At 72.9% G+C, this 42,462-nt stretch carries 46 protein-coding genes and 1 pseudogene (1 of these 47 running past the window's edge); 32 read left to right on the top strand and 15 right to left on the bottom strand.

Annotated features, from left to right (window positions below):
• Positions 1 to 32: 32 nt before the first annotated feature.
• A complete protein-coding gene (locus tag ABZW17_RS33720; RefSeq protein WP_354823224.1) occupies positions 33 to 509 on the bottom strand; it encodes a DUF4383 domain-containing protein in 477 nt (158 codons plus the stop codon).
• Positions 510 to 731: 222 nt separating this feature from the next.
• Between ABZW17_RS33720 and ctaD the strand changes: the two genes are divergently transcribed.
• Positions 732 to 2,504: a cytochrome c oxidase subunit I gene (gene ctaD, locus ABZW17_RS33715; protein ID WP_354823222.1), complete on the top strand. Its 1,773-nt coding sequence runs from the start codon at positions 732 to 734 to the stop codon at positions 2,502 to 2,504.
• Positions 2,505 to 2,618: 114 nt separating this feature from the next.
• Entirely contained in the window at positions 2,619 to 3,053 is a 435-nt protein-coding gene (locus tag ABZW17_RS33710; protein ID WP_354823220.1) for an Hsp20/alpha crystallin family protein, read from the top strand.
• 57 nt (positions 3,054 to 3,110) lie between these two features.
• Here ABZW17_RS33710 and ABZW17_RS33705 read toward each other — a convergent pair whose 3' ends face one another.
• Positions 3,111 to 4,328, bottom strand: coding sequence for a PP2C family protein-serine/threonine phosphatase (locus ABZW17_RS33705; protein WP_354823218.1), 1,218 nt, complete (start codon positions 4,326 to 4,328; stop codon positions 3,111 to 3,113).
• Between the two features lie 190 nt (positions 4,329 to 4,518).
• Between ABZW17_RS33705 and ABZW17_RS33700 the strand changes: the two genes are divergently transcribed.
• The 7 genes and pseudogenes from ABZW17_RS33700 to ABZW17_RS33670 form a co-directional block, all read left to right on the top strand.
• Positions 4,519 to 4,944, top strand: a complete 426-nt coding sequence (locus ABZW17_RS33700) for a MarR family transcriptional regulator (RefSeq protein WP_354823226.1) — start codon at positions 4,519 to 4,521, stop codon at positions 4,942 to 4,944.
• A gap of 74 nt (positions 4,945 to 5,018) precedes the next feature.
• Entirely contained in the window at positions 5,019 to 5,867 is an 849-nt protein-coding gene (locus ABZW17_RS33695; protein ID WP_354823216.1) for an STAS domain-containing protein, read from the top strand.
• The gene (locus ABZW17_RS33690) at positions 5,864 to 6,256 is read left to right on the top strand and encodes an STAS domain-containing protein (protein ID WP_354823214.1); all 393 of its coding nucleotides are present in this window, start codon (positions 5,864 to 5,866) and stop codon (positions 6,254 to 6,256) included. Before ABZW17_RS33695 ends, ABZW17_RS33690 begins: the two co-directional genes overlap by 4 nt.
• Complete coding sequence (locus ABZW17_RS33685) at positions 6,246 to 6,668, top strand: anti-sigma regulatory factor (RefSeq protein ID WP_354823212.1); 423 nt, start codon at positions 6,246 to 6,248, stop codon at positions 6,666 to 6,668. Before ABZW17_RS33690 ends, ABZW17_RS33685 begins: the two co-directional genes overlap by 11 nt.
• Positions 6,665 to 7,657 carry a SpoIIE family protein phosphatase gene (locus tag ABZW17_RS33680; RefSeq protein ID WP_354823210.1) on the top strand — a complete coding sequence of 331 codons (993 nt, stop codon included), beginning with the start codon at positions 6,665 to 6,667 and terminating at the stop codon, positions 7,655 to 7,657. The genes ABZW17_RS33685 and ABZW17_RS33680 overlap by 4 nt, the downstream gene beginning before the upstream one ends.
• Complete coding sequence (locus ABZW17_RS33675; protein WP_354823208.1) at positions 7,657 to 8,847, top strand: PP2C family protein-serine/threonine phosphatase; 1,191 nt, start codon at positions 7,657 to 7,659, stop codon at positions 8,845 to 8,847. Before ABZW17_RS33680 ends, ABZW17_RS33675 begins: the two co-directional genes overlap by 1 nt.
• 48 nt (positions 8,848 to 8,895) lie before the next feature.
• Positions 8,896 to 9,611, top strand: a pseudogene (locus tag ABZW17_RS33670) (IS5 family transposase); the annotation flags it as partial.
• Between the two features lie 20 nt (positions 9,612 to 9,631).
• On the opposite strand, the gene ABZW17_RS33665 reads toward ABZW17_RS33670, so the two are convergent.
• Entirely contained in the window at positions 9,632 to 10,408 is a 777-nt protein-coding gene (locus tag ABZW17_RS33665; protein WP_354823206.1) for a GntR family transcriptional regulator, read from the bottom strand.
• Between the two features lie 132 nt (positions 10,409 to 10,540).
• Here ABZW17_RS33665 and ABZW17_RS33660 point away from each other — a divergent pair, with 132 nt between their 5' ends.
• The 3 genes from ABZW17_RS33660 (at position 10,541) to ABZW17_RS33650 (ending at position 13,381) form a co-directional block, all read left to right on the top strand.
• On the top strand, positions 10,541 to 11,410 hold the full coding sequence (locus ABZW17_RS33660) for an aldolase (protein ID WP_354823204.1): 870 nt from the start codon (positions 10,541 to 10,543) through the stop codon (positions 11,408 to 11,410).
• 32 nt (positions 11,411 to 11,442) lie between these two features.
• Complete coding sequence (locus ABZW17_RS33655) at positions 11,443 to 12,936, top strand: CoA-acylating methylmalonate-semialdehyde dehydrogenase (protein ID WP_354823202.1); 1,494 nt, start codon at positions 11,443 to 11,445, stop codon at positions 12,934 to 12,936.
• Positions 12,937 to 13,021: 85 nt separating this feature from the next.
• Positions 13,022 to 13,381, top strand: coding sequence for a hypothetical protein (locus ABZW17_RS33650; protein WP_354823200.1), 360 nt, complete (start codon positions 13,022 to 13,024; stop codon positions 13,379 to 13,381).
• On the opposite strand, the gene ABZW17_RS33645 is transcribed toward ABZW17_RS33650, so the two are convergent.
• On the bottom strand, positions 13,378 to 13,953 hold the full coding sequence (locus ABZW17_RS33645) for a TetR/AcrR family transcriptional regulator (protein ID WP_354823198.1): 576 nt from the start codon (positions 13,951 to 13,953) through the stop codon (positions 13,378 to 13,380). The genes ABZW17_RS33650 and ABZW17_RS33645 overlap by 4 nt on opposite strands.
• 183 nt (positions 13,954 to 14,136) lie before the next feature.
• Here ABZW17_RS33645 and ABZW17_RS33640 point away from each other — a divergent pair, with 183 nt between their 5' ends.
• The 6 genes from ABZW17_RS33640 to ABZW17_RS33615 all read left to right on the top strand — a co-directional run bounded on the left by ABZW17_RS33640 (position 14,137) and on the right by ABZW17_RS33615 (position 21,278).
• Positions 14,137 to 14,589, top strand: a complete 453-nt coding sequence (locus ABZW17_RS33640) for a (2Fe-2S)-binding protein (protein ID WP_354823196.1) — start codon at positions 14,137 to 14,139, stop codon at positions 14,587 to 14,589.
• Positions 14,576 to 15,538: a xanthine dehydrogenase family protein subunit M gene (locus tag ABZW17_RS33635; protein ID WP_354823194.1), complete on the top strand. Its 963-nt coding sequence runs from the start codon at positions 14,576 to 14,578 to the stop codon at positions 15,536 to 15,538. Before ABZW17_RS33640 ends, ABZW17_RS33635 begins: the two co-directional genes overlap by 14 nt.
• Positions 15,535 to 17,709 (top strand): xanthine dehydrogenase family protein molybdopterin-binding subunit, encoded by a 2,175-nt coding sequence (locus ABZW17_RS33630; RefSeq protein ID WP_354823192.1) that lies wholly within the window; start codon positions 15,535 to 15,537, stop codon positions 17,707 to 17,709. The genes ABZW17_RS33635 and ABZW17_RS33630 overlap by 4 nt, the downstream gene beginning before the upstream one ends.
• A gap of 193 nt (positions 17,710 to 17,902) precedes the next feature.
• Positions 17,903 to 19,333: a carboxylesterase family protein gene (locus ABZW17_RS33625; protein ID WP_354823190.1), complete on the top strand. Its 1,431-nt coding sequence runs from the start codon at positions 17,903 to 17,905 to the stop codon at positions 19,331 to 19,333.
• Positions 19,334 to 19,500: 167 nt separating this feature from the next.
• Positions 19,501 to 20,778: an ATP-binding protein gene (locus tag ABZW17_RS33620; RefSeq protein WP_354823188.1), complete on the top strand. Its 1,278-nt coding sequence runs from the start codon at positions 19,501 to 19,503 to the stop codon at positions 20,776 to 20,778.
• Between the two features lie 74 nt (positions 20,779 to 20,852).
• Positions 20,853 to 21,278: a hypothetical protein gene (locus tag ABZW17_RS33615; protein WP_354823186.1), complete on the top strand. Its 426-nt coding sequence runs from the start codon at positions 20,853 to 20,855 to the stop codon at positions 21,276 to 21,278.
• Here ABZW17_RS33615 and ABZW17_RS33610 read toward each other — a convergent pair.
• Positions 21,275 to 21,964, bottom strand: coding sequence for a GNAT family N-acetyltransferase (locus tag ABZW17_RS33610; RefSeq protein ID WP_354823184.1), 690 nt, complete (start codon positions 21,962 to 21,964; stop codon positions 21,275 to 21,277). The genes ABZW17_RS33615 and ABZW17_RS33610 overlap by 4 nt on opposite strands.
• Before the next feature lie 66 nt (positions 21,965 to 22,030).
• On the opposite strand from ABZW17_RS33610, the gene ABZW17_RS33605 reads away from it, so the two are divergent.
• Positions 22,031 to 22,660, top strand: a complete 630-nt coding sequence (locus ABZW17_RS33605; RefSeq protein WP_354823182.1) for a hypothetical protein — start codon at positions 22,031 to 22,033, stop codon at positions 22,658 to 22,660.
• Here the strand turns inward: ABZW17_RS33605 and ABZW17_RS33600 are convergent.
• The 3 genes from ABZW17_RS33600 to ABZW17_RS33590 all read right to left on the bottom strand — a co-directional run bounded on the left by ABZW17_RS33600 (position 22,579) and on the right by ABZW17_RS33590 (position 24,325).
• Positions 22,579 to 23,199, bottom strand: coding sequence for a hypothetical protein (locus tag ABZW17_RS33600; protein WP_354823180.1), 621 nt, complete (start codon positions 23,197 to 23,199; stop codon positions 22,579 to 22,581). The two genes, ABZW17_RS33605 and ABZW17_RS33600, sit on opposite strands and share 82 nt — an antisense overlap.
• An 81-nt stretch (positions 23,200 to 23,280) precedes the next feature.
• A complete protein-coding gene (locus tag ABZW17_RS33595) occupies positions 23,281 to 23,688 on the bottom strand; it encodes a VOC family protein (RefSeq protein ID WP_354823178.1) in 408 nt (135 codons plus the stop codon).
• A gap of 82 nt (positions 23,689 to 23,770) precedes the next feature.
• A complete protein-coding gene (locus ABZW17_RS33590) occupies positions 23,771 to 24,325 on the bottom strand; it encodes a hypothetical protein (protein ID WP_354823176.1) in 555 nt (184 codons plus the stop codon).
• A gap of 325 nt (positions 24,326 to 24,650) precedes the next feature.
• Between ABZW17_RS33590 and ABZW17_RS33585 the strand changes: the two genes are divergently transcribed.
• From ABZW17_RS33585 to ABZW17_RS33570, 4 genes are read left to right on the top strand one after another with little or no spacing between them, the layout of a single operon-like run.
• Complete coding sequence (locus ABZW17_RS33585; RefSeq protein ID WP_354823174.1) at positions 24,651 to 25,091, top strand: helix-turn-helix domain-containing protein; 441 nt, start codon at positions 24,651 to 24,653, stop codon at positions 25,089 to 25,091.
• Positions 25,088 to 25,894: an ATP-binding cassette domain-containing protein gene (locus ABZW17_RS33580; RefSeq protein ID WP_354823172.1), complete on the top strand. Its 807-nt coding sequence runs from the start codon at positions 25,088 to 25,090 to the stop codon at positions 25,892 to 25,894. The genes ABZW17_RS33585 and ABZW17_RS33580 overlap by 4 nt, the downstream gene beginning before the upstream one ends.
• Positions 25,854 to 26,675, top strand: coding sequence for an ABC transporter permease (locus tag ABZW17_RS33575; RefSeq protein WP_354823170.1), 822 nt, complete (start codon positions 25,854 to 25,856; stop codon positions 26,673 to 26,675). Before ABZW17_RS33580 ends, ABZW17_RS33575 begins: the two co-directional genes overlap by 41 nt.
• Before the next feature lie 36 nt (positions 26,676 to 26,711).
• On the top strand, positions 26,712 to 28,826 hold the full coding sequence (locus ABZW17_RS33570) for a transglycosylase domain-containing protein (RefSeq protein ID WP_354823168.1): 2,115 nt from the start codon (positions 26,712 to 26,714) through the stop codon (positions 28,824 to 28,826).
• Here the strand turns inward: ABZW17_RS33570 and ABZW17_RS33565 are convergent.
• A complete protein-coding gene (locus tag ABZW17_RS33565) occupies positions 28,823 to 29,248 on the bottom strand; it encodes a nitroreductase/quinone reductase family protein (RefSeq protein WP_354823166.1) in 426 nt (141 codons plus the stop codon). The genes ABZW17_RS33570 and ABZW17_RS33565 overlap by 4 nt on opposite strands.
• 120 nt (positions 29,249 to 29,368) lie before the next feature.
• Here ABZW17_RS33565 and ABZW17_RS33560 point away from each other — a divergent pair, with 120 nt between their 5' ends.
• On the top strand, positions 29,369 to 29,779 hold the full coding sequence (locus ABZW17_RS33560) for a zinc-ribbon domain-containing protein (RefSeq protein ID WP_354823164.1): 411 nt from the start codon (positions 29,369 to 29,371) through the stop codon (positions 29,777 to 29,779).
• Between the two features lie 108 nt (positions 29,780 to 29,887).
• Here the strand turns inward: ABZW17_RS33560 and ABZW17_RS33555 are convergent, their stop codons facing one another.
• Complete coding sequence (locus ABZW17_RS33555; protein ID WP_354823162.1) at positions 29,888 to 30,499, bottom strand: PhoU domain-containing protein; 612 nt, start codon at positions 30,497 to 30,499, stop codon at positions 29,888 to 29,890.
• A gap of 125 nt (positions 30,500 to 30,624) precedes the next feature.
• Here ABZW17_RS33555 and ABZW17_RS33550 point away from each other — a divergent pair, with 125 nt between their 5' ends.
• From ABZW17_RS33550 to ABZW17_RS33540, 3 genes are all read left to right on the top strand, one after another.
• Positions 30,625 to 31,059, top strand: coding sequence for a single-stranded DNA-binding protein (locus ABZW17_RS33550; RefSeq protein ID WP_354823160.1), 435 nt, complete (start codon positions 30,625 to 30,627; stop codon positions 31,057 to 31,059).
• Between the two features lie 177 nt (positions 31,060 to 31,236).
• Positions 31,237 to 31,527: a hypothetical protein gene (locus ABZW17_RS33545; protein WP_354823158.1), complete on the top strand. Its 291-nt coding sequence runs from the start codon at positions 31,237 to 31,239 to the stop codon at positions 31,525 to 31,527.
• Between the two features lie 436 nt (positions 31,528 to 31,963).
• Positions 31,964 to 32,968 carry a pirin family protein gene (locus ABZW17_RS33540; protein ID WP_354823156.1) on the top strand — a complete coding sequence of 335 codons (1,005 nt, stop codon included), beginning with the start codon at positions 31,964 to 31,966 and terminating at the stop codon, positions 32,966 to 32,968.
• Here the strand turns inward: ABZW17_RS33540 and ABZW17_RS33535 are convergent.
• Both ABZW17_RS33535 and ABZW17_RS33530 read right to left on the bottom strand, forming a co-directional pair.
• On the bottom strand, positions 32,942 to 33,787 hold the full coding sequence (locus tag ABZW17_RS33535; protein ID WP_354823154.1) for an alpha/beta hydrolase: 846 nt from the start codon (positions 33,785 to 33,787) through the stop codon (positions 32,942 to 32,944). The genes ABZW17_RS33540 and ABZW17_RS33535 overlap by 27 nt on opposite strands.
• Positions 33,788 to 33,829: 42 nt before the next feature.
• A complete protein-coding gene (locus tag ABZW17_RS33530; protein WP_354823152.1) occupies positions 33,830 to 34,504 on the bottom strand; it encodes a GntR family transcriptional regulator in 675 nt (224 codons plus the stop codon).
• A 2-nt stretch (positions 34,505 to 34,506) separates the two neighbouring features.
• On the opposite strand from ABZW17_RS33530, the gene ABZW17_RS33525 reads away from it, so the two are divergent.
• Positions 34,507 to 36,177 carry a thiamine pyrophosphate-dependent enzyme gene (locus tag ABZW17_RS33525; protein WP_354823150.1) on the top strand — a complete coding sequence of 557 codons (1,671 nt, stop codon included), beginning with the start codon at positions 34,507 to 34,509 and terminating at the stop codon, positions 36,175 to 36,177.
• On the opposite strand, the gene ABZW17_RS33520 is transcribed toward ABZW17_RS33525, so the two are convergent.
• Together ABZW17_RS33520 and ABZW17_RS33515 are read right to left on the bottom strand one after the other, a co-directional pair.
• Positions 36,174 to 37,559, bottom strand: a complete 1,386-nt coding sequence (locus ABZW17_RS33520) for a pyridoxal-dependent decarboxylase (RefSeq protein ID WP_354823148.1) — start codon at positions 37,557 to 37,559, stop codon at positions 36,174 to 36,176. The two genes, ABZW17_RS33525 and ABZW17_RS33520, sit on opposite strands and share 4 nt — an antisense overlap.
• A gap of 398 nt (positions 37,560 to 37,957) precedes the next feature.
• Positions 37,958 to 38,971: a phosphatase PAP2 family protein gene (locus ABZW17_RS33515; protein ID WP_354823146.1), complete on the bottom strand. Its 1,014-nt coding sequence runs from the start codon at positions 38,969 to 38,971 to the stop codon at positions 37,958 to 37,960.
• A gap of 110 nt (positions 38,972 to 39,081) precedes the next feature.
• Between ABZW17_RS33515 and ABZW17_RS33510 the strand changes: the two genes are divergently transcribed.
• The 3 genes from ABZW17_RS33510 to ABZW17_RS33500 are packed head-to-tail and all read left to right on the top strand — an operon-like array spanning position 39,082 to position 41,668.
• The gene (locus ABZW17_RS33510; RefSeq protein WP_354823144.1) at positions 39,082 to 39,771 is read left to right on the top strand and encodes a response regulator transcription factor; all 690 of its coding nucleotides are present in this window, start codon (positions 39,082 to 39,084) and stop codon (positions 39,769 to 39,771) included.
• Positions 39,768 to 41,177, top strand: coding sequence for a HAMP domain-containing sensor histidine kinase (locus tag ABZW17_RS33505; protein ID WP_354823142.1), 1,410 nt, complete (start codon positions 39,768 to 39,770; stop codon positions 41,175 to 41,177). Before ABZW17_RS33510 ends, ABZW17_RS33505 begins: the two co-directional genes overlap by 4 nt.
• Positions 41,174 to 41,668, top strand: a complete 495-nt coding sequence (locus ABZW17_RS33500) for a hypothetical protein (protein WP_354823140.1) — start codon at positions 41,174 to 41,176, stop codon at positions 41,666 to 41,668. Before ABZW17_RS33505 ends, ABZW17_RS33500 begins: the two co-directional genes overlap by 4 nt.
• A 19-nt stretch (positions 41,669 to 41,687) precedes the next feature.
• Here ABZW17_RS33500 and ABZW17_RS33495 read toward each other — a convergent pair whose 3' ends face one another.
• Entirely contained in the window at positions 41,688 to 42,278 is a 591-nt protein-coding gene (locus ABZW17_RS33495) for an NAD(P)H-dependent oxidoreductase (RefSeq protein WP_354823138.1), read from the bottom strand.
• 94 nt (positions 42,279 to 42,372) lie between these two features.
• Here ABZW17_RS33495 and soxR point away from each other — a divergent pair, with 94 nt between their 5' ends.
• Positions 42,373 to 42,462, top strand: the start of a protein-coding gene (gene soxR, locus ABZW17_RS33490) for a redox-sensitive transcriptional activator SoxR (RefSeq protein WP_354823136.1). 393 nt of this gene lie beyond the right edge of the window; 90 of the gene's 483 nt are visible here — the first part of the coding sequence; its start codon is at positions 42,373 to 42,375; its stop codon lies beyond the right edge, outside the window.

Below are 42,462 nucleotides of genomic sequence, written 5' to 3'. Positions count from 1 at the left end.
CGGCGGCCGGGCCCCGCGGCGTCCCGCGGGGGTCAGCCGAGGCCCGGGCCGCGGGCCGGCCGCGGCCCGGAGGTGCCGCGCCCGGCGCGGGCGGTCAGCAGGCCGAGGGCGATCATGCCGACGCCCAGGCCCAGGTGCAGCCAGTTGTCCGCGGTGTTCACCGGAACGAAGTTCGCGTCGCTGCCGTGGTCGACGAGCAGGCCGTACAGCCACAGGACCAGGTAGACGACCCCGCCGGCCACGAGGTACAGCCGGGCCCCGCGCGCGGTGCGGGCCGCGGCGAGGCCGACGACGCCGAACAGCAGGTGGACGATGTTGTGCAGGACCGAAACCATGAAGACGCCGAGCAGCATGGCCATCGAGTCGTGGCCGGCGAAGCTCAGCCGGTCGTAGCCCGTCGTGATGCCCGGGACGAACCCGAGCACGCCGACCAGCAGGAAGACGACCGCAACGACCGCGGCGGCGACCTGCACGGGTGATTTCGTGCCGGTGTGGGTGGCGGTGGACATGGGATTTCCTTTCCGCAGTCGGCGCCCCAGCGGGTGGGGCCACGGCGGGCGGCTACCCGGCGGTACGGCCGCTAACCCCCGGCGTCACCGCGGCCGCGAAACCCGGCTCAGTACTCCGTACGGCTGATCCCGCACCCGGACACCACCCGCGCGTGTAGCACTGCCGGCGCGGGGGTCGCGCGCGGGAGGAGCTCGTCCCCGGCAGCACCAGGTGGGAGTCCGATGACCGACACGGTGGCACGCCCGGCCCCGATCCCGCACCGGCCGGTGTGGCGGGGGAAGCGCGGCGGGACGATCCTGAAGACCATCCGCACCACCGACCACAAGACGATCGGCGTGCTGTACCTGACGACGTCGTTCGGGTTCTTCCTGATCGGTGGCCTGACCGCGCTGCTGATGCGCGGCGAACTGGCCCGGCCCGGCCTGCAGTTCCTCTCGCCGGAGCAGTACAACCAGCTCTTCACCATGCACGGCACGATCATGCTGCTGCTCTACGCCACACCGAACCTGTTCGGCTTCGCCAACTTCGTCCTGCCGCTGCAGATCGGCTCGCCGGACGTCGCGTTCCCCCGGCTCAACGCGTTTTCGTACTGGCTGTACCTGTTCGGCGGCACGATCGTCCTCTCCGCCTACGCCACCCCCGGCGGCCCGCCCGACTTCGGCTGGACGGCCTACACCCCGCTGTCCGACGCCGTCCACAGCCCCGGCGTCGGCGGCGACCTGTGGATCACCGGGCTGATCGTCGCCGGCCTCGGCACGATCCTGGGCGCGGTCAACATGATCACGACCGTGGTGTGCCTGCGCTGTCCCGGGATGCTCATGTGGCGGATGCCGATCTTCACCTGGAACATCCTGTTCACGTCGATCCTGATCCTGCTCGCGTTCCCGATCCTCACCGCGGCGCTGTTCGCGCTGCTGGCCGACCGGCACCTCGGCGCGCACGTGTTCGACCCCGGGAACGGCGGCGCGATCCTGTGGCAGCACCTGTTCTGGTTCTTCGGTCACCCCGAGGTGTACGTGGTCGCGTTGCCCTACTTCGGGATCGTGACCGAGATCGTGCCGGTGTTCAGCCGGAAACCGCTGTTCGGCTACAAGCTCATGGTGTTCGCGACGATCGGCATCACCGGGCTGTCGGCGGTGGTGTGGGCGCACCACATGTTCGCCACCGGCGCCGTGCTGCTGCCGTTCTTCTCGATCATGACGTTCCTCATCGCGGTGCCGACCGGGATCAAGTTCTTCAACTGGATCGGCACGATGTGGCGGGGGCAGCTGACGTTCGAGTCGCCGATGCTGTGGTCGGTCGGCTTCATGGTGACGTTCCTGCTCGGCGGGCTGACCGGGGTCATCCTCGCGTCCCCGCCGCTGGACTTCCACATCCACGACACGTACTTCGTCGTCGCCCACTTCCACTACGTGCTGTTCGGCACGATCGTCTTCGCGACCTTCGCCGGCATCTACTTCTGGTTCCCCAAGATCACCGGCCGGATGCTCGACGAGCGGCTGGCGAAGTGGCACTTCTGGACGACGTTCCTCGGCTTCCACACGACGTTCCTCATCCAGCACTGGCTCGGCGACGCGGGCATGCCCCGCCGCTACGCGGACTACCTGTCCAGCGACGGGTTCACCTGGATGCACACGGTGTCGACGATCGGCGCGTTCGTCCTCGGCCTGTCGGTGCTTCCGTTCGTCTGGAACGTGGTCAAGAGCTACCGCTACGGCGAGCCCATCACCGTCGACGACCCCTGGGGCTACGGCAACTCGCTCGAATGGGCCACGACGAGCCCGCCGCCGCGGCACAACTTCCTCGAGCTGCCCCGGATCCGCTCGGAGCGCCCGGCGTTCGAGCTGCACTACCCGCAGATGGTGGCGCGGATGCGCGAGGAGGGCCACGTGACCCGCGGCCATCCCGAGGGCAAGCCATCGGCGGCGGAGGTCGCGGCGGCCGCCACGCAGCCGGGCGAGCAGGGCGACAGCGAGGATCCCCAGGGCCGGTGATCCCCGGCTCGGTCGTCATCCTGATGATGACACCCCACTTGTCATCGTTCGGATGACATGCTAGAAATGCAGTGCGTGTTGACGCCCACCGTCGAAGTCAGGAGGAGGACACCGATGTTGATGCGCACCGACCCGTTCCGCGAGCTGGACCGCTTCACCCAGCAGGTCTTCGGCACCGCCGGCACCTGGAGCAAGCCGGCCGCGATGCCGATGGACGCCTACCGCGCCGGCGACGAGTTCGTCGTCTCGTTCGACCTGCCCGGCGTCGCCGCGGACGCCATCGAGCTCGACATCGAGCGCAACGTGCTGACCGTCAAGGCCGAACGGCGGCCGCTGCCGAACGGCGACGACGTGCAGATGCAGGTCTCCGAGCGGCCGCTCGGCGTCTTTTCGCGCCAGCTGTTCCTCGGCGACTCCCTCGACACCGACCGCATCACGGCCGACTACGAGGCGGGCGTGCTCACGCTGCGCATCCCGGTCGCCGAGAAGGCCAAGCCGCGGCGCATCGAGATCACCGGCAGCCAGGACCGCCGGGAAATCCGGGCCTGACCGCGAAGGCCGCGGCGGAGCACGGCTTCGCCGCGGCCGCCCGATCCTGCGCTACAGCTACCGGGCCTGGCCGGCGCGGCGCACCGTCAGCGACGGCCTTTGCCCGGTCCCCGAAAGCGGCGTCGGGCCGAACCAGTCGAGGCACACGACCATCGCGTCGTCCTCGGCCTGGCTGCCGTGCCGCCGGGTCGACAGTTCCCGCAGCATCGCGCCGGGGACGTGCGCCGCCGGCAGCTCGGCCGTTGCCGTGACCGCCTCCGCCAGCTCGCGGTCGCCGTAGAGCTCGCCGTGCGGGCCGAGCGCGTTGTACACGCCGTCGCTGACGAAGACGAACCGGTCGCCGTCGGCCGCCTGGAAGCTCTCGACCGTGTAGATCGTGCCGTCGAAGGTGCCCAGCGGGAGCTGCTCGTCGAACAGGATCCGCTCGGCCTTGCCGTCCCGCAGCCGCCAGAGCCGCGGCGAGCCGGCGTCGACCACGGACACCGCGCCACTGGCGAGCTCGAACTCCAGCAGCAGCGCGGCCACGTGCTCGGCGCCGCGGAAGTGCGCGTACAGCGCCTGGTCGGCGAGCTCGGCCTGGGCGTCGAGCGGCACCCCGGCCCGCCGGGCGTTGCGCAGCGCGTTGATCGCGAGGTTGGTCAGCAGCGCCGCTTCGCTGCCCTCCCCCATGCCGTTGATCAGCGTGACGGCGAGCTTCTGGCTCGACGCCGACCAGTCGAAGCAGTCGCCGTAGATGGCGTAGGCGGGCTCGAGCTGGCCGCCGAGCGCGAACTCGGCCCGGGTGCAGGCGCGCCCGGGCAGCAGCTGCCACTGCATCTCCGCCGCCAGCGTCAGCCGCGACGACCGCCGCGCCTGGATGTAGAGGTCGGTGTCGCGGTCGGCGACGAACAGCTCGTGGGCCACCGCTTCGGCGAACCGCTCGAGCTCGGCCCAGACCGGCGGTTCGGGTTCCGACGGCAGCGTCACCGCCAGGACGCCGAGCCGGTCGCCGCGGACGCTGACCGGCAGGTAGCCGGTGACGCGGTCGCCGTCGCGGGTGAACGTCGCCGCCTGGGCGACGAACGCCGAGCCCGGCGTGGTGCCCTCGACCGGGATCGGCTCCGCCGTGTAAGGCTGCTCACCCACCTGGCACAGCTCCGTCAGGGCGTAGTCCGCCATCAACAGATCGACCGACAGGGCGCCGAAGTGCTCGCCCAGGCCCGAGCGCAGGGCGCCGGGCAGGTCGTGCGGCGGTACGTCACGGAGGAGACGCTCCACCGCCAGGGATCTGTCCAACGCCTGCCTCCTGCTGCTCACGGGGTCCGCGCGCACCGGCGCCGGGGTCGATCCTGTCGAGTCTGCGCCGCTCCGGCGTGCCGGTCTACGGCGAGTCGCGTGAGCTGTGCTGCCGGTTCAGCATAGGGATGCCAGAGTGGACGCCGTGGATCGATCCCGCGAGCAGGCCGCCCCGGACGGGACGGCTGCCGTGTCGAGCCTGGCCCGGCTCTTCGAAGCGGTGGTCGAGGGCGAGCGGGACGTGTCGCCGCGCCCGCTTTCGGTGTCGCAGCTGCGCGCGGTCGTCGCGCTGGACCACCACGACGGCGTCAACCTGCGGGAACTCGCCGAGCAGCTCGGTTCGACGCCGCCGCTGGTGAGCCGGTTGTGCGACCGGCTGGAGGCGGTCGGCTTCCTGGAACGGCTGCCCAGCGCGCGCAGCCGGCGGGAGCTGACCCTGCGGCTGTCCGACCGCGGCCGCGCCTACCTGCAGGAGCTGCGGGCGCGGCGCCGGGACCGCGTCGAGCTGCTGCTGGCGAAGATGAGCCCCGCCGGCCGCACCGCGCTGGCCGCCGGGCTGGCCGAGTACCGGGCGCTGGCCGAAGCAGCGGGCGACCCCCCGGATTTGCATCCCTGACACGACTGTTGTTATATGACAATACTTAGGTCGGCGTACAGCAGAGCGCGCCCCGAACGCCGGAGGAGGGGTCGGTGCTGGGCACGGACGACAGCCAGGTCCGCACAGTGTTGGCGCGCGTGCTGGAGGAAGACCGGAGTGCGCTGGCCCGCGACTGGGCCGGCCCGGAGGCGGGCGACGGCAGCCACGAACTGCGCCGCGAAGCCGCCGAGCTGCTGGCCGCCCTCCGGAACGCGGTGACCGGCACGCTGCCGGTGTCGCGGATCGTGGACCAGGACCCGGCGGTGCGGGACGCCCTGACGTCGCTCTCGGAGCGCCGGGCCCGCGCGGGCGCGCAGCCGTCGGCCACGGCCATGGCGATCCTCGCGCTCAAGCGCACGATGCTCGGCGCGATCGAGCGGCACACCGACGACTCCGCGCTGCGCTACCGGGCCGCGCTGCTGGCCAACGAGCTGCTCGACAGCGCGGGCGTGCTGACCTTCGAGGTCTACTCGGCCGGCCGGGAACGGATCATCCGCGAGCAGCACAACCAGATGCTCGAGCTGTCCACGCCCGTCGTGCGGCTGTGGCGGCACGTCCTCGCGGTCCCCCTGATCGGCACCCTCGACAGCGCCCGGACCCAGGTCGTGATGAACAGCCTCCTGGAATCGATCCAGGCGAACGAGGCGCGGGTGGCGATCATCGACATCACCGGCGTCCCGACCGTCGACACCGCGGTGGCCCACCACCTGCTGCAGACCGTCAGCGCCGTCCGGCTGATGGGCGCGGAGTGCGTGATCAGCGGCATCCGCCCGTCGATCGCCCAGACCATCACCCAGCTGGGCATCGACCTCTCGCACATCGTCACCCGCGGCTCGCTGGCCGACGCCCTGGCGACCGCGATGCAGCTGCTCGGCGACAGCGCCCGCCCGGTGACCGGGTGAACGCCGGCCTGCCGATCCTGCGACTCGGGGACATCCTGCTCGGCGGCCTGCTGAGCGACCTCGACGACAAGACGGCCCTCGCGTTCACCGACGAGCTGACCGCGCGGATCGCGAACGAGGGCATCCGCGGCGTCATCGTCGACATCTCCCGGCTGGAGATCATCGACTCGTTCGTCGCCCGCGTCCTCATGCAGCTGGCCGGCACCGGCCGGTTGCTCGGCACGCGGATGATCGTCGCGGGCATGCGCCCGGCCGTCGCGCTGACGCTGACCGAGCTCGGGCTGCAGCTCACCGGCGTCCGGACCGCCCTCAACGCGGAACAGGCGATGGAGCTGCTGGGCTGGCGCCGTCCCGTCGAGGCCGCCGAAGAGGCGCCTCATGCTTCCTGACGAGCGGACCACCCCGTCCGGCGAGCACCCGGTCCGCGTCGAGGAGGACCTGCTCTCGGCCCGCCACGCCGTGCGGGCCGCCGCGGTCGCCGCCGGCTTCTCGATCGTCGACCAGACGAAGATCGTCACCGCGGCCAGCGAGCTCGTCCGCAACGCCTACATCCACGGCGGGGGCGGCACGATGACCGTGGAATCCGTGCGCGACAGCGGCGGGCGGCGGGGAATCCGGCTGCAGGTGCGCGACGAAGGACCCGGGATCGCCGACGTCGAGCAGGCGATGACCGACGGCTTCAGCACCGGCGCGGGGCTCGGGCACGGCCTCGGCGGCACCCGCCGCCTGGTCGACGACTTCGACCTCGACACCGAGCCCGGCCGCGGCACCACCGTCACGGTCGTGCGCTGGAAACCATGACCGCCACCGCCACCGCCCTGACGCGGCAGATCCGCGTCGACCACCCCAGCGCCGGGTACGCCGCCGCCCGCCTCGCGCGGGCCGCCGCGCAGGACGCCGGGCTGCCGTCCGTGCTGGCCGACCGCGCCGCGGTCGTGGCCGCCGAGCTGGCCGGGAACATCGACAAGCACACCGGCGGCGGCTCGGTTTTCGTGCAGCAGTCGCTCAGCGGCCGCGGCGTCGACGTGCTGGCCGCCGACGACGGCCCCGGCATGGCCGACCTCGACCACTGGCTGCTCGACGGCAACACGACCACCGCCACCCTCGGCGCCGGGCTCGGAGCGGTGAAGCGGATGGCGACCGAGTTCCGGATCACGTCCTCCCCCGCGGACGGCACGCTCGCCGCCGCCCGCCTGCTCGACCCCGCCGCGCCCCCGCTGCGCGGCGCCACCGGGCACTTCCGCCTGGCGCGCGAAGGCGAGGAGTACTGCGGGGACGCCGTCGCGCTGGCCGAGGTCACCGGCAGCCGGACCGCCGTCGTCGCCGACGGGCTCGGGCACGGACCCGACGCCGCCGAAGCCGCGGAAGCCGCGCTGCGCGTGTTCACCGAGAACCCGGACCGCCCGCTGCCGCACCAGCTCACGAACATGCACCGGGCGCTGCGCGCGACCCGCGGCGCCGCGGTCGCGCTCGTGCGGATCGCGCCGCGGCGGCTCGAGTTCTGCGGCGTCGGCAACGTCGGCGGCGCCAGCGTCGGCGCCGGCCCGGCCCGGCTGCTGCTCAGCACCCCCGGCGTCGTCGGGTTCACCCTGCCGGCGGCCCCGGTCCGGCACCTGGACCTCGCCGACGACGACGTCGTGGTCCTGCACACCGACGGCGTCGGCACCGGCTGGCGCCTCCCCGGCCGGACCCCGGACCTGCTGCTGCTCGCCGCGGACCTCGCCCACCGGCACCGGAACCCGCGCGACGACGCGGCCATGCTCGCCCTGCGCGCGGACCGGTCCGCCTGATGCGCCCCGACCTGGCCCGGATCCGGCGGCGGCTCCGCACCGCCTGCACCCAGGCCGGCGTGCCCGCCGACGAGCGGGGCCGGCTGGTGCTCGCCGTCACCCTGCTCGCCGAGCCCGCGCTGACCGCGGGCGAAACCGTCGACCTGGCCACGGCGGCTTCGGACCGGCGGCTCGCCGTGACCGTGCGGCTGGACCACGCGGTGAGCCAGGGCAGCCGCGACGCCCTGCCGCTGCTGCCCGAGCGGGGCGACGGCGACACCCTCACCTGGCACCTGGCGGGCGGCCGCCCCGCGGCCCCGGCCGACGCCGACGACGACCGGGCGACGCGCGAGGAGATGCTCGCGCTGGTCGCCCGCGCCGCCACCCTCGACCGGGAGCAGCGCGACCTCAAGCACGAGCTCGCGGAGACCAACAGCGGCGTGCTCGCGATGTACGTCGAGCTGGAGCAGCGGGACGAGCAGCTCCGCCGCGCGCACGCAGCGATCTTCCGCGAGCTGGAGGACGCGCTGCGCCCGCGGCCGCCGGCGGTGCCGGGCCTGGAGCTGGCCGTCCACTACTCCCCGACGGACCAGGACTCCCCGACCGGCGGCGACCTCTACGACTGGTTCGTCCTGCCCGACGGGCACGTCCACGTGACGCTGGTCGACGCGGTCGGCCACGGCGTCACCTCGACCCGGCACGCACTGACCGTGACCCACGCGATCCGCACGCTCGCCCTGGAGGGGCACCCGTTCCAGGACCTGATCGCCCACGCGTCCCACACGCTGGCGGCGATCGAGCCGGGCCTGATGGCGACGGTCCTGCTGGCCCGGGTGGACCCGGCGACCGGCCGCACCCGCCTGGCGAACGGCGGCCACCCGGAGCCGCTGGTGGTCACCGGGACGGGCCCGGCCCGGCTGCTGCCCGCCCCGCTGCCCGGCCGCGGCGTCGGCTTCCCCGACCCGGGCAGCCGCGAGCTGGTCGACCTGGTCATCGAGCCGGGCGACACGGTGCTGCTGTACACCGACGGCCTGGTGGAGAGCCGCAAGGACATCGACGAAGGCCAGGCCCGCCTGCTGGACCTGGCGGAGGCCAACCGCACCCGCCCGACGGCGGCGCTGCCCCGCGAGCTGGTGACCCGGATGCACGACGTGGTGCTGCACGCCGACGACACGGTCGTGCTGGCCCTCCGCCGGACGTCCGTGGCCTAGAGCCTGTCCTCAAAGTGGGTGACGGCGACCTGCTTTGATCTTCGGGTTGTGGTGCGCAGGCATGAGCTGACCGATGAGCAGTGGCAGGTGATCGAACCGCTGCTGCCGCTGTCTGGTGCGAAGGGACGCCCGCGGGGTGGATGACCGTCGGGTGATCAACGGGATGTTGTTCAAAGCCAAGACCGGGGTGGCCTGGCGTGACCTGCCAGAGCGGTATGGGCCGTGGAAGACGGTCTACAACCGGTTCTGGCGCTGGTCACGCACCGGCACCCTGTCCGCCCTGGTGACGCAGGTCCGGGTGATCGCCGAGGCGATCGACGAACTCGACCGCGAAGTCCCGGTCGAGTCCAGCATCGTCCGGGCGCATCAGCACGCTGCCAGCGCCCGCCGCACGACCGCGACCCACACAGGGGCAAGCACCCTCGGGCGGCGGGCACAGCGAACCAGGTGATCATGCCATCGGCCGGTCCCGCGGCGGACCCACCACCAAGATCCGCCTCGCCTGCGACGGTCACGGGCGACCGTTGTCGGTGGTGTTGACCGGCGGCAACGTCAACGACTGCACGATGTTCACCCAGGTCATGGCCGAAGTCGAGTTCCGCCGAGCGGGCCCCGGGCGTCCGGCGAGCAGGCCGAGCCGCGTCCTGGCGGGCAAGGGCTATTCCAGCCGCGCCATCCGCTCCGACCTGCGCCGACGCCACATCCCAGCAACTATTCCGGAGCGCCGTGACCAGCAAGCCAACCGGTTACGCCGTGGCCGGGCCGGTGGGCGGCCGGCGATCCCTTACTGGGGCCCGTTGGTCAGCGAAAGGTTGAACGTGTAGCGGGACGCGCGGTAAACGTGCCAGCCGTACTCGACCACGCGGCCGTTTTCGTCGTAAGTCGTGCGCTGCATCGTCAGCAGCGCCGCGCCCGGCTCCTCGTTCAGCAGCTCCGCGTCCTCCCCGGTCGCGAGCCGGGCGCCGATGTTCTGCTCGGCCGCGTGCAGGCGCACCCCGGCCGAGCGCAGGAGCTGGTAGAGGCCGCGCTCGCGGAGTTCGTCGTCGTCCGGGTCGAGCACGCCGTCGGGCAGGTAGTTGTTCATCAGGGCGAGCGGTTCGCCGTCGGCCGAGCGGATCCGCCGCAGCCGGCGGACGCGCGTCAGCCCCGGTGCCTCGAGCAGCTCGGCCACCTCGGCACCGGCGTCTTCGACCTGGTTGACCAGCACCGCCGACGCCGGCCGGCCGCCCAGCCCGGCGAGGTCGTCGAACAGGCTGCTCAGCCGCAGCGGCCGGGCGACCTTCGTGCGGACGACCTGCGTGCCGACCCCGCGCCGCCGGACGAGCAGGCCCTGGTTGACCAGCGTCTGGATCGCCTGGCGGAGCGTCGGCCGGGACAGGCGCAGGCTCGCGGCCAGGTCGATTTCGTTGCCCAGCCGGGCGCCCGCCGGCAGCCTGCCGTCCTCGATCGCGGCGTGCAGCTGGCGGGACACCTGGAAGTACAGCGGTTCCGGGCTGTCCGGGTCCACGACGATCTCGCGGCCCGGGTCCCAGGCCCCGAAGGTGACGTCCACCTTGCTCATCCCCGGAGCCTACCGCTCTGGCGTCCTTCGTAGGAATGACTTGTTGTCCATATGTCTTGACAAAGTTCCCCGGCGCTGCGATCGTCGAAGGCGGATCGACCCACAGCGAGCCCGAAGGAGGGGAGCGGACCAGTGACCGACGTGCTGCAGCGCCTCGTCGCCCGGCGGGTGCACGAGCCGGAAGCGATCGCCGAGGCGGCCGCGAACCGGGTGCGGGCCGGATCGCCCTTCAACGACAAGGGCCGCGCGATGATCATCGCGGCGGACCACCCCGCCCGCGGCGCCACCGCGGTGGGCGGCAACCCGACGGCGATGGCCGACCGCGGGGAACTGCTCGAGCGGCTGTGCCTCGCGCTGGAGCGGCCGGGCGTCACCGGCGTCCTGGCGACCGCGGATGTCCTCGACGACCTGCTGCTGCTCGGCGTGCTGGACGGCAAGACGGTGCTCGGGTCGATGAACCGGACCGGCCTGGCCGGGTCGAGCTTCGAAATCGACGATCGGTTCGCCGGCTACGACGCGGAAGCGATCGAGCGGATGCGGTTCGACGGCGGCAAAACCCTGACCCGGATCTGCCTCGACGACTCGGCCACGCCGAGCGTGCTGGAGAACACGGCGAAGGCGATCAACGAGCTGGCCGGGCGCAAGCTGATCGCGGTGGTCGAGCCGTTCCTGTCGACGTGGGTGGACGGGCGCATCCGGAACGACCTCTCCCCCGACGCGGTGATCAAGTCGATCACCATCGCCGCCGGCCTCGGCCACTCGTCGGCCTACACCTGGCTGAAACTGCCGGTGGTGGCCGAAATGGAGCGCGTGCTGGCGTCTTCGACGCTGCCCGCCGTCCTGCTCGGCGGCGAGGTCAAGGACGCGGACGCCGCCTTCGCGGCCTGGCAGCGGGCACTGGCCCTGCCGACCGTGCAGGGCCTGGTGGCCGGGCGGTCGCTGCTCTACCCGCACGACGGCGACGTCGCCAAGGCCGTCGACACCGCGGTGGGCCTGCTGTGAACCGGCCCGGCACCACTACCCCTGGGAGCACCGTGAACACCATCGGCCACTGGATCAACGGCACCGCCACGGCGGCGGGCTCGACCCGCACGGCACCGGTCTACGACCCCGCCACCGGAAAGCAGCAGGCTTCGGTGCTGCTCGCCGGGAAGTCCGATGTGGACACTGCGGTCGCGGCCGCCGGCAAGGCGTTCGAGTCGTGGGGCACCTCGTCGCTGTCCCAGCGCACCAAGGTGCTGTTCACCTTCCGCGAGCTGCTGGTCCGGCACGAAGACGAACTCGCCCGGATCATCTCCGCCGAGCACGGCAAGGTGATCGAGGACGCGCGCGGCGAGATCGTCCGCGGCCGCGAGGTCGTCGAGTACGCCTGCGGCATCGCCGAGGCGCTCAAGGGCAGTTTCTCCGACCAGGTCTCCCGCGACGTCGACGTGCACGACTTCCGGCAGCCCCTCGGCGTGGTCGCCGGGATCACCCCGTTCAACTTCCCGATCATGGTGCCGCTGTGGATGCACCCGATCGCCATCGCCACCGGCAACACGTTCGTCCTCAAGCCCAGCGAGCGCGACCCCTCGGCCTCCAACTACGTCGCCCGCCTCTACGCCGAGGCCGGGCTGCCCGACGGCGTCTTCAACGTCGTGCACGGCGACAAGGTCGCGGTCGACGCGCTCCTCGACCACCCGGACGTGGCGGCGGTGTCGTTCGTCGGCTCGACCCCGATCGCCAGGTACGTCCACGAGCGCGGGACCGCGTCCGGCAAGCGCGTCCAGGCGCTCGGCGGAGCGAAGAACCACGCGGTCGTGCTGCCCGACGCCGACCTGGAGTACGCCGCCGACCACCTCACCGCCGCCGCGTTCGGCTCGGCCGGCCAGCGGTGCATGGCGATCTCGGTCGGCGTGACCGTCGGCGCGGCCGGCGACAAGCTGATCGAGGTCCTCGAACGCAAGGCCCGCGAGGTGCGGGTCGGCCCCGGCACCGACCCGGCCAGCGACATGGGCCCGGTCGTCACCGAGGCGGCCCGCGAGCGCGTGGTCCGGTCCGTCACCCGGGGCGCGGAGCAGGGCGCCACGGTCGTGGTCGACGGCCGCGACCTGACGGTGGCCGGCCACGAGGAGGGCTTCTTCGTCGGCCCGTCCCTGCTGGACCACGTGACCACGGCGATGGACGCGTACCGCGAGGAGATCTTCGGCCCGGTGCTGGCGATCGTCCGCACCGAGACGATCGACGAAGCGATCGCGGCCATCAACGCCAACCCGTACGGCAACGGCACGGCGATCTTCACCGCCGGCGGCGAAGCGGCCCGGAAGTTCCAGCGGGAGGTGAAGGTGGGCATGATCGGCGTGAACGTGCCGATCCCGGTCCCGATGTCCTACTACTCCTTCGGCGGCTGGAAGGACTCCCTCATCGGCGACAGCCCGATCCACGGCCCCGCGGGCGTGCGGTTCTACACCCGCGCCAAGGTGGTCACCACCCGCTGGCCCCACACCAGCACCTCAGCGGCGGCGTTCACCTTCCCCACGTCCAGCTGAGAGCACCGCGGCGGCCCTGCCGACAACCGGAACACCTTTCTCCGTTTTCCGGTACGGTGGCAGCACCCCACCGAAGGAGGCCGCCGTGGGATACCGAGGCCCGCTGCCGAAGACCGCCATCGCCCGTTACAACAGCTGCATGGGCACGCTCCGGAAGTCACCGCGCTGGGGACCGCTGGTCCGCCGGCACCTGACCCAGATCACCTACACCGGCCGCCGGTCGGGGCGCACGTTCAGCACTCCCGTCGGGTTCCGGCGGGCGGGTGCGGTGGTCACCATCGGCGTGATGATGCCCGACGCGAAGTCGTGGTGGCGCAACTTCACCGGCGAGGGCGGCCCACTCACCCTCGAGCTCGACGACACCGACCGCACCGGCCACGCGGTGGCGCACCGCGACGAAAAGGGCCGCGTCACCGTCACCGTCCACCTCGACGGGCCGGCCTAGCCGGGCTGCGCGGCCATCCCGTGCCAGAGCAGGCCGGCGAGATCCGCCGCGTCGCGCCGCCAGTCGCCGTCCGGGTCGAGCCACAGCAGGCCGCCCATGCCCCGCATCACCAGCACCGGGGTCAGGCCCGGGCGGACCGTCCCGGCTGCCACGTTGGCTTCGAGCATCTTCGCCACCGCGCCGAGCATGTCTTCGTAAGCGTCGACCGGCAGCTCGCCGCGGAACGCCGTCGCGGTCCGCAGCGCGTCGGCCAGCCCCTTCTTCGTCATCATGTAGTGGGCGACGTGGTCGGTCACCCACAGCCGGAGCGCTTCGTCCGGGGCGTGCTTCTCCAGCAGCACCGGCACGACCTCCACGATGTGCCGGACCTCGCGCCGGTACACCGCCAGGATCAGCGCCTCCGGCGTGGGAAAGTGGCGGTAGACCGTGCCGACGCCGACGCCGGCCTGCTTCGCGATCGCGTTGAACGAGACCTCGCCCGTGTCGGCCAGCGACGCCGCCGCCGCGACGAGGATGCGCTCGTGGTTGCGCCGGGTGTCCGCGCGCCGGGGACTGACCGATCCCGTCGTCATCGCTGCTCCCCGTCGTCGTGCCGTCCCGCTGAATCTAGCCGAGAGCTGGAGCAACTCCAGCGTCCCCGCTTCGTTGCCAAGCGGATTGTAATCCGCTAGCCTCGCGACCGAGTGAAGCGGATGAGTATCCGCTCCGCCGTACCACCACCCCACCACACCGCCCGGCTCTGCGGAAAGAGACCAGTGGACATCTCACTCGAAGTCAACGGCACCACCGAACACCTGGACGTCGATCCCGGCGTCACGCTCCTGGACGCGCTGCGCGAGCGCCTCGCCGTCACCGGCCCGAAGAAGGGCTGCGACCGCGGGCAGTGCGGCGCCTGCACCGTGCACGTCGGCGGCAAGCCCGTGCTGTCGTGCCTCACCCTGGCCGCCACCGTGCGGCAGCCGGTGACGACCGTCGAAGGACTGTCCACAGCGGACGGACTGCACCCGGTGCAGCAGGCGTTCGTCGACCAGGACGCCCTGCAGTGCGGGTTCTGCACCGCCGGGCAGATCATGTCGGCGGTCGCCGCCGTCGAGCAGGACGTCGAGGACGTGCGGGAGTTCATGTCCGGCAACCTGTGCCGGTGCGCGGCCTACCCGAACATCGTCAAGGCGGTCGAGCAGGCGAGGCGGGCCGATGCGTCCCTTTGAGCTGACCGCACCCACCACCGTCGAAGCGGCGGTCTCCACGCCCGGCACCTTCCTGGCCGGCGGGACCACCCTGGTCGACCTGATGAAGCTCGACGTCCTGACGCCGCAGCACGTCCTGGACATCAACGAGGTGCCGTTGCACGGCATCGACACGACCGACGGCCTGCGCTTCGGCGCGCTGGAGCGGATGGGCGCCATCGCCGCGCACCCCGGCGTCTACCCCGCGATCTCGCGCGCCCTGCTGCTGAGCGCGTCGCAGCAGCTGCGGAACATGGCCAGCATCGGCGGGAACCTGCTGCAGCGCACGCGCTGCTCGTACTTCCGCGACATCACGATGCCGTGCAACAAGCGCGTTCCCGGCAGCGGCTGCTCCGCGCTCACCGGCGCGAACCGGATGCACGCGATCCTCGGCACCAGCGAGTCGTGCGTGGCCACCCACGCCAGCGACGTCGCCGTCGCGCTGGTCGCGCTCGACGCGCGCCTGCGGCTGACGGACTCGACCGGCAGCCGCGAAGTCGCGCTCCGCGACTTCTACGAACTGCCCGGCGAAACCCCGGCCGTGGAGAACGACCTGCGTCCCGGCGAACTGATCACCGAGGTGCTCGTGCCCCGGCTGGACTGGGCGGCGAACTCCACCTACGTCAAGGTGCGCGACCGGCAGTCCTACGAGTTCGCGCTGTGCTCGGCCGCCGTCGCGCTGGACGTCCGGGACGGCGTCGTCGCCGACGCCCGGGTCGCGGCCGGCGGCGTCGGCACGGTGCCGTGGCGGCTGACCGGTGTCGAAGCCGCCCTGCGGGGCGCCCCGGCGACGCAGGCGAGCTTCGAAACGGCCGCCGCGGTAGCCATCGACGGCGCGCGGCCGCTGGCCGAAAACGCGTTCAAAGTCCCGCTGCTGCAGCGGACCATCGTCCGGGCACTGCTCGAACTGACCGAGGGGAGTTCCCGATGATCGCCCGGCTGGACGCGCCGCTGAAGGTCACCGGCCAGGCCAAGTACGGCGCCGACCACACCTTCACCGGCATGGTCTACGGCTACGTCGTGCTCAGCACGATCGCGAACGGCGAGATCGAAGCCATGGACGTCTCCGCGGCGAAGGACGCGCCGGGCGTGCTCGGCGTGTACACGCCGTTCGACCCCCTCGAGCTGCGCACGCCGAGCCTGCCGATGTTCGGCGAGACGTGGGTTCCGTTGCAGGACAAGGAAGTCACCTACTACGGCCAGCCGATCGGCTTCGTGGTCGCCGAAACCTTCGAGCAGGCCCGTGACGCCGCGACACTCGTCGGGATCACCTACCGCACCCGGCCGGCCCGGACGTCGCTCGCCGAGCACCTCGACACGGCCGAAATGGCGCCGCCGACCTTCAACGGCGCTCCCCCGGAAATCGAGGTGCTCGAAGACGGCGTCGAATCCTTCGACGCCGCCCTGGCCGCGAGCCCGGTGGTCGTCGAGGCGACCTACACGACCGCGACGCAGAACCACGCCGCGATGGAGCCGCACTCCGCGGTCGCGGTGTGGGACGACGGCGAGCTGACCGTCTACAGCGGGAACCAGGCGTCCAACATGCAGGCGAACGAGCTGGCCCTCGCGCTCGCCGTGGCGCCGGAAGCCGTCCACGCGATCAACCCGTTCGTCGGCGGCGCGTTCGGCGGCAAGGGACGGACGTCCACGCCGGCGTTCCTGGCCGCGGCGGCGGCCCGGGCCCTCGGCCGGCCGGTGAAGGCCGCCCTGACCCGCGAGCAGGTCTTCACCGCCACCGCCGGCCGGGCCGCGACGGTCCAGAAGCTCGCGCGCGGCGCCGAGCGCGACGGCACCCTGGTCGCCGTGCGCCACGACTCGTGGTGCAGCACCGACACCGCCCGCTCGTTCGTCGAGCCGACCTCGCACGGGACCTCGCGCGAGTGGTACGCCACGAAAAACCTGTCCATCTCGCAGAAAATCGTGCCGCTCAACGTGCCGCCGACGACGTTCATGCGCGCGCCGGGCGAAGCACCGGGCTCGTTCGCGCTGGAGAGCGCGATCGACGAGCTGGCCGAAAAGCTCGGCATGGACCCGATCAACCTGCGCGTCCGCAACAACTCGATCGCCCCGCCCGGGCACGACCTGCAGTGGTCGAGCAAGCACCTCGACGAGTGCTTCCGCATCGGCGCGGACCGCTTCGGCTGGGTGCACCGCCCGGCCGGCACGCGCACCGACGGCGACTGGCTCGTCGGCACGGGCGTGGCCACCGCGGTGTTCCCCGCCCTCCGGTTCCCGGCCACGGTCGGCATCACGCTGCGGGCGGACGAGACCGCCGTCGTCGCGACCAGCGGCGCGGACCCCGGCACCGGCCTGCTGACCGTGCTCTCCCTCGTCGGCGCCGAATCGCTGGACATCCCGGCGGACCGGATCACCCCGCGCCTCGGCGACTCGGCCCTCCCGCCGGGCGGCATGTCCGGCGGCTCGACGGCGACGGCGAGCGCGGGCACCGCGATCATGATCGCCGCCACCAAGGCGATCGACGAACTGGTCGCGCTCGCCGCCGATCCCGGCGCGCCGTTCGAGGGCCGGCAGGTGACCTACGCCGACGGCCGCGTCTGGGCCGACGGGACGTCCATGCCGTTCGGGGAACTGCTGCGTGCGGTGGGCCGCGAAGCGCTGGAGGTGACCGGCTCGTCGGCGCCCGGTGAGGAACTGACCAAGCACTCGTTCGCTTCGTGGGGCGCCCAGTTCTGCGAGGTCCGGGTGCACCGGTGGACGCGCGAGGCGCGGGTGTCCCGGATGCTCGGGGTGTTCGACGCGGGCCGGATCATCAACGACAAGGCCGCCCGCAGCCAGCTGATGGGCGGGATGATCTGGGGCGTTTCCGCGGCCCTGCACGAGGGTCTGGAGATCGAGGCGAACGGCCGGTTCGCGAACGGCGACTTCGCGAGCTACCTGCTCCCGGTCAACGCCGACATCCCCGAGGTCGAGGTCCAGTTCGTCGAGTACCCCGACACCCTGCACAACGCGGTCGGCGCGCGGGGCCTCGGCGAGATCGGCACGGTCGGGATGGCGGCGGCGGTCGCCAACGCCGTGTACAACGCCACCGGCATCCGGGTGCGGCACATCCCGATCACCATCGAGGACCTCCTCGAAGGCTGAGACCGCGGGCGGGGCGTGCCGGCGCCCCGCCCGCGCTTTCCCGGGAATTCACCGGGTCTTCGTCCGTTCGGCCGATCGGGGCCGCACGCCGTTATCCATCCGCGACAACGAGAAGGACTCCGCCCGTGACGGCGGCCCGTCCGCGGTCCTAGGCTGACGGGCGCTTCCCCCACCGTCCACGAAGGGCCCCCGCATGACCGACCCCGTCGTCCCCACCACGTCCGGCGCGGTCCGCGGTCAGCTCACCCCCGCCGGCGTCGTGCGCTTCCGCGGCATTCCCTACGCCGCCGCGCCCGAGGGCGACCTGCGCTTCGCCGAACCCGTCCCGGCCCCACCGTGGGAAGGCGTCCGCGACGCGCAGAGACCGGGGCCGACCGCTCCGCAACGCCGGCACGACGTGCCCGGGCTCGACCTGACCGCGCTGGCCGGCACCGGCTGGCGGCCGGGGCCGGAGTACCTGACGGTGGACGTCTGGACCCCGCAGCCGGGCGCCGCTTCGCTGCCGGTGCTGGTGTTCGTGCACGGCGGCGGGTTCATCGGCGGCACCGGGTCGGCCGCGGTCCACGACGGCACGGCGTTCGCCCGCGCGGGCGCGGTGCTGGTGACCGTGCAGTACCGGCTGGGCGTCGACGGGTTCCTCCCGCTCGACGGCGGCACGACCAACCTCGGCCTGCGCGACCAGCTCGCGGCCCTGCACTGGGTCCGGGAGAACATCGCCGGGTTCGGCGGCGACCCCGCCAACGTCACGCTCTTCGGCTCGGCTTCCGGCGCCGTCAGCGTCGCCTGCCTGCTCGGCTCGCCGCTCTCCACGGGGCTCTTCCACCGCGCGATCGTCCAAAGCGGACACCCGGACATGGTCCGCGACGGCGTCCAGGCCCGCCGGCTGGCCAAGGTCGTCGCCGACGAGCTGAAGGTGGAAGCGACCGCGGAGGCGTTCCGCAAGGTGTCGACGGAGCAGCTGCTCGACGCGCAGGACGCGGTCCTGCGCCCGGGCGGCGCGCCCGACCTGCGCGACGCGCTCGGCTACGACCGCGGCTACGGGCTGAGCCCGTTCCTCCCGGTGGTCGGCGACGACGTCCTGCCGCACCACCCGGGCAAGGCGATCAAAGCGGGCGCGGGCCGCGACGTCGACCTGATCGCCGGCAGCTGCAGCGAAGAGATGCGGTTCTACCTGGTCCCGACCGGGGCACTGGAGGCGGTGACCGACGACCAGGCCGTGGCCTCGCTGGCGGTGTCCCACCCCGACCCGGCCGGCGTGCTGTACGCGTACGGCCTGGGATCCGGCCGCACGGCGGGCGAAGTCCTGGTGGAAGCGCTGACCGACCTGGTCTTCCGCGACGGCGTCCGCACGCTGGCCGAGAACCACACCGGCCGGACGTTCCGCTACGAGTTCGAGTGGGGTTCTCCCCGGCTCGAAGGCCGCCTCGGTGCGTGCCACGGGCTCGAGCTGCCGTTCGTGTTCGACGCGCTGGACGCGGTGTCCGGCCCGCGCGGCCTGCTCGGCGAGAACCCGCCGCGCGAGCTGGCCCTGGACCTCAACGGCGCCTGGCACCGCTTCGCCACGACGGGCTCGCCCGGCTGGGCGGAGTACGACGGCGAGGAAACGATGTTCCACGCGTACTGACCGCGGGCCCGCCCACCTGCACGTGCACCGCCATTCGATCACCAGGTCACGAACCGGTCGCCCCCCTTGCTCCAGCGGGCTGGCTCCACGCCGGGACGGTTGACGAGGCCCCCGCCGCGCTGCCAGGCTCAGGCCGCCCGGACGGCCGGATCGATTGGGGACCACCGATGCCCGAGGCGGGCTCTGCCGCACCGCCGCGCGCGTTCGTCCGCACGCTGCTGCGCAGCGGCACACCGGCGGAACCCGCCGAGCCCGTTCCCGACACCGGCGACCTCACCGCCGTCGGGGAAGCGACCCTCGCCCGCGCTTCCCGCTACTGGGTCGCCGTGCCGCTGGCCTACCGGGCCGCGGCCTTCGTCAAGGTGTTCATCGGGTTCACCGCCGCGAACGGCGTGCTCGGGCTCGGGCCGGTGCTCGGTGCCACCGCCTTCGCGGTCGTGGTCAACACCGCCGCCGTGGTCTGGGTGCTGCGGGTGGGCGGCCTGCGCGCCCGCCTCACCAACCGGGCCCTCGCCCTCGATCTTTCTCTCGGCGTGGCGCTCAACCTGGTGGTGGCGACGACGGCCCCGGCCGTGATCCAGCCGTTCGCCGTCGACGTGTCCTGGACCTGGCTGGTCGGTTCGGTCGCGATGTGGGCGGGCACGTCCGGGCTGCCCGCGGCGCTGTGGCTGTTCGCGGCCGCCGTGCCGCTGCGGGCCGCGCTGACCCTGGCCGGCGGCCTCCCGCTGGGCAACCAGCTGGCCATGACGCGGTCGATCGGCTGCCTGGTGGCGCTGGCGGTGGCGATCGTGCTGGCCGTGGCGATCCTCATCATGCTCGGCGTCGGCACCCGGTTCGCCGTCGACATCGGACTCCGGCGCGGGCGCGAGGCCGAGCGCCGCCGGACCCGGCGGATCATGCACGACAGCGTGCTGCAGACGCTCGAAGCGCTGGCCATCTCCGCACCCGGCGACGACGCACACGCCGTCACGCGGCTGTCGGAGCTGCGCTCGGTGGCCAAGGCGGAGGCGGCCGAGCTGCGCCGCCACATCACCGAGCCGGTGCCGACGGGACCGACGCGGAGCTTCGCGGTCGAACTCGCCGACGTCGCCACCGACCTGGCGCGCGACGGCCTGCGCACGCAGCTGGTCGCCGCGGACTTCGCCGACGACCACCAGGTCTCGCAGGACCGGCGCACCGCGTTGTGCGAAGCGGTCCGGGAGGCGTTGCGCAACACCGTGAAGCACTCCGGGACGAAGCAGGTCGTGCTGCGGGTGGAGGAACGCGACGGCGGGATCGCGGTGGTGGCCCGGGACCAGGGCCAGGGCTTCGACGTCGGCGCCCGGCCGCCGGGCTTCGGCATCAGCCAGTCCATCGTGGCGCGCCTGGCCGAGGTCGGCGGGCACGGCACGGTGGACTCGCAACCGGGCCGCGGCACCCGCGTCACGATGTGGGTGCCCGGCTGACCTTGGCCGGATCCCGGCGGTTCCTGGCATTCCAGCCACTCCCGGGCGCCCGCGAAGATCGCTAACGTCGCCGGGTGTCGAAAATCCTGCTCTCGGTCCACGTCCTGGCGGCGATCCTCGCCGTGGGCCCGGTCGCCGTCGCGGCCAGCATGTTCCCCGCCGCGGTCCGCCGGGACGACGTCAAGTCGGCGACCCTGCTGCACCGGATCTGCCGCGTGTACGCCTACGCCGCCATCGCGGTCCCCGTGTTCGGCTTCGGCGTCGCGGGCACGATGCACGTCATGGGCGACCCGTGGCTGCTCGTGTCGATCGGCCTGACGGCGGTCGCCGCCGCGGTGCTGGCGCTGCTGATCCTGCCGCGCCAGAAGCGGCTGCTGGCCGGGGGATCCGCGGTGGACGTCCTCGGCCGGCTGGCCATGCTGACCGGGGTGTTCAACCTGCTGTGGGCGGCGGTGACGGTGCTGATGATCGTCCGGCCCGGGTCGTCGACCGGTGCCTAGACCGCGACCGCGAGCGGCACGCGCACCGCCACGAAGTCCGGCCGGTACCGCAGCGCGAACCCCAGGGAGAGGTAGAGGCGGATCGCGGCGGTATTGCCCGCCGCCGCGTGCATCATCGGGATCTCGCCGCGCTCGCGGATGCCCGCGGCCACCGCGAGCACCAGCCGCGTCGCCAGACCCTGGCCGCGGACCGCCGGGTCCGTGCAGACCGCGCTGATCTCCGTGTACCCCGGCGGGTGCAGCCGCTCGCCGGCCATCGCGACGAGCGCGCCGCCGCGCCGGAGGCCGAGGTAGGTGCCGAGCTCGACGGTCCGCGTCCGGAACGGCCCGGGCCGCGTCCGCTCGACGAGGTCCAGCATCTCGGGCACGTCCGCCGGCCCGAGCCGCACGGCTTCCGGATCCGGCGCGGCCGCGATTCCCTCGTCGACCAGCTGCACGCCGGGGATCTCGTCGAGCACCTCCCAGCCGGACGGCGGCCGCGCGGTGGCCGCCGCGATCACGACGGTCGCCCCCGGCCCGGCGAGCTCGGCGACGTCGCGCCAGTCCTGCTCGCCGGGGTCGTCGGGCAGCGCCAGGAACGGCGCGACGTCCTCCGGGTAGCGCAGCACGCGCCCACGCCGTTCCGCGAAACGGGCGTGCGGGCCGGCCAGCGACGCCCAGGTGGGGTTGTCCAGCGGAGAAGCCATGGCTCCAGCATGCTGATCCGCCCCGGGTGGCCGCCGTCACTCCCACATCCTGGGTAGGGTGCGCGGGTGGGTTCCCAGGTCCCGGTGTGGATTCCGGTCGTCGTCGCGCTGCTCGGCCTCGCCGGGGTGATCCTGACCCAGATCCTTTCGGGACGGCGCGAAAACCGGCGGATGACCGAAGACGCCGCGCGCGAGGAGCGCCGGTGGCAGCGCGAACGCGAGGCCCGGACGCACGAGACACGCGCCGACGCGTACGCCCGGCTGATGGGCGTCCTCGAAGCGTTCGACGGCGTCCTGTTCCAGGCCCGCTCGATCCGCGAGTCGGGCAAGGTCCTCGACGAGCACCAGCTCGCCGAGCTGCGCGAAGTGCGCAGCGAGGCCCAGCACGCGCTCGGGCCCGTCGTGCTGCACGCGCCGGAGACGGTCCGGCGGCTGGTCAGCGACGCCACGCTGCCGCGGATGCGGCTGGCCGCGATGCTGCTCGACCCCGACGAAAAGGGTGCCAAGCTGCGGCCGGCCTGGGACGGCGGCCAGCGCGGTTACCGCGTCATGCGCGCCCGGATGCGCGCCGACCTCGGCTTCGACGCCGAACCGGTGGACGAGCTGTACGGCCCTCAGCCCACCGTGGTCAGCTCTTCGTCGGAAAGCACGGCGGACCCGGCCGACACGACCAGCCTGCCGCCCCCGACCCGGTAGCGGTAGTCGCCGTTCACCGCGACGAAGCCGTCACCCGACGCCTCGGCCGGAAGCACGATGTGGGTTTCGCCGGAGGCCGCCTGCCCGCGGGCCTGGCCGTCGTAGAAGATCCGGCCGTCGGGGGTCCGGCAGATCGTGACGAGCGACTTCGCCGTCTGCGCGACGAGCAGCGCCGTCCCCTGGCCGCCGGGCAGGTAGTGCGCGGCGTCCGCCGGGCACGGCTTCTCCGCTGTCGTCGTGGACGGCGTGACCGGCGGGGCGGCGGATTCCGCGGTGGTGACGACGGTCTTGGTGGTCGGCAGCGCGGGCGTCGTGTACTGCGGGAACGGCCCCGACGCGGCCGGCGAGGGGCGTGGGCGCCCGGCGAACAGCAGGACCCCGCCCACCGCGAGGCCGGCGACCAGCATCAGGGTCAGCAGCACCCACAACGCCCGCGCGCGGGCCCGGCCGGGAGCCAGGCTCGCGCACGTCGCGCAGCGCCGGGCAGCGGGGTCGTTGTCCGCGCCGCACTGCGCACACGTCCAGGGAAAACCCGCCATCGGGCCTCCTTCGGCCCGGCGCCACGCCACGCCGGTTCCTCCATCGTCACCGACGGGGGCACCGGCTGCAACGGTTCGCGGTTAGCCCTGGACGACGTTGACCATCCACGGGATGCCGAACTTGTCGATGCAGGCGCCGAATTCGTCGCCCCACATCTGCTTTTCGAACGGAACCGTCACGGTTCCGCCGTCGCTCAGCTTGTCCCAGTAGCCGTGCAGGTCGTCGGTGTCGTCCCCGCTGAGGCTCACCGTGATGTTCGTGCCCGGGGTGTGCTCCATCCCGGCCGGGGTGTCCGACGCCATCAGCGTGAAGCCGTTGTCGGTCTCCAGCTGGGCGTGCATGATCTTGTCCGCGTCCGCTCCTTCGGGTGACCCGAATTCCCCGAACGTGTTCACGGTCAGGGTGCCGCCGAAGACACTCTTGTAGAACTCCATCGCCTGCCGCGCGTCGGCGCGGAAGCTCAGGTACGGGTTGAGACGAGAAGCCACGGCCATCTCCTTCGATCGGCAGAGACCAGCATCCTCGCAGAGCTCGGGCGCTGCGCCAATCGGAGGATTTTCAGGGTCGGCGTCAGAGCACGAACCGCCGGTGCGCGACCGGCTCGAGCGGCAGCGCGCCGTGCAACGCGGCCCGCGCACGCAGCTCCAGCGCCCGGTCCAGCGGCCGGGTCCCCGGTGCCGCGGTGTGGAACGTCCCGCGGTCGAACAGGTACACCAGCGCGAGCTTGCCTTCGCGGCGACCGGCCGGCTCCGCGAACTCGACGGTCGCGCACCGCAGCGAGCCGCCGTACCCCGCCCGGGCGAGGCGGTCCGCGACGTCGACCAGGTCGCCGGTCAGCACGCGCAGGTCGCGGTTGCGGCGCCAGCACCGGACCGTCGAGCGGCCGTGCAGGTCCTGCGTCACCAGCGGGTGCACCGGCAGCCGCGCCGACGTCGCGGCGATCAGCTCCGCGGCGGTGCGGGCCAGCGCGTCCCCGTCCACCTTGAAGTCGAGCGTGCCGCCGCCGGTGGGCGTCAGGCCGAGCGCGGCGCGCACCCGCGGGGCGGCCGCGGCGAGGGTGTACAGGGACTGCAGGTGCGGGCGCGAAGTCCAGCACCGGACGAGCTTGCTGTCCAGCAGGGTCACGAACGTTCCTATCTTCGGTCGAGAAGACCGCCGGACCGGGCGCACTGGCAGTGTCCACTGTGGACGTCAGGCGCGGGGACGCGGGGCCGGAAGGGACAGCATGCGCCCGTGCCCGCGGGTTCCGGCCCCGAACGCGCCGGGCACGCGGCGAACGGCAGCAGTTCGCCGCCGAACGGTCACAGGCGGTCAGGTTCAACCGATCAGCGGTGTCCCTCTGGACCTTCGACGGTCTCGATCACCGATGTCGTTTCGAGTACCGCTACTTTCCTCGCCAATCGGACATTTAGCGTTGCTAATAGATCTGGGTCAGAGCTAGCTTGGAGGCATGACCGACCTCGCCGACCGGCTGCTGGGCGCCGTCCTGGGGATCCGCCGGGTGGTGCGCCGCCGGGCCCGGGCCGGCGTGCCGGGCCCTCCCCTGCCCGGCGCCCAGGTCGAGCTCCTGCGCGTCGTCGCCGATCACCCCGGCATCGGCGTTGCCGGCGCCGCGCGTGAGCTGCACCTAGCGAACAACTCCGTCAGCACGCTGGTCAACCAGCTCGTCGACGCCGGGCTGCTGCGCCGCGAGGCGGACCCCGCCGACCGGCGCGCGGCGCGGCTGGGCGTCACCGCCGCGGCCGCCGAACGGATGGCGGCCTGGCGCCGCGCCCGCACCGGGCTCGTCGCCGACGCCCTTGCCGCACTGTCCGAAGAGGACATCGCCGCCATCGAACAGGCGTTGCCCTCCCTAGAAAAGCTCGTCGGCGTTCTGAAGGAGCAGCCATGACCGAACCCGCGGCGGTGCGGTGCACCGGCCTGCGCCACTCGTTCGGCTCGACCCGCGCCGTGGACGGCGTCGACCTGGAGATCCGCGCCGGCGAGGTGTTCGGGCTGCTCGGCCCGAACGGTGCCGGCAAGACCACCACCCTGCGGATGATCACCACGCTGCTGCCGGCCGGCCCGGACCGGATCACCGTCTTCGGTATCGACGTCGCCCGCCGGCGGATGGCCGTGCGGCGGCTGATCGGGTACGTGCCGCAGCAGCTGTCCGCCGACGGTGCGCTGACCGGCCGCGAGAACGTCGCGTTGTTCGCGCGGCTCTTCGACGTGCCGCGCGCCGGGCGTCGCGAGCAGGTGCGGCTCGCGCTGGACCTGGCCGGGCTGACCGGTGACGCCGACCGCACGGCGAAGACGTACTCCGGCGGCATGATCCGGCGGCTCGAACTCGCCCAGGCCCTGGTCAGCTCGCCGCGGCTGCTGATCCTCGACGAGCCGACGATCGGGCTCGACCCGGTCGCCCGGTCGTCGGTGTGGGACCGCATCGGTTCGATCCGCGAAGCGACCGGCATGACCGTGCTCGTCACGACGCATTACATGGACGAAGCCGAGCAGTACTGCGACCGCGTCGCCCTGATGCACGCCGGCCGGATCCGTGCGCTGGGCACGCCGGCCGAACTCGAGGCCGGCCTCGGCCCGGAGTCCACATTGGACGACGTGTTCCGGTCGGTGACCGGCGACCACCTCGGCAGCGAAGAAGGAGGGATCCGCGGTGTCCGTGCCACTCGCCGTACCGCCCGCCGTCTCGGCTGACCCGGGCCCGCTGCGCCGGTTGCGCGTGCTCGCCGCCCGCGTCGGCGCGATGTGCCTGGTGGAGCTGCAGAAACTGCGCCGCGACCAGACCGAGCTGCTCACCCGGGCGATCCAGCCCGCGCTGTGGCTGCTGATCTTCGGGGAGACGTTCACCCGGCTGCGCGCGATCCCGACCGGGCCGATCCCCTACCTCGACTACCTGGCGCCGGGCATCCTCGCGCAGTCGGCGTTGTTCATCGCCATCTTCTACGGCATCCAGATCATCTGGGAGCGGGACGCGGGCGTCCTCGCCAAGCTGCTGGTGACGCCGACCCCGCGGGCGGCGCTCGTCGCGGGGAAGGCGTTCGCCGCCGGGGTCCGCGCGCTGGTCCAGGCGCTGATGGTGCTGGTGCTGGCCGCGGTCCTCGGCGTCGGGCTGACCGCGAACCCGCTGAAGCTAGTGGCCATGGCCGTCGTCCTGGTGCTCGGTTCGGCGTTCTTCTGCTGCCTGTCCATCGTGATCGCCGGGATCGTGCTGTCGCGGGAGCGGCTGATGGGCATCGGGCAGGCGATCACGATGCCGCTGTTCTTCGGCTCGAACGCGCTGTACCCGGTGGACCTGATGCCGCCGTGGCTGAAGGTGCTCAGCCACGTCAACCCGCTGAGCTACCAGGTCGACGCGCTGCGCGGCCTGCTGATCGGCACCCCCGCCCACCTCGGCACCGACTTCGCCGTGCTGGCCGCGGCGACGGTGGTGGCCGTTTCGGTCGCCTCCGCCCTGCTCGGCAGGTTGGCCCGGTGAGGCACATGTCTCACCGAACGGAAGCTTTATCGCCCGATGCCTAATCTCGATTCCGTGAAACGTCGCGGGGGCGTGGTCCCTTTTGCCGGGTTGTGTGTGCTCGCCGGAATCCTGGTGGCCGGGACGGCGGCACCGGTCACCCTCGGCGCGGGCCTGCTGTCGAATCAGGTCGCTGATTCGGTGGACGCCATTTCCGCGCAGCTGGCCGCGGCCGACCCGCCCTTGGTCACCACGGTGACCGACCGCGACGGCTCGCCGATCGCGACGCTCTACGCGCAGTACCGCCTCCCGGTCGCCGCGGCCGGGATCGCGGCCACGGTGAAGGCGGCGATCATCGCGGTCGAGGACCGCCGGTTCTACACCGAAGGCGGCGTCGACCTGCAGGGGATGCTGCGGGCGGCGGTGAACGACAGCACCGGCGGCGCGCTGCAGGGCGCGTCGACGATCACGCAGCAGGACGTCAAGAACTACCTCATCAACGTCGTCGACCGGAACGACCCGGCGGCCCAGCAGGCCGACCGCGAGGACTCCCTCGCCCGCAAGCTGCGGGAGGCGAAAATGGCCGTCCAGCTGAACGAAACGAAGAGCAAGGACGACATTCTCGCCGATTACCTCAACGTCGTCGAATTCAGCGGAACCGTGTACGGGGTCGGAGCCGCGGCAAAAGCGTACTTCGGGACGACGGCGGACAAACTGACCGTTCCGCAGGCGGCCCTGCTCGCCGGAATGGTGAACAACCCCAGCGTCTACAACCCGTACACGCACCCGGACAAGGCGCTGCAGCGCCGCAACCTCGTCATCGACGACATGGTCACCAACGGCTCCATCCCCGCCTCGTACGCGGCGACGGCGAAGGCCACCCCGCTCGGGGTGCTGCCGAACGGACCGGTGACGCCGTCCGGAACGTGCCTCGGCGCGGCGCCGGACGCGGGATTCTTCTGCGCCTACGCGGAAAGCTACCTGGTGCACGCCGGGTTCACCGCCGACCAGCTGGCCACCGGCGGGTACACGGTCAGGACCACCCTCGACCCGCGCGTCTCGCAGGTGACCAAGGACGCGGTCGACGCGAACGTGCCGACCACGCAGGACGGCGTGGCCAACACCTTCGCCGTCGTCCAGCCGGGCCAGGACGGCCACCAGGTGCTGGCCATGGTCGCCAACCGCGACTACGGCACCGACCCGGCGCGGGGCGAGACGTCGACCGACATCGTCGCCGACGCGAGCAACGAGTTCGGCGCGGGCTCGTCGTTCAAGATCTTCACCTCGGCCGCGGCGCTCGTCACCGGCAAGGCGGGCCTGGACACCCCGCTGCCCAACCCGGACAGCCAGTGCTTCCCGGTGCCGGACTCGCATTCGGCCTGCTACACCGTCCACAACGACGGCCACTACGCGGACCCGATCAGCCTGGCCGACGGGCTGGCGACGTCGCCGAACGTGGCGTTCGTCGGGCTCGAAAGCCAGGTCGGCATGCCCGCGGTGCTGGACATGGCGTACAAGCTCGGGCTGCGGAACACCCTCGCGACCAACGACGCCGGCCACGCCCCGGACCCGAAGTCGGGCAACCCGCAGCTGAGCCAACCGCAGTCGCAGTACTTCCAGAACCTGCTGTCGTTCACCCTCGGCAACAGCCCGGTGAGCCCCCTGGAGATGGCGAACGTCTCGGCGACCCTGATGAGCGGCGGCGTCTGGTGCCCGCCGAACCCGATCCTGTCGGTGACCGACCGGAACGGGACCTCGGTGCCGGTCCGGCAGCAGGCGTGCGAGCGGGTGCTCCCCACGGGCGTGGCGGACACCCTGGAGGCGGGGCTGAGCAAGGACACGACGAGCGGCACGTCCGCCGAAGCCGCCCACGCGGCGGGCTGGACCCGCCCCGACATCGGCAAGACGGGCACGACGCAGCAGAGCGAATCGGTCGCGTTCGTCGGCGGGACCGACGGCTACGCGGTGTCGTCGATGGTCTTCGCCGACGGGCCGCACCCGCGCGAGATCTGCCCGGGCACCCCGGTGCACCTCGGCACCTGCGGCCACGGCGCGTTCGGCGGCACAGTCGCGGCCCCGCCGTACTTCCACGCGATGAGCGTGCTGCTGGCGGGGGTCCCGGACCAGCCGATCCCGCCGCCGGACCCGGCCTACCTGAACGCGCGCGACTAGCGCGGTTCGAGGAAGACGAGCGGGATCTCCCGCTCGGTCCTCGTCTGGTACTGCGCGTAGTTCTTGAAGTCGGCGGTGATCTTCGGCCAGAGCCGCGCCCGCTCGTCCGCGTCGGCGACCCGGGCGCGCATCGGCTGCTTCGGGCCACCCTTGATCGACACCTCGACGTCGGGGTTGTCCCGCAGGTTGAGGAACCACGCGGGGTGCACGTCGTCCCCACCGCGCGAAGCCACGACGACGTGGGCGTCACCCTCCTGGTGCGGCGAGGTCAGCAGCACGGTCCGCGGCTGCCCGCTCTTGCGGCCGACGGTGGTGAGCTCGAGCACCGGCATGGCGACCTGCCACCCGATCCGCCCCCCGGTCAGCTTGATCAGGCCGCGGTGCACGGCATTCATCGTCTTCAGGGCGAGGTCGCTCGGCATGCGCCCAATCTAGGCCGGGCCGCCCGGGCGAGTCCGGACGGGTTCGCCGAAACCGCCCCACCGGGCCCCGCCGATGTGCGAGGCTGCCGGGCGAACGAAGGACCGAAAGAGAGAAGACCGATGCTGATCTGGGGCTGGCGCACGCGGATCTACGTGCTGGCGATGACGACCTTCCTGTGCGGCCGCTGCGGCAACCCCGCCTCGCACGCGGTGCGCAAGGCGGTCACGAAGTTCACGCTGTTCTTCATCCCGCTGTTCCCGATCAGCGTCAAGTACACGGCGCAGTGCACGTTCTGCGGGATCGAGAACCGCATCCCGAAGGAGGACGCGGTCCGGCTGCAGGCGCAGGAGGAGCAGAACCAGGCCCACCCCCAGGGCGCGCCGGGGTACCCGCAGCAGGGGCTGCCGCAGGGTCTTCCGCCGCAGGGCGTTCAGCATCCTTCGGGGTACCAGCAGCCTCAGCACCCTTCGCAGCCGCAGGGGTTCCCGCAGCCGGGACAGCAGGGGCAGTTCCCGCAGCAGGGTCAGTAGGCATCGGCGGGGAGGCCGCCTGGTCCCGGCGATGCCACGACCGGGCCTCCCCGATGCCGGGGCCTTCGCGACCGCCCCGCACCTAACCGGCCTCGCCACCGCGGCCGGCTAAGCACCCGCCGTCGCGAACCCCGTCATCCGCAGCCCGACCCGTCCCGCGGCCGCGGCGAACCGCGAGTAAACCGCCCCGAGCAGCGCGAGATCGACCGCCGCACCGGCCCCGCGCGGCCACTCCCGGCTGTCCGCCCACTGCCGCAGCTCCCGCTCGGCCGCACCGGCGAGGATGACCGCGTCACCGAGCCCGGCCCCCTCCCCACCCGCGAGCAGCTCCCCCGACGCCCGGGCCGCGGCCACCGCGTGCGCACCCAGCCGCGTGAGCGCGCACCGGGCGTCCGGCGGCACGCGTCCCGGCGCCTCCGCCACCTCCCGCGCAAGACCACCCATCCGAGTGAGATCCGCGGCGGTGTGGACGGCGGCGACCACCGCCTTCACCTCCGCCTCCCGCGGCGCGTGCAGGGCCAGCAGCGCACACGCCTGGTCCTCGCACGCGGCCCCGAGCGCGGCCGCCACGGCGACCTGTTCGCGCACCCGTCCGCCCAGCGTGTGGTCACTTTCCAGGACCGAGCGCGTGGCCTCTTCGAGCGCGCTCGCGACAAGCGCGCACAGGTCCGCCAGCCGATGGGCGAGCGTCACCAGTTCCTTTTCGAACGCGGTCGGCATGGCGGCAGGAAACCAGCCCGGCCGGGTGTCGGCATCTCGTCCCCCGGCCCGGAATTGTCGGACCCCCGTGCTCTCCTCGACGGCAAGAGCGGTGCACCCCGCACCCGGAGCAGAAGGAGAGACCGATGGCAGGCGAAACGACGGTCACGGTGGTCGGCAACCTGACGAACGACCCCGAACTGCGGTTCACCCCGGCCGGCGCGGCGGTCGCGAACTTCACGGTCGCGAGCACACCCCGGCTGTACGACCGCGAATCCGGCACCTGGCGCGACGGCGACGCGATGTTCCTGCGCTGCAGCCTGTGGCGGCAGTACGCGGAAAACGTCGCGGAGTCGCTGGTGCGCGGGACCCACGTCGTCGTCCAAGGCCGGCTGAGACAGCGGTCGTTCGACACGAAGGAGGGCGAAAAGCGCACCGTGATGGAGCTGGACGTCGAAGAGATCGGTCCGGCCCTGCGCTACGCGACGGCCAAGGTGACCAAGGCCCGCCGCGCGACGGGCACCGAAGGCAGCACGGCGTGGACCCCGGAGCCGGTGTCGGTGGGCGACCCGCCGTTCTGAGCCCATCCGTTCGCGGCCGTCCTCCGAACGCCCGTCAACGGGGATTCGACCCGCCCTGGACCGCCGCCGGTGACGATGGAGGAACGCTCCGGCCGGGCTCCACCCGATGTCGAAATCCCGTCTTCCGGTTCGACGCAAGGGCAGGACGAGGCCGAACCACGAGCGGGAGGGACCGAGATGGACGGGAACGAGAAGACCGGCTCACCGGTGGCGCGCCCCGCGGTCAACCACCGGATGCGGGCGATGCTGCGAGCGGTCGGCGCCGGCCGCGCCCAGGTGTCCTGCAGCAGCGAACCCGACCTGTTCATCGACGGCCTCTCCTGCGGCGACCAGTTCGCGGCCCACGCGCTGGCCCACCAGGGCCTGGTCCGCGCGGCCCGCCCGGGCAGCCCGGGCGAACTGGTCCCGGCAGTCCTGACGGCGGCGGGCCAGGCCATCATCACGGCCGAAGAACGCCCAGCCGCCTGACCCGGCAACGGGTCCGCTGTTTGACAACTCCACAAAGAACGGCCACCGCCCGGGAGGCCAGCAGCCGAACTCGGCAGCCCACCCGACAGCGCCCGTCGGCCCTCGGTCACCTCCGCGCACACAACCACCGCGCGCAGCCCCACCCGACAGCGCCCCTCGGCCCTCGAGCCACCTCCGCGCACCCGACCACCGCGCGCGGCCCCACCAAGCCCACCCCCACACGGCGGCAACCCACCCGACAGCGCCCCTCGGCCACCTCCACGCACCCAACCGCCGCCGTGCAGCCACACCAAACCCACCCCACACAGCGGCAACCCACCCCACCGTGGCCGGCACGGCCCGCCCACCCCCGCAACCCCACCCGCAGCGGAGGCCTGCCCACCCGGCAGCCCCGCCCATCCACGCCCCACCCCCGATCGCGACTACCGTGGCGGACATGAGCAACACCGAGGCCGCCCCCGCCGAACTCGCCTGCGGCGACCGGCCCGCGGCCGCCGACCCCGACCGCCCGGCCGTCGAGGTCCTCACCCCGCGCGAGGTCCCGCTCGGCGGCCCCCGCGCGATGCGCGTCCGCCGGACCCTCCCCCAGCGGTCGCGTTCCCTCATCGGCGCGTGGTGCTTCGCCGACCACTACGGCCCGGACGAGGTCGCCGGGCCTGGCGCGATGGACGTGGCCCCGCACCCGCACACCGGCCTGCAGACGGTGAGCTGGCTGTTCGCCGGCGAGATCGAGCACCGCGACAGCCTGGGCACGCACGCGATGGTCCGGCCCGGCGAGCTGAACCTGATGACCGGCGGCCACGGCATCTGCCACTCGGAGGTCTCGACCGCGGCCACGAAGACCCTCCACGGCGTGCAGCTCTGGGTCGCCCTGCCCGAGCGCCACCGGCACACCGCACGGGCCTTCGACCACTACGTGCCGTCGGTGAACCGGATCGAAGGCGCGGAGATCCGGGTGTTCCTCGGTTCGCTGGCCGGGCGCACGTCCCCGATCCCGACGTTCACCCCGCTGCTGGGCGCCGAGGTCGTGCTGGGCCCGGACGCCCACATGTCCCTCGGCGTGGACCCCGCGTTCGAACACGGCGTGCTGGTCGACACCGGCGACGTCGTCGTGGCCGGCACCAGCGTCCGCGCGGCGGAACTGGGGTACGTCGGCACCGGCGTGCACTCCCTCACCTTGAGCAACCGCGGCACCACCCCGGCCCGGTTCCTCCTCCTGGGCGGTACCCCGTTCGACGAGGAAATCCTGATGTGGTGGAACTTCGTCGGCCGCACCCACGAGGAGATCGCCGCGTTCCGCGAAGCGTGGCAGGCCGGGTCGGACCAGTTCGGCAGCGTCACGGGCTACCCGGGCGAACGCCTGCCCGCCCCGGCTCTGCCGGCGGTCCGCATCAAGCCCCGCCGCAACCCGGCGTCAGGCCAGGAATCCGCCCACGGCTGAGACGAACGCGGGTGCGTCGTCCAGCCACGGGTAGTGCGCGGCCCCGGGCAGCACGACGGCCCTGCCGTCGGGGAACACCGCGGCGAGGCGGGCCGCGACCGCCGGGCTGGCAATCCAATCCAGTTCGCCGGCCAGCACCAGCACCGGAGCGGTGACGGCCCCGAGCGCGGCGAGGGTCGTCTCGGGCTCGAAAGCGCCCGGGGAGTTGTAGATCCGTGCGGCCGCGCCGTTGCGCTGGACGCGTTCCCCGGCGTGGTGCCGCCGGGCCGCGCTGTCCCAGCGGCCGTAGTACAGCGGCGCGACGGCGGCCCAGTCGGCGCCGGTCGCCGTCTGCGCGGCGATCGCCTCGTACGCGGCGGAGGCGGCGGCGAACCAGGGCGCGCCGGACCGCCGGGCCACGATCCGCCGGCGTTCGGCGGCGGGCAGTTCGAAGCCGACGGCCCGTGGGCTGGGCGCGACCAACGCGAGCCGGCGCAGGCGCTCCGGGTACCGGGCCGCGTACCGGAGGGCCAGGCCGGCGCCGGCCGAGTGCCCGAGCAGGTCGAACCGGTCCAGGCCGAGGTGCTTGCGCAGCGCCTCGACGTCCTCGACCTGGCGGTCGCACCGGTAGGTGGCCGGGTCGCGGGGTTCCTCGGAGTCACCGGTGCCCCGCAGGTCCAGCACGGCGACACGCCGCCGGGCGGTCATCCCGCCGAGGTCACCGAGGTAGCTGCCGGCCCGCATCGGGCCGCCGGGCAGGCACACCACCGGCGGCTCGGCGCCGGAACCGTGCACGTGAACGGCGAGCCCGGTTCCGTCCGGTGCGGGAAAGATCGGCACACCCGACCCTGGCATCTCGCGACCGGCGAAACAACCGGCGGCTCACCGATCCCGGGCGAGGTACGCCTCCAAGGTCGCCATCCGGTGGCCCCGGGCGAACTGCTCGACCGCCGCCGGCTCGGCCCCGCCCTCGATCAGGGCCAGCAGCCGTTCGTGTTCCTCGACCGACACCGGTGCGCGCCCCGGCACCGACGAGAACGTGCTGTCGCGGACGGCGGCCAGGCGGGTCCAGCAGCGCTGCACCAGGTCCACCAGGTTCGGGTTGGGGCACGCGCTGAACAGCACCTCGTGGAACTCGGCGTTCAGCGCGGTGAACGCCAGCGGGTCGAACTCGGCGAGACTGCGGCGCATCCGGTCGTTGAGTTCGCGGGCCCGGCCCAGGGCCTCCGCCGTGAGCAGCGGCGCGGCGAGGCCGGTGGCCGCGCCTTCGACGATCGCCACGGTCTGCATCGCGTGCTGGTAGGCGGTCGGGTCGATGGCCACGACCCGGGCGCCGACGTTCCGCTCGAATTCGATCAGCTCCTCGGCCTCCAGCCGGCGCAGCGCCTCGCGGACCGGCACCGCGCTGACGTCGAGCTCGCGGCCGATCTGGTCGAGGACCAGCCGGTAGCCCGGTCCGTAGCGGCCGTCGAGGATCCTGGCCTTGATCGTCTCGTAGGCCAGCTGGGACTTCGTGACCGGTCTTCCCGACGACGCGCTGATCATGTAGGAAACCATATATGGTTCCGTCGACGGACGACGCTCAGGAGGCCGCGCCGATGCCGATCCCCCCGCCTGCCCCGACCGCGGCCGACCTGATCGTCGACGGCCTGCGGGCCCACGGCGTGGACACCGTCTTCGGCCTGCCCGGCGTGCAGACCTACGACCTGTTCGACAGCCTCGCCCGCGCGAACGGCGAGATCCGGGTGGTCGGCGGCCGGCACGAGCAGACCGTGGCCTACATGGCGTTCGGGTACGCCCAGGCGACCGGCCGCACCGGCGTCTGCACGGTGGTGCCGGGGCCCGGCGTCCTCAACGCGTCGGCCGCGCTGCTCTCGGCGCACGGGGCGAGCGCGCCCGTGCTCTGCCTGACGAGCGAGATCCCGCGCGCCTACCTCGGCCGCGGGCTCGGGCACCTGCACGAGATGCCGGACCAACTGGCGACCCTGCGCACGATCACGAAGTGGTCCGCACTCGTCGAGCACCCGGTGGAGGTCCCCGACGCCTTGGCGACGGCGTTCCGGGAGGCGGCGGGCGGGCGGCCGCGGCCGGTGGCCCTCGCGGTGCCGTGGGACGTGCTGGGGCTGCGCGCGCCCGCCGAAGCGGCCGGCCCGCTGCCGCTGCCGCGCCCGGCCGTCGACCCGGTCGCCGTCGAAAAGGCCGCCGGACTCCTGGCCGGCGCGAAGCACCCGATGATCATGGTGGGCGGCGGCGCCCGGCACGCCGCCGCCGAGGTCCGGGCGCTGGCCGAGCGGCTGCAGGCGCCGGTGGTGCCGTTCCGCGGCGGGCGCGGCATCGTCGGCGACGACCACCCGCTCGGCTTCACCTGCGTGTCCGGGTTCGAGCGGTGGGCCGAGACCGACGTCGTCATCGGGATCGGATCGCGGCTGGAACTGTCCTGGTTCCGCTGGCCGGACAAGCCCACGGGCCAGAAGACGATCCTGCTCGACATCGACCCGCGGCAGGCGACCCGGCTCGAGGCGGACGTCGCGATCGTCGCCGACGCGGCCGACGCCACGGCCGCGCTGACCGCGGCCGCCGGTCCACAACGGACGGACCGGACCGCGGAGTTCACCGCGCTGAAGGCCACCGTGGCGGAGCGGTTCGCCGACGTCGGACCGGAACTGGAGTACCTCCGGGCGATCCGGGAGGTGCTGCCGCGCGACGGCTTCTTCGTCGAAGAGATCTGCCAGGTCGGCTTCGCGTCGTACTTCGGGTTCGAGGTGTATGCCCCGCGCACGTTCATCACGTGCGGCCACCAGGGCACGCTCGGCTTCGGCTACCCGACGGCGCTGGGCGTGCAGGCGGCCTTCCCGGATCGGCCGGTGGTTTCGGTGGCCGGCGACGGCGGTTTCATGTTCGCCGCGCAGGAACTCGCCACGGCCGTCCAATATGGACTCAACGTGGTGGCGGTGGTGTTCGACAACGGCTCCTACGGCAACGTCCACCTCGACCAGGAGCGCCTCTTCGAAGGCCGCGCCCTGGGCGGGCGGCTGCGGAACCCGAACTTCGCGCGCCTCGCCGAGACGTTCGGCGCGCTCGGCCTGACCGCGCGCACACCGGACGACCTGCGCGGCGCACTGGACAAGGCGTTCGCGGCGGGCCGGCCGTCTCTGGTGCACGTGCCGTGCGAGCTCGGCATCGGCGCGTCGCCGTGGAAGTACCTGATGCCGAAGTCGGACCGCAGCTAACCGGCGGCCACGCGCTCCAGTGCGGCGAAGATCCGGTCGACGTCGGCGGCGGTCGTCCGCCAGTTGCTGAAGGCGGCGCGGAGGGCGGGCCGGCCGTCGTAAACGGTCGGCGTCAGGAAGGTGGTCCCGTCTTCGGCGATGGCGCGGACGAGGGCGTCGATCCGCTCCTGGGTGACCTCCCCGGCCGGGGTGAAGCAGACGACGTTGAGCCGCACCGGGGCGAGGAGCTGCCAGCGGGGCGAGCCGTCGATGCGCGCACCCAGGTCCCGGGCCAGCGAGACGCAGCGCTCGACGATCTCACGGTGCCCGTCGCGGCCGTAGGCGACGAGCGAGAACCAGGCGGGCAGGGCGCGCAGCCGCCGGGAGTTCTCCGGCGTGAGGTGCAGGAAGTCGGGAGTGTCGCCGATTTCGCCGAGGTAGGCGGCGTTGTTGCTGAAGACGCGCAGCTGCAGATCGCGGCGGCGGGTGAACTGGACGGCCGAGTCGTAGGGCACGTTGAGCCACTTGTGCAGGTCGATGACCACCGAATCGGCGAGGTCGAGGCCCGCGGTGAGCGCCGCGTGCTCCGGCGCGAGCGCGGCGAACCCGCCGAACGCGGCGTCGACGTGCAGCCAGAAGTCGTGGCGCTGCTTGAGGGCGGCGATCGCCCGCAGGTCGTCGAAGTCGACCGTGTTGACGGTCCCCGCGTTCGCGACGACGATCGCCGGGCCGGCGAGCGTCTCGAGCGCTTCGGCGAGTTTCGCGATATCAACGGCTTCGCGACCCGGAAGCACCGGCACCTTCTTCAGGGAGGACCGTCCCATCCCGAGGAACGACAACGCCTTCAGGATGCTCGAGTGCGGCGAGCCGGAGAGCACGGTGACGGGCCCGAGCGCGGCGGCGCCGTCGGCGGAAACGGTCACGCCGGCCCGCTCGCCGAGCCACTCGCGGGCGATGGCGAGGCCGGTCACCGTGGACATCGTGGCGCCGGTGACGAACGCACCGGAGAACTCGGGGCCCAGCCCGAACAGTTCGGCCAGCCACCCGACGGTCTCGCGTTCGAGGTCCTGCGCGGAGGAGTCCATCCCGCTGGCCGGGTTCTGGTCGTAGGCGGCGGTGAGCCAGTCGCCGGCGAGCGAGGCGGGAGTGGCGCCGCCGGTCACGAACCCGAGGTACCGCGGCCCGGCGCTGGCGGCGAAGCCGGGCTCCCACCGCCGCAGGAACGCCTCCAGCGCACCCCGCGCCCCGGCCCCACCCTCCGGCAGCGGCGCGGCAACGACCCCGACGGGCGGAACGGCCGCGGCCCGCTCCCCCACCCCGGCCAGCGCCGCACCGGCGACTTTGCTTGCGGCATCGAGAAGATCGGGCAGAGAGTGCAGATCATCGGCCAACCTCGCGTCCATCCACCCGACGCTAGGCCCACCGCCGCCCCCTGTCGCGGTCCAATCCCCCGAAACTGGCCTCCCGCCCACCGCCACCCGCGATGCCCACCCAATCACGCAAACCGACCCTCCAGCCACACGACCCGACCCCCCAGGCACGCCACCCGACCCCCCCAGGCACGCCACCCGACCCCCCAGGCACGCCACCCGACCCCCCAGGCACGCCACCCGACCCCCCAGGCACCTGGGCCAACCGCCAGGTACACGAGACGGGCGGCGGGCCACACAAACCGACCGCCCAGGCACACGAGCCGACCCGCCAAGCACGCGAACCGACCCTCCGAATACGCGAACCGACCGCCCAAGTACGCGAGCCGACGGTCCGGGCACGCGGACCGCCGGCTCAGCACCTCAACACCTCACCGAACCGACCGCCTCGCACCCCCACCCGAGGACACGCCACGCCCCGCCGACCCACCGCCGTCACGCCCCGCCGGCCCACCGCCGTCCCGGCCCGCCGGCCCACCGCCGTCCCGGCCCACCCGCCGAAGCCGCCGGACGCGGCCGTCCGCCGGGTCGAACGTCACCCGGCGAAATGGTCCCGCCACCAGCAACGCCACCGCCTCCGCCGACAACGCCGCCAGCACCATCGCCGCCACGAACTGGGCCGCTGCCGATGTTGCCGTCGCCAGTACCGCGAAGCCCGCCAGTACCACCGCCGGCGGGGCCAGCAGGCCCGTCAGGACCGGGATCCACGGCACGCGGTCACCGTCGGGGCGGCGGGCGGACACCACCGCCGCCCCGGCGCAGGTGACCGCCGCGACCAGCAAGCAGCCGCCGACGGTGTCGCTCAACCGGTGCCAGCCCAGTGCCACCGCGGCCGCCGAGACCCAGGCGACGCCGAATCCGCCCGCCACCAGTGCCGTCGACCGGAACCGGCGGGGCAGGACGACCGCGAGCGCCACCAGCACCGCCATCGCCGCGCTCACGTGCCCGCTCGGGAAACTGTTGTGGCTCGCCACGCCCAGCCGGTCGTCCGTGCTCGGCCGGTCCAGCACGTACAGCTTGAGCAGCTGCGCCACCACCAGCGGCGCCGCCAGCAGCACCAGGGCCGTCACGCCGAGGGCGAACCGCCGCCGGGCCAGGGAAATCACCACCAGCAGCACCGCCACGCCGCCGAGCACGACCACCAGGTCGGCTTCGCGCAGCGGGGCCGCCCACTCCACCGTCGTCGACTGGGCGCTGTGGACGACGCCGTTCTCGACACCGCGGCCGGCCTGGGTACGGACGAACAACAGGTAGGCCGCGACGAACGCCAGGGCGAACCCCGCCGCGCTCGCCGCCAGGACCGCCGTGCGGGATGCCGCCCGGGTCACGAGCGCGGGGCCGGCCGGGCGGGTCGCGGCGGGTGCGTCGGTAAGGATCACTGCCATGTCCCCGAGTCTCCGGCGCGCGTTTCGGGATCCCGTCAGGGCGATGTCATGGTTTTGCTACAAGATCCGCCCGGGTCGCCATGACGTGCGCTTTTCCGAATAATGGCGCCGTGGCCGAGGTACTGGTGGTAGAGGACGACGCGGCGGTGCGGGAGGGCCTGCAGCTGGCCCTGCGCAGGCAGGGACACGTGGTGCGCACCGCGGAATCGGGCGAGCTCGGCATCGAGGCGCTCGTCCGGCACCGGCCCGACCTCGTCGTGCTCGACCTGATGCTGCCCGGCATGGACGGCTTCGAGACCTGCCGCCGGATGCGGGCGTCGGGGCCGGTCCCGATCATCATGCTCACCGCGCGCGCCGACGACTTCGACATCGTCGCCGGGCTCGAAGCCGGTGCCGACGACTACGTCGCCAAGCCGGTCGAGCCGCGGGTGCTGGACGCGCGGATCCGGGCCGTCCTGCGCCGGGCCGTCGGCGAACGGCCCGGGGAGGCGGCCGCGGCCGGGGAACGGCACGGCGACCTCGTCATCGACCGGGCCGCACTCGAGGTGACCAAGCGCGGCGCGCCGGTTTCGCTCACCCCGACCGAGCTGAAGCTGCTGCTGGAGCTCTCGCGCACGCCCGGTCAGGTGTACAGCCGCCAGCAGATCCTCTCCGCCGTGTGGGACCACGACTACCTCGGGGACTCCCGGCTCGTCGACGCCTGCGTGCAGCGGCTGCGCGCGAAGATCGAGGACGTCCCGGCGAAGCCGGAATACGTGCAGACGGTCCGGGGGTTCGGTTACCGGTTCGGCCGGTCGTGACGGCACCGCCGATCCGGACGTGGCTCGCCGGGCTGCGGCCCCGCCTGGTCGCCGCCTTCGCGGTGATCATGATCCTCGGCGCCGCCGCCGCCGCGGGCGCCAGCTACGTCTCCGCGCGCCGGGCCATCCTGGAAGGCATCCAGGACCAGACCATGCTGAAGCTGCGCGACCAGGTCGCGGCGTACCTGCCGATCGTTTCCGTGCCGCCGTCCAGGGGCACGCTCGACGCCTTCGCGACGGCCCTCAAACCCACTGACGTGCTCGTCGTCTACCACGACCTGCACTCGTCGGCGGGGCTGTCGCCCGACACCGTGCCGGCCGGGCTGCGCCACGCCGTGGCCGCCACCACGAGCATCCAGTTCCAGCGCGTCGAAGAGGGCGGCACCCCGCTGTTCTTCGTCGGCCTCCCGGTGCAGACCATCAGCGGCCGGCCGAGCGGCCTCGAAGTCTACGCGATGGTGTCGCTGACCGACCAGCAGGACGCCGTCGACGAGCTGGCCCGCAACGCCTGGCTGTACTCCGCGCTCGCCCTGCCGATCGCGGTCGCGGTGGCGCTGCTGGCCGCCCGGCAGGTGCTGCGGCCGGTGCGGGCGCTGAACACCGCGGCGAGCCAGCTCGGCCGCGGCCGGCTGGACGTGCGGCTGCGGGCCAAGGGGTCCGACGAGCTCGCGCAGCTGGTCACCACGTTCAACCACACCGCCGCGGAGCTGGAGCGCACGGTCGGCACGCTGCGCGCGATGGAGGCCGACGCGCGGCGGTTCGTCGCCGACGTCTCGCACGAGCTGCGGACGCCGCTGGCGGCGATGAACGCGGTCACCGACGTCCTCGACGAGGACGCCGAGCAGCTGCCACCGGACACCGCGGTCGCGGCGCGGCTGGTGTCGGCCGAGACACGGCGGCTGACCCGGCTGGTGCAGGACCTGATCGAGATCTCCCGGTTCGACGCCGGGCGCGCGGAGCTGCGCCGGGAGGAGCTGGACGTCGCCACGGCGGTCGCCGACAGCTTCGCCGCGCGCGGCTGGGAACCCGGCGCCGACCTGATCGCGGACCTGCCGCCGGGGATCACCGCGCGGCTCGACCGGCGGCGGCTCGACATCGTCGTGGCGAACCTGGTCGGCAACGCGTTCCGGCACGGCGCGCCGCCGGTCGAGGTGGTGCTGCGGGAGGAGTTCGGGGCCGTCGTGCTCACCGTCACCGACCATGGGCCCGGGATCCCCGCCGACGTGCTGCCGCGCGTCTTCGACCGCTTCGCCAAGGCCGACACCGCCCGCACCCGGTCCGAGGGCAGCGGCCTCGGGCTGTCCATCGCGCGGGAGAACGCGCGGCTGCACGGCGGCGACATCGTCGCGGCCGACACCGGCACCGGCGCCCGGTTCGAGCTGCGCCTGCCGCGGGAGGGCGCGTGAAGAAACTCCTCGTCCTGGCGGTGCTGCTGCTGGTGAGCGCGTGCGGGATCCAGCCGACTCCGGTGCTCGGGGCGGGGCCGGCGCCGACGCTGCGCAACCCGGTGAACGACGGGCCCGGCACCGACGTGACCCTCTACTTCGTGCACGACGGCCGGATGGCTCCGGTGTCGCGGCCGGGCGGCTTCCCGGTGACCGTCGAGTCGACCCTGGCGATGCTGCTGACCGGGCCGACCTCCCAGGAAGAGGCCGACGGGTACACGACCTCGCTCCCGCGGCGGGCCGGCGGGCTCGGGGCCCTCACGGTGTCCCCCGGTCCGCCGGCGACGATCGACCTCTCGTTCCCGCTGCGGCCGGTCAGCGGTGCCGGGATCAACCAGCTGGTCTGCACGACGTTCGCCGCACTGGCGGCGACCGGCGGGAACCCCGTCGACGGCACCATCGCCCTGGTCGGGCCGGACATCCGGCTGCCGTACCAGACGTGCCAGGCGTGAGCGGCATGTCGACACGGCGTCAGGCGGGATAGGGCCGCGCCGCCCGGGCCTCGGCCAGCGACCGGGCCCACCACCCGAGCTGGTCGAGCATCGCCTTCGCCGCGACGCCCGCCGCGTCGTCGAGCGGCACGCCGTCCTCGCCGAAGCGCGCGTGGGCGCCGTGGAAGCTGACGGTCTCGCGGATGGTCACCGCGTGCAGCTCCGCGAAGACCGCGCGCAGGTGCTCGACCGCGCGCAGGCCCCCGGAAATCCCGCCGTAGGACACGAAAGCGACCGGCTTGGCCCGCCATTCGGGCCGGTGCCAGTCGATCGCGTTCTTCAGCGACGCGGGATAGCTGTGGTTGTACTCCGGCGTGACCACGACGAAGGCGTCGGCAGCTTCGAGGCGCGGAGCCACCTTCGCGACTTCGGCGACGACCGCCGGGCTCGGCTCGGTCCCGAACGCGGGCATCGCCAACGGCAGGTCGGGTTCGGCGAGATCGACGACGTCGACCTCGAACCCGCCGTGCCGGTCCGCGACGCCGGCCAGCCAGTCCGCCACCACCGGGCCGAACCGTCCTTCCCGGACACTTCCCACGATCACCGCGACCCGCACCGGCGCTTCCGACACACTTCCTCCTCGGCACAGCGGAACATTGCCGCACCCAGGATGAAAGTTCAAGCTCCCTTGAAGTCAAGGCGAAGGCTGTGGTTGGCTGTCGGCCATGGCGAACGTCGCGGCCCGGCCGCTGCCCGACCTGACGGTCGGCGAACTTTCCCGCCGCAGCGGGGTTCCCGCGTCGGCCCTGCGCTTC

Source organism: Amycolatopsis sp. NPDC004625 (assembly GCF_040609695.1).
Taxonomy (GTDB): domain Bacteria; phylum Actinomycetota; class Actinomycetes; order Mycobacteriales; family Pseudonocardiaceae; genus Amycolatopsis.
The sequence above is the reverse complement of the archived record's forward strand: the minus strand, read 5'-3'. Positions and strand labels throughout refer to the sequence as shown.

What these genes read in the sequence shown, in the direction of transcription:
- ABZW17_RS33685 (WP_354823212.1), top strand. Translation starts at nt 6,246, where the DNA reads ATGCTTCCTGACGAGCGGACCACCCCGTCCGGCGAGCACCCGGTCCGC.
- ABZW17_RS33610 (WP_354823184.1), bottom strand. Translation starts at nt 21,964, where the DNA reads ATGGCTTCTCCGCTGGACAACCCCACCTGGGCGTCGCTGGCCGGCCCG.
- ABZW17_RS33635 (WP_354823194.1), top strand. Translation starts at nt 14,576, where the DNA reads ATGCGTCCCTTTGAGCTGACCGCACCCACCACCGTCGAAGCGGCGGTC.
- ABZW17_RS33525 (WP_354823150.1), top strand. Translation starts at nt 34,507, where the DNA reads ATGGTTCCGTCGACGGACGACGCTCAGGAGGCCGCGCCGATGCCGATC.
- ABZW17_RS33570 (WP_354823168.1), top strand. Translation starts at nt 26,712, where the DNA reads ATGCCTAATCTCGATTCCGTGAAACGTCGCGGGGGCGTGGTCCCTTTT.
- ABZW17_RS33645 (WP_354823198.1), bottom strand. Translation starts at nt 13,953, where the DNA reads ATGACGACGGGATCGGTCAGTCCCCGGCGCGCGGACACCCGGCGCAAC.
- ABZW17_RS33555 (WP_354823162.1), bottom strand. Translation starts at nt 30,499, where the DNA reads ATGCCGACCGCGTTCGAAAAGGAACTGGTGACGCTCGCCCATCGGCTG.
- ABZW17_RS33675 (WP_354823208.1), top strand. Translation starts at nt 7,657, where the DNA reads ATGCGCCCCGACCTGGCCCGGATCCGGCGGCGGCTCCGCACCGCCTGC.
- ABZW17_RS33565 (WP_354823166.1), bottom strand. Translation starts at nt 29,248, where the DNA reads ATGCCGAGCGACCTCGCCCTGAAGACGATGAATGCCGTGCACCGCGGC.
- ABZW17_RS33600 (WP_354823180.1), bottom strand. Translation starts at nt 23,199, where the DNA reads ATGGCGGGTTTTCCCTGGACGTGTGCGCAGTGCGGCGCGGACAACGAC.
- ABZW17_RS33550 (WP_354823160.1), top strand. Translation starts at nt 30,625, where the DNA reads ATGGCAGGCGAAACGACGGTCACGGTGGTCGGCAACCTGACGAACGAC.
- ABZW17_RS33585 (WP_354823174.1), top strand. Translation starts at nt 24,651, where the DNA reads ATGACCGACCTCGCCGACCGGCTGCTGGGCGCCGTCCTGGGGATCCGC.
- ABZW17_RS33710 (WP_354823220.1), top strand. Translation starts at nt 2,619, where the DNA reads ATGTTGATGCGCACCGACCCGTTCCGCGAGCTGGACCGCTTCACCCAG.
- ABZW17_RS33540 (WP_354823156.1), top strand. Translation starts at nt 31,964, where the DNA reads ATGAGCAACACCGAGGCCGCCCCCGCCGAACTCGCCTGCGGCGACCGG.
- ctaD (WP_354823222.1), top strand. Translation starts at nt 732, where the DNA reads ATGACCGACACGGTGGCACGCCCGGCCCCGATCCCGCACCGGCCGGTG.
- ABZW17_RS33665 (WP_354823206.1), bottom strand. Translation starts at nt 10,408, where the DNA reads ATGAGCAAGGTGGACGTCACCTTCGGGGCCTGGGACCCGGGCCGCGAG.
- ABZW17_RS33560 (WP_354823164.1), top strand. Translation starts at nt 29,369, where the DNA reads ATGCTGATCTGGGGCTGGCGCACGCGGATCTACGTGCTGGCGATGACG.
- ABZW17_RS33620 (WP_354823188.1), top strand. Translation starts at nt 19,501, where the DNA reads ATGCCCGAGGCGGGCTCTGCCGCACCGCCGCGCGCGTTCGTCCGCACG.
- ABZW17_RS33630 (WP_354823192.1), top strand. Translation starts at nt 15,535, where the DNA reads ATGATCGCCCGGCTGGACGCGCCGCTGAAGGTCACCGGCCAGGCCAAG.
- ABZW17_RS33720 (WP_354823224.1), bottom strand. Translation starts at nt 509, where the DNA reads ATGTCCACCGCCACCCACACCGGCACGAAATCACCCGTGCAGGTCGCC.
- ABZW17_RS33580 (WP_354823172.1), top strand. Translation starts at nt 25,088, where the DNA reads ATGACCGAACCCGCGGCGGTGCGGTGCACCGGCCTGCGCCACTCGTTC.
- ABZW17_RS33515 (WP_354823146.1), bottom strand. Translation starts at nt 38,971, where the DNA reads ATGGCAGTGATCCTTACCGACGCACCCGCCGCGACCCGCCCGGCCGGC.
- ABZW17_RS33530 (WP_354823152.1), bottom strand. Translation starts at nt 34,504, where the DNA reads ATGGTTTCCTACATGATCAGCGCGTCGTCGGGAAGACCGGTCACGAAG.
- ABZW17_RS33545 (WP_354823158.1), top strand. Translation starts at nt 31,237, where the DNA reads ATGGACGGGAACGAGAAGACCGGCTCACCGGTGGCGCGCCCCGCGGTC.
- ABZW17_RS33680 (WP_354823210.1), top strand. Translation starts at nt 6,665, where the DNA reads ATGACCGCCACCGCCACCGCCCTGACGCGGCAGATCCGCGTCGACCAC.
- ABZW17_RS33520 (WP_354823148.1), bottom strand. Translation starts at nt 37,559, where the DNA reads ATGGACGCGAGGTTGGCCGATGATCTGCACTCTCTGCCCGATCTTCTC.
- ABZW17_RS33625 (WP_354823190.1), top strand. Translation starts at nt 17,903, where the DNA reads ATGACCGACCCCGTCGTCCCCACCACGTCCGGCGCGGTCCGCGGTCAG.